Here is a 57,671-nt window from a genome sequence, read left to right as displayed (position 1 = left end):
CTTGTACAACTCGTGCACCTTTTTCTACTTTTACACTACCTAAGCTTTGATAAGAAGCTGCTACACCATTTCCGCTATCAACTGTTACAACATAACCAAGAAGTGAATCTTTTTCAGCTTTCGTTACTGTACCACTTAAAGCAGCTGTAACATTGAATTCTTTTCCATTCTTCGCAGCAATGTCAATTCCTTTATTTGGGGAATATGTGTTGTTATAAAAGACAAGTGCTTTTTCTTGTTCCGCCTCAGTTGCTGCATCTTCATAGAACTTCTTCTGTACGACTACTTCTGCATTAGCAGGAGCTGGCATTTTCACTACTTCTGAAGACTTCGTTACTGGTACTGCTGGATCTTCCGTTTGTGTATACGGCGTTGCTTGATCTTGGTTCGGAGTCTTCTTCGGATTAGCTCCTTGGAACCATAGTGCAACCATTAAAATTACCGCTGCACAAGCAATGTATAGTGCCGGAAATACCCATCTTTTTTGAAATAAATGTACTACCTTTTGCGACTTTTTATTATTTCTTCCTCGCATTCCATCATCACCTCAGCAATCATTTTGAACAATATTCACGCATCCTATACAACCTATAACTAATTACTTTTCGACAAAATCTGTAAAAATATGTATAGGAATTGTAAAATTTCCGAGGAAATGATAGAAAAAAGAAAAAACTGAGCATTTCGGCTCAGTTTTTAATCTAATTGTTTCTTTTTATACACGATTAAACATGCAATAAGTGAAATAATAAGCCAAGCTCCAACATTTATCATATGGCCACTAATACTACTAAATCCTGCACCCTCTACTAAGCTTTTAATTGCCTTTTCGAGATGAGATGTTGGAAGATAACTAATCATTGTCTTAATTACTTTATTTTCAACCATTGGCTCAAATTGTACAGCTAAATACATCGTCATTAATATTGGCATTCCAATTAGTGATGTTTGTGGGACAGACTCAGCTAGTAATCCAATCATCGTTCCAATTAAAGTAAATAGAATTGTTCCACATAAGAAAACAAATGCTAGTAATAAGAAATTTCCACTTAATTGATCCAAAATGAATAAGTTTACAATAGAAATACCTAACGTTAAACATACTGTTAATATACTTTTCCCAAAAAGAACTTCAACAGATGAAGCTGGTGATAGCATTAACACACGTAACGTATGCTTTTCTTTCTCTTCTGCAATTACCATTGATTGAACAAACCCTGCAACAAATAGAAAGGCCATTAAAGTAATAATGCCAACCCCTGCACTCCCTTGTCCAAACCTGCTATATATAAATGCAAATATAATTGGTAAAGATGCCATTAGCAGCACTTGTGAATTCGTCTTAAAATCTTGTACTTCTTTTCTAAAAATAGCTGATACACGTCTCATTGAAAATGTCATTATAATCCCCTCCCAGTAACTTCAATAAAGATATCGCCTAGCGTTGGTTCGTGTGAATGAATGGATAGTAATTCACCTTTTTTCATCCATTCTGAAATACGTTTTGCACCTAATTCATCTTTTTGCACCACTTCTTTTTGCTTATCTTTTAATACGACTTGTATTTGATCTTTCGCGTATTGTAAGCGAAGGTTCTCCGGTGTATCAAGCGCTACAATTTCTCCGCCGCATAGAAAGGCAATGCGGTTACAAAGTGTTTCTGCTTCGTCCATATTGTGCGTCGTTAAAAAAATTGTCGTTCCTTCTTTATTTAAATCTTTTAAGACTTTATGAATGTTTTGTACGTTAACTGGATCGAGTGCAGATGTTGGTTCGTCTAAGAAGAGGATATCTGGTTTATGAAGGATTGCTCTAGCTAATGTAACGCGCTGCTTCATTCCTTTTGATAGTTTCTTTACTAATGTTTTTTTATCATCTAATAAGTTCACTTGCGCTAGCACTTCATCAATTCGTTCTTTTTTACAATCGTATAAGTCACAAAATAATAGTAGGTTATCATAAATGCTAAGCCTTTCATATAAGCCACTGTTGTCTGTTAAAATACCAATTCGTTTATAATCGATGCTGCTTGGCCCTGTAATATCTTTCCCTAATACCTTTACCGTTCCAACGCTATGAAGTAATTGAGAAGTTAATATTTTTACTGTCGTCGTTTTCCCAGATCCACTCGGTCCGAGGAATCCGAAAATCTCTCCTTGCTTCACCTCAATATTTACATTTCGAAGTGCCGTTTTTTCATTGAAGCTTTTCATTACATCTTTCATTTCAATTGCCAATGTCATCTCGTCATCCCCTTTGTTTTTTCTTTTATAGATGAAAGTCGCTTTAGCGCTTTTCGTTTGTTTGTTTCGCTTTTCTTGACTCAATCATATGAAAATCAAAGGGTTTACGCAGTAAAATACCGGTAAAAGGAGTATTTTTACCGGTGAATGAATCGTATTTTGAGCTTATAGGAGCACTTTTTATAGCCCAATCACGCCTTTTAATTCATCCATTCGTCCTTTCGAAAGCGGAATTGAACTTTTTCTTTCGTCATCCAAAATTAAACTAAAACTATTACGAGTCCACGTAATCACTTCTCGTACTCTTTGTAGATTTACAAGATAAGAGCGGTGACATCTAAAGAAACCAAAACCTGTTAATCTCGCTTCTAGTTCACTTAATGTTAATGCACATACGAAATCACCTTCGCGCACATGAATATGTGTTACTCCGTTTTGCGTTTCAATAAAATGAATTTCCATCGGGTCTAATAAAATGATTTTATCGTTCACTTTCGCTGGTATTCTTTCTAACTTCATTTGTGGAATCATTTGAATGACTTTTTCTTCATCAACTTCTTCTGCTTCCTCTTGTTCAATTTCTACTTTTTTCACACCATCATTGTTTAATATGTATACATCTTCTGTTAACGAAAGGGCGTCCGATAGGAAAGATGATGTAATAAAAATCGCCTTTCCTTGCTCTTTCATTTTCATAATCGCTTTTCGAATAATAATCGTACTCTCTATATCTACATTTTGCTCTGGTTCTTCCAAAATAACTAAATCTGGATTATGGATCATAACTCGCCCAATATGAAGACGACGTTTCTCTGAAAATGATAGTTTTTCTATTTTAACGTTTAATTTATCTAAAAGGCCGATATATTGTACAACTTCTTCTATACTCATATTTGATTCATACAGCCCTAATAAAAACTTATAGTATTCCTTTACCTTCAAACGATCATATGCTTCATCTCTCAAAAAACAAAAGCCGATGCGAGAATAATTTCTCTTTCCAATCACTTCATCTTCAAATAGCACATTGCCAGTTGAAGCTTCTTCCTCACCAATAATAATGCGGTGTAACACTTTAGCTGTATGGTTATTACATTGCAAAACAACACATTGCCTCTTCTCAACCTTCAGTTCAACTGCCGGTAACTGGTTCGTCTTACCTAATTGTTTCAACTCCAGTAACGCCATTTTGTCTCCCCCAAATACTTTTTATCTTATTATACCAAACAATTAATGGAAAATTATGATATTTTAAACAAAAATCAGGTGCCAGGAGACCCTGACACCTACTTCTTCACCATCAACTTACCTTCATAATCGTTCATCGTCTTTATTTCAACGCCTTTGTAGTAATGAGCGACGATATCTGTATATTTCTTGCCTTCTGCTGCCATGCCGTTCGCGCCGTATTGGCTCATGCCAACGCCGTGACCGAAGCCCTTCGTCGTAACAACGATTTTATCTCCCTCTTGTTTCCACGTGAAATCAGAGGAGCGTAAATCTAATTTGTCACGCACATCTCTTCCGGTTAATGTTTTCCCTTGAAATGCTACATCTTTTACACGTTTTCCTTCCGTACGCCCTTTAATGTCGCCAACTTTTCCGTCTGCTAACACTTTCACACCGAGACGTTTTTGAAAGTCAGCTACGGTAAAGGTTTGCTCACTCGTAAATTTCGGAGAAGCTTGATCCCACGGACTATCTACACTCTTTAAGTACGGATAATCATTTCCCCAATAATCGGCTGCATTTTCTGTCCGGCCATTACTCGTTGAGAAGAAGGATGCTGAGATTGGCTTTCCGTCATACGTTAAAACTTGTCCTGCGGTTTTCGAAACAGCTTCTTCGATTTTCTTCAAATTATTTTCGTAGTTATTGCCCCATTGTTTTTTCAATTCTTCTTTGCTTTTGTACACTTGATCTTTCACCGTATCTGTCACGTCCGCATTGTTTTTCTTACCTCCGCTTAGCATACGCTGCACGACAAATGTTCTCGCTGCTAATGCCTGCGCCTTTAGCGCCTCTATTTCAAAACTGGCATTCATCTCAGAAGCTACTACACCGGTCACATACTCCTCCATAGGTAATGACTCTACCTTTTTCTGTTTCTCGCGATATACAGCAACTTGAACCGCTGTATCCACTTTCCCTGGAGCTGGTATACTTTCTATCGCTGGAGGAGTGTTAGAAGCTGCTTTTTCCTCTACTTTTGCTTTCGCAAACGGAATCACAAGAGCAGCAGGTACAATGATAACGAGCGCTATGAGAAGCGCTACTGTAATAAAAAGTGGCTTTGAAAATTTCATCTTATTTCCCCCAATATGAAAAAGCTTTACTCCATTCATTCTTATGGAACAACTCTTTCTTTTAGAACATACTTAAGGGGAACCATATAAAACAAAAATTTTCTAAATATTTTTACTGGTACGTGCATAAGTATAGAATTTCTTGACTATAACAGTAATAAGCCCAAAAAAATAGCCTCTACGTCAAAAGACGTAGAGACTATTTCAATTAAGCGTGAAGATCAGAAACTTCTTGTTCTTTCACTTCTTCTACTTTTTCGTTTACACGTTCAATAGTTGCACCTAATGCAGCTAATTTCTTATGGAAGTTTACATAGCCACGGTCAAGATGTTTTAACTCAGTTACACGAGTGTAACCTTCTGATACTAAACCAGCTAAGATTAATGCAGCTGCAGCACGTAAATCAGTTGCTGCTACTTCAGCACCTTGTAAGCTGTTTGGACCGTTCATAATAACAGAACGACCTTCGATTTTAATATCAGCATTCATACGACGGAATTCTTCAACGTGCATAAAGCGGTTTTCAAATACCGTTTCTGTAATCATACTTGTTCCATCAGCTTGTAGTAATAATGCCATCATTTGTGATTGCATGTCTGTTGGGAAACCTGGGTGAGGCATAGTTTTAATATCAACCGCTTTTAACTTATCTGGGCCGATAACACGTACACCTTCATTTTCCTCAATAATTTTAACACCCATTTCTTCCATCTTCGCTGTAATTGAGCGTAAATGTTCAGGCACAGCATTTTCAATTAAGATGTCTCCACCAGTAATTGCCGCTGCAACCATGAATGTTCCCGCTTCAATACGGTCAGGAATAATAGAGTGGTTTGCACCATATAATTTATCAACGCCTTCGATACGAATCGTTCCAGTTCCAGCTCCGCGTACTTTCGCTCCCATCGCATTTAAGAAGTTAGCTAAGTCAACGATTTCTGGTTCTTTCGCTGCGTTTTCAAGGATTGTTGTCCCTTTTGCTAATGTAGCTGCAGACATAATGTTTTCTGTCGCGCCCACGCTTGGGAAGTCTAAATAAATTTTAGCTCCTTTTAGTTCTCCCTCAACGTATGCCTCAACAAAACCGTTACCAACCTGTACTTTTGCTCCCATTGCTTCGAAGCCTTTTAAATGTTGGTCAATTGGACGTGAACCAATTGCACATCCACCAGGAAGTGCAATACGAGCACGACCGTTACGTGCTAATAAAGGTCCCATTACTTGAACAGATGCACGCATTTTACGTACATATTCAAATGGTGCTTCAATGTTTAGCTCTTTAGAAGCATCGATTGTTACTTTGTTATTTTCAAATACGACTTCAGCATTTAAATGACGTAATACCTCATTAATTGTGTATACATCAGACAAAACTGGTACTTCAGATAGTACATTCTTTCCATCACTCGCTAATAGGGCTGCAGCGATTATAGGTAATACAGCATTTTTTGCGCCCTCAACACGCACTGTGCCGTTTAACCGCTTTCCGCCACGGACGATGATCTTTTCCAAATTATTCCCCTCCGTGTCCTTTTTTCAGTATCTATTCACTCAATACTCAGAAGTTATGATCGGTGTGCCAACCACAATTGTATCTTTGTTGTTTGTAGAACGTATTGCTATTTGCACATTTATTTTCTCTCTATTTGTTGAAAGAGCGTCATCCCACTTTTTATTGTATGCGGAGACTGACACAAATGCTCTTTCTTCTATCTGTTCGATCGCTCTTGCTGAAAGATCTTTCAAAACCTGATTGGTTTTATTTTGCAAAACACCTTCAATCTTATCATTCAGTACACCTTGAACACAAGTGTAAATTATAGGTTTTTCACTAAAAATTTTATTCGTTTTCTGAATATACTTCGGGTCCCATTTTGCCCCGCTTACTTCAAAGATAATGAAAGTGTTTTCTTTAGTATTTTCCTTACTCCAAGTTACTACTACTCGTTCTTCATAGGAAGAAAATTTTTTATAGGATGTAGCTTTATATCCATCTGGAGATTGCTCTAATTCCCACTTTTGAATATTCGCCTTATCCTTCACATCGTTTAACAACTTTTGAAACGTATGTATATTAGAAATTGTTTTTGTTTCTCGTGCTAACCATGACCATTTCTCTACTTTAGCATCATTTTTCTCTACAGCTGCGATCATGTTCTCCATCTTCTGTTCATCGCTTATCGGTTTCATCTCTCTATATCCAACCAAAAATAAAACAACACTAAGTGCAACAATAAGAATGGCTTTAAGCTTCAATTTCATCCCCTCCTATCCCCATTGTTAACGGAGATTTGAGGTTCTATACACTTACTTTACTAAATACGTTAAACTCTTTGAATAGCCTAAATAATCAAGGAAAAAGTTACTTACAGATGTCCCAATTGCAATTGTAATTAAGATGAGTAATACTCTCGTCTGCATCACCTTTCCAGGCTTCATTAAACGCTCAATGTGAATACCTTGTAAGGCCCACCACGTAATGGTAATAAACAATAAATGCGAAACGATGGCAATCAGTGCTTGTTGCCCTAAAAGATGTGCCAAAAAACCGACCCCTTTTTACCTAGCTACTACTTACGAAATCTTATAAAAACGATACCATAATAAGTAGAAGCCACACTTTTTCAAATACAAATAAGCATCTTACATGTTACATCGTAATTTTTCTCTTTAAAAGCGTATACTTATATGCATTTTCAATTGTAATTCACACAAAATAAAAAGCGCAGAGTAACGACTCCACACCTTTTATTTTCACTATTGTACCACGTTCCCTAAGAAGAAGAAATCTTTCATTAATGGAAAATATTCATAAAAGAAATTGTACCCAACCATCGGCATAATCCCTAGTATTACAATCGAAATTGCGCAAAGGCTCATCACAACCTTTATATTGAGTGGCAACCGAATTTTCTCTTCTACTTCTCCCGTACGGAAAAACATTTGCTGTAAAATACGGAAATAATATACGAATGAAATGACTGTCGTCCCCATCATAATAGAAGCTAGTACGTAATGAGCTGGCTCTACATGAAGGGCCCCTAAAAAGATGTTAATTTTCCCAATAAAACCAGCTGTTCCTGGTATCCCCGCTAGCGATAAAATAAAAATCGTCATCACGATTGCTGTAAATGGCGATCTTTTATATAATCCGGTGAAAATGGTGATATTTTCTTTGTCGCTTTGTAAGATTAAGGCGTGGATAATTGCAAACGCGCCTATATTCATAAGCATATACGCAAGCATGTAAAACCACATGCTATCCATCGTAAATGGCGATAATGCTACAAGCGGTACGAGTAAATATCCTGCATGCGCGATTCCTGAATAAGCAAATAAGCGCTTTACGTTATATTGCTTTAATGCGACTACATTTCCAATAATCATCGTAATACTAGCTAGCACAGCGATGTATATGCTCATACGTCCGTATAAAGATTGCATGTCTCCTTGCACCGATACACTTGCAAAAACCATGAGGAACAGACGAATAATGAGTAAAAACCCAGCAATTTTAGAAATTGTTCCAAGAAAAGCAGTAACGGGTGTAGCTGCCCCTTCATACACATCAGGTGCCCACATATGAAACGGCACTGTCGCAATTTTGAATGAGAGGCCAACGAGTAATAGTAGAAATGCGAGAGCTAGCAATAACTGAATACCACTAGCCAGTTCCCCGGCAAATACTTTTTGCATATCCACGATATTGGTTGACCCTGTAATACCGTACAAATAACTCATTCCAAAGAGCGTAATTGCCGTTCCAATTCCTCCATTAATGACATATTTCATTGCTGCCTCATTTGATGCACGGTTCTTTTTTCGTATTCCTACTAAAATGTAGGAAGAAAGTGAAAGCAATTCTAAACCGACGAAAAGTGTAATGAAATCAACGCTAGAAGCCATAAACATCGCCCCAAGGAGCGCCATTAAAAATAAGTAATAATATTCTCCCTTATCTTCAATTGGATTTTTCTTATCATCGCTCATTGCGATGCATAAAATGAGGGCAGCACCGCCTAACAACAACGTTTTAAATCCTTTTGAAAATCCATCTAACACAAACGATCCATTTAAAATATCTCCTGCTGGTTCGCTATATAGCGTAATTAGTGACACGATTGCTAATACGATCGCCGCGATGGCACCAAGCGCTACGTATCTATGGTTCAGCTTAAAAAACAAATCACATATGGAAAGAAGGATGGCAGCTCCGAGAATAATGAATTCTGGCACCATGAGATGCCATGATAAGCTAAGTAACGTATTCATATCCATCCTACTTCACCCCCAATGTTTTCAATGTATTTTGAAGCGGATCCCCTAGTATTTCTGGCATTACTCCAATTGCAATAATGCAGAAGATAAGTAGCAAAATCGGGACATACTCCCATCCGTGTATATCAGCTTTCACTTCCCACTCTTTCTTACCGAATGTTACTTGCAGTGTTGCTCTTAATACGTATACAGCGGTTAAAATGATGCCAAGTACTCCGGCCGCAGCAATAACTGGCTCTCCTTGGAATAAACCGAGAAAGGCAAGAAATTCGCTAACAAATCCGGACATCCCCGGCAATCCAAGCGATGCCATTCCTCCCGCTAAGAAGAATCCGCTAAGTACCGGTACACTTTTTGCAAGTCCGCCAAGTGCTGTAATATCCGACGTTCCAAAGCGCTGTTCTATAACACCAAGTAAGAAAAAGAGTAAAGCTGCAATTAAACCGTGCGAAACAACTTGGAATAGAGCGCCTTGTGTACCTGGTGCATTTAACGCCCCAAGGCCCATTAATACAATACCCATATGTGAAATACTAGAGTAAGCAAGCACCTTCCGGAAGTCCGTTTGAATGAGTGCCAAGAAGGCTCCGTACAATAAATTGATGACTCCTAAAATCGCAATGAGCGTTGCAACCTCGCGAAAGTATTCCGGGAATAGCCCCTGGCCAAAGCGGATTATACCGTATGCTCCAATCTTCAGTAAAACACCTGCATGAAGCATAACTACAGCCGGATGTGCTTCAATATGTACATTGACCATCCAGCGATGTAACGGGAAAACGGGTAGTTTAATCGCAAAAGCGATCATTATGCTAAGAAACAAGCCGAACTGTAAGCTATTTGGGACAGCCATTCCTCCGCCAGCACCTACACTCGTTAATATTTCTTTAAGCTCTGTAATATTTGTTGTACCTGTTTTCGCAAATAAAACCGAGAAAACGATAAGCAAAATAGCGGAGCCAATACCGTTATATATTAAATAACTATAAGCAGCCTTTTCACTCGACAATTTCCCCCACTTCCCAATTAATAAAAACATCGGTGGCAATGTAATTTCAAAGAAGATAAAGAACAACATTAAATTTTGAGCAGCGAAGACACCGAGCATCCCTATTTCTAACATGAGTAACAGCATATAAAATGCTTTCAAATTCCTTTTAATCGTAAATGCCGCAATTGCTGCAAGCATCGCTAGAAGGGCCGTCAGTACCATCATAACGAGCGATAAACCATCAATACCAAGCTCGTAATAAATGGAAAACCACCTTTTATCCACCGCTGCAAAATCCCCAAATTTAATCCATTTCACTTTTTCATCAAATAGAGACAAACTCTTTCCAGAAGCATATGTACAAGCGAGGACGATAGCCATTCCGAATGGAAGCACCGTTCCAAATAAACCGAGCGCTCGCACTGTACGTGATTCTTTTTTCGGTGTGAATGTAAGTAAGAGAATTCCTAAAAGCGGGGAAAAAATGAAGAACGTTAATAACAAATCATTCATCGTAAATCCCCTCCCGTATAGAGCAAAATAATGAAGAGTACTGCAAGTGAAACAGCTGTTACAGTCCCGTACACTTGTACATTTCCGTTTTGGAGTCTAGAGCCAATTGCACTTATCCCTTTCACTAAACTCCCTATTAAAACGGCAATTCCTTCGACTACATACACTTCAAATAGGCGAAGCACATGAGCGATTCCTTTCGTAATAGGAAGCACCGTCATATTGTATAGTTCATCCACATAATATTTTTCTTTCAAAAGTTTATAAAGAGGCGAGTCCTCGCCACCAGCCCAATCTCTAGCAATAGATTTCTTGCCATATATGACATATGCAAGAGCAATCCCTGTCAAAGAAACGAGCGTCGCAACAATCATAATCCAAACTGGTCCGTGTGCCTCTCGCACTTTAAATGCTACATCTTTCGTAAGCCAATCTCCAAGAAACGTTCCAAACCACGGTGTATTTATATAGCCTGCCACGACTGCAAGAACGCCAAGGACAATCATCGGATACGTCATGATGCGGGGCGATTCATGCACATCTTCCTTCGTCTTTGCTTCCCCAGTAAAGACAAGAAAGTATAGGCGGAACATGTAGAACGCTGTTAGGAATGCTGCAATTATCGCTAAGACGAATAAAACGTAATTGCCGTTCATCCAAGCCGCCGCTAAAATTTCATCTTTACTAAAGAAGCCAGAAAGGAGTGGTACACCACTAATTGCAAGGGTACCGATTAAAAATAGTGCACCCGTTACTTTCATCTTCTTCTGTAAACCGCCCATTTTATTAATGTTTTGCGTATGCACTGCATGAATGACACTTCCTGCTGCCAAAAATAGTAGCGCTTTAAAAAAAGCGTGTGTCGTTAAATGGAACACACCAGCTACATAACCGGCAGATCCTAATGCAAGCATCATATACCCGAGCTGGCTAACTGTAGAATAAGCAAGTACTCTCTTTATATCCGTTTGTACAAGACCGATGGAAGCTGCAAAGATTGCAGTAAAGGCGCCAACAATTGCTACCGTCTGCATCGCCACCGCACTTGCTGAAAATAGCGGAAACATCGTTGCCACTAAATATACGCCAGCTGCGACCATTGTCGCCGCATGAATAAGTGCCGAAACAGGTGTCGGCCCTTCCATCGCATCCGGTAACCACGTATGAAGCGGGAACTGACCTGATTTCCCCATCGCTCCGATAAAAATTAAAATCGCCGTTATTGTAATCATTGTAGGGGTAAGATCACCCGTATGAATCGCCCTAAATATTGCGTCATATTCAAAACTACCTGCATGCCAAAAAATTAAGATCATCCCAATAAATAAACCGACATCGCCAATACGTGTCATAATAAAAGCTTTTTTCGCAGCAGCCCTCGCTTCTTCTTTAAAGAAGTAAAAACCGATGAGTAAGAACGAACCGAGGCCGACTAACTCCCAAAATATATAAAGCTGTAATAAATTCGGTGATATAACAAGCCCGAGCATCGCAAATGTAAAGAGCCCTAAATAAGCATAAAAGGTCGGTAATCTTTCCTCACCTTTCATATAACCTTTCGAATACACGTGTACAAGTAAACTCACAAGTGTAACGATAAACAACATTAAAGCCCCTAATGCTGTCACTTCAAAGCCAAATGATATATCAATATCTCCAGCTCTAAGCCATACCCACTTATGCTTCACTGGTACTGTCGAAAGTCTTTCTATTAATACAAGTACCGCACATATAAAGGAGAGAAAGACGAAGAAAATACTAAGTACACTGCTTCCTTCTCTAATTTTCTTCCCGAATATAATTAATAACAAAAACGAAACAAGCGGGAAAAGCGGTATGAGCCATGCATAATCGATCATTGTTTCCTTCCCCCTTTTCGGTCACAATGTTATCCTTTGAGCGTATCCATTTCATCTACATGAACTGTCGTACGGTTACGATATAAAGCAATTAAAATGGCGAGTCCTACCGCCGCTTCCGCTGCCGCTACGGCCATCGTAAACAAAGAGAAAATTTGCCCTGTTACATTTGGGAACAAACCTAATTTACTAAACGCTACTAAATTTAAATTGGCTGCGTTCAGCATTAATTCGATACAAACTAATACAATCACTGTATTTCGCTTCGTTAAAGCTCCAAATAAACCGATGCAAAATAAAATAATCGCAAGCGTTAAATATGCAGAAGCAGGAACGCTACTCATTGGAATCCTCCTCTTTCTCATCCTTCTTCGCAAGAATAATTGCACCGACAAGTGCTACAAGTAAAATAACTGAGGTTAGCTCAAATGGAATAATATATTTTGAATAGAGAAGTGTACCGATTTGAAGTGTGTTTTTTTCATGGAGAGGTAAACTTCCTTGTGTGCTTTCATTTGCAAAATCAATATTGTTAACAGCGAAATACATAACGGCCCCAAATGCTACAACCGCAAAGAAGATAATCCATTTTCGAAGAGTAAGACGCGATTCATTTTCTGCGTTATGTTTCGTTAACATAATGCCAAAAATCATAATAATGGTGATCGCACCCGAGTATAGTAAAATTTGTGCAACCCCGATAAATTCAGCTGATAAAAGAAAGTACAAACCTGCAATGCTGAGAAATGTCAGAACGAGAGCTAGCATCATATGCATGACTTTCGTTAAATTCAACATAAGAATGCCGCCGATAATTGCAGACAAGGATAGTATAAAGAATGCTATAAACTCGCCATTCATGCTTTATTCTCCTTCCTGACGTTTTCGTCGTTTTCATCAAGCCACTGCAAATTTTTAAATAAGTCATCCCGTGAATATTCCGCGAGTTCAAAGTTATTTGTCATAACAATCGCCTCTGTCGGACAAACTTCTGTACATAAATCACAAAGAATACAAATTTCAAAATTAATATCGTACGTGTCGATAATTTTTCCTTTTTTCGTAGGATCCGGATGTTTTTTCCCCGTTAACTGAATACAGTCTGTCGGACAAATATTGGAGCACTGGTTACAAACGATACACTTTTCTGGATAAAACTTTTGAATCCCTCGAAAACGATCTGGCAATGGCAACGGTTGATTCGGATAATCATACGTCACTTTCTTTTTACTCAAATTGCTTAATGTATATTTTAATCCTTTAAATAGCCCTTTCATCTCTTACTGGCACCCCCTTCATAGATTAGAAGAATAACTCCTTAATCAATGCCGTTAAGAAAATATTTGCAAGCGCAATTGGCAATAATACTTTCCAGCCAAACTCCATTAACTGATCACCTCTTATACGCGGAAACGTAACGCGGAACCAAATTAATAGAAAAACTACACTGCTAAACTTTAAAGCAAACCATACGGCACCTGGGATAAATCCAAGGAACATAACTGGATTCCATCCGCCTAAAAAGAGCACTGTAATTAAAGATGCCATCCCGAAGAAATATACGTACTCTGAAAGCATAAAGAACGCCCAGCGAAACCCTGAGTATTCCGTATGATATCCAGAAACAAGCTCCGACTCAGCTTCTGGTAAATCAAACGGCGTCCTATTTAACTCTGCTACTGCTGCGATTAAAAATACGATGAAACCGATTGGTTGCACGAAAATGTACCAAACATTTTCCTGCGCTGCTACGATTTCATTTAAATTTAAGCTACCAGCTAACAAAACGATCCCAATTACACTCATTACGAGCGGAATTTCATAAGAAATCATTTGCGCCGCTGCACGCATCCCTCCTAAAAGGGAATATTTATTATTCGATGCCCATCCTCCGGTTACGACACCAATCGTCGTAATGCCAGAAACGGCAATGTAATACAGTAAGCCTACGCCAATATCCGCAAACTGAAATTTATCAGTAAATGGGATGACTGCAAGCACCATAAATGCTGGTGCGAACGCAATGACAGGTGCTAATATAAACAACGGTTTATCTGCCGCCTTCGGAATACTATCTTCTTTCAATAATAGTTTTAAAACATCGGCTACCGTTTGCAACAGACCAAACCGGCCCCCGACTTGGTTTGGCCCAATCCGCCCTTGCATAAAACCCATCACTTTCCGTTCTGCCAAAATACCATATGTAACGAAACCAAGGACTGCAAATAATAGGAGCACCGCTAATCCGAAAAAAATGAAGAAATTCGTCCAGCTAGAAGGTGATTGTAAGAGCGTTTCAATCATTAGCCATCAACCTCCCCAAGTACAATATCCACTCCACCTAAAATCGTAATTAAATTGGCGATGTTTTCGCCTTTCAATAACTTCGGTAAAATTTGCAAATTGTAAAAAGACGGCCTGCGAAACTTCAAGCGGTACGGCTCTTTCTTTCCGTCACTAGCAATATAGCAACCAATCTCTCCTCGCGGCGACTCTATACGGACGAATGCTTCCCCTTTAGGAGCCTTAATAATTTTCGGTACTTTCGCAAGTACTGCTCCTTCTTTCGGGAACTGTTGAACCGCTTGCTCAACAATCTTTAAAGACTCCTCGATTTCTTGCATTCGGCAAACGTAGCGATCCCAAGCATCCCCCACGCTCCCAACAGGAATATCAAAATCAAAACGATCATAAATCGAATATGGCTCATCTTTGCGAAGATCCCAGTTTACTCCAGTGCACCGCAAATTTGCTCCGCTTAAAGAATACGAGATCGCTTCTTCCGCGCTATATATACCAACGCCTTTCACACGATTTAAGAAAATCTCATTACCGCTAACAAGATCATGATACCCTGCCAATTGCTCTCTCATATACGGAACAAACTCTTCCACCTTTTCAATCCAACCATCTGGCGCATCCCACTTCACACCACCAACTCTCATATAGTTAAAAGTAAGCCGGGCCCCGCATAATTCATTTAATAAATTTATAATCATCTCTCGTTCACGAAACGCGTACAGAAACGGGCTGACCGCTCCTATATCAAGAAGATTCGTCCCCCACCAAACGAGATGGCTTGCAATTCTTCCTAGCTCCATCGCAAGTACTCGCAAGTATTCGGCACGCTCTGGGATTTCAATCCCCATCATCGTCTCTACAGCATGGCAAATGACGTAATTATTCGTCATAGCCGATAAATAATCCATCCGATCTGTATAAGGGATAATTTGCGTATACTGTAAGCTCTCTGCAATCTTTTCGGTCCCGCGATGCAAATATCCAATAACCGGTGTAGCTTCTTTAATAATTTCCCCGTCAATTTTAATAACGAGCCTGAACACACCGTGCGTACTCGGATGCTGAGGACCTACATTCAAAAGCATTTCTTCCGTACGGATCATTAGCTACACCTCCACATCATACGGCTCATAATCTTTCCTAAGCGGATGTCCTATCCAATCATCAGGCATTAAAATACGTGATAAATTCGGATGCCCCTTAAATACAATGCCGAGCAAATCATACGCTTCCCGCTCTGGCCAATCTGCCCCTTTCCAAAGCGCTGTCACCGATTCCACTTGCGGTGCTTCCCTATCCAACTTCACCTTCACCGCTACTGACTGTTTCTTTCCATATGAAAATAAATGAACATACACTTCCATATGTGTCATAAAATCCGTCGCATGTAGCTCTGACATATAATCAAATGCAAGTCCCTCATGGAATCGCAGTAACTCCATTACTTCATAATATTTTGAGGACTCCACTACAAGAGTTGGTACATCTTTGGAAAGTTTATTAATGTAGCAATCTACTATAGCACCCTCTCCTACTTTTCCCTTAATAACTTCAACATACTGATTTAAATACGGTTGATTCACAGATGGCTCTTCCTGCTTCGCTTCCTCTTCCTTCTTACCTTCAGCACCCTTCATCTTCGCCCTTGCAGCCGCTGCCGCTTTTGCCTTCGCTGCTGCAATTGCCTTCTCCTTTTCATCTCCCGAATCCCCATCACCTTGCGAAGCTTTCTGCTTCGCTAGCGCCGCTGCTTTTGCCTTTGCGGCCGCCACAGCCTTTGCTTTCGCCTTGGCCTTTTCTTCTTCCGTCACTTCTTCTGTTCCTTCTCTTTTTTGCTTCGCTAACGCCGCTGCTTTCGCTTTTGCGGCTGCTGCTGCCTTCGCCTTTGCTTTGGCCTTTTCTTCTTCTGTTCCTTCTTCTGTTCCTTCTCTTTTTTGTTTCGCTAACGCCGCCGCTTTCGCTTTTGCCGCCGCTGCTGCCTTCGCCTTTGCTTTGGCCTTTTCCTCTTCCGTCACTTCTTCTGTTCCTTCTCTTTTTTGCTTCGCTAACGCCGCCGCTTTCGCTTTTGCCGCCGCTGCTGCCTTCGCCTTTGCTTTGGCCTTTTCCTCTTCCGTCACTTCTTCTGTTCCTTCTCTTTTTTGTTTTGCTAACGCCGCCGCTTTCGCTTTTGCCTTTTCCTCTTCCGTTACTTCTTCTATTCCTTCTCTTTTCTGTTTCGCTAACGCCGCTGCTTTTACTTTTGCCGCCGCGGCTGCACGTCGTTTTGCTTCTTCTATAGTCATATCGTCATTTTTTGGTAGCGCTTTCTCTTTTTCGTGATTTTCTTCCTCAAGTTTACTTATTCCCACACCATGTTTCGCAACGAGACGCTTTCTCGCCTCTTCTTTCGCACGCCTAGCCGCTTCTCTTTTTAAATCCTCTAAGTCTTTGTTAGGATCACTCATTTATTCGTCACCTGCTTTCCCGTCTTTGCTTCGTAACGAATTTTTTCTTTTAATTTATTAATTCCATAAATTAAAGCTGCAGGATTTGGTGGGCAACCAGGGATATACACGTCAACTGGCACAATTTGATCTACACCTTTCACAACAGCGTACGAATTTACATATGGACCACCTGCTGTCGCACAAGATCCCATTGCAATAACCCATTTCGGTTCAGGCATTTGGTCATATAAGCGCCGAACAATAGGAGCCATCTTCTTCGTTACCGTTCCCGATACAATCATAACGTCCGATTGCCTTGGTGAAGTCCGAAAAAATGACCCAAATCGATCTAAATCATAATGTGATGAACCTACTCCCATCATTTCAATTGCACAGCATGCCAGTCCGAATGTCATCGGCCATAAAGAATTACTTCGCGCCCATCCTTTCAACTGTTCCAATGTAGAAAAAAAGATATTTCGTTCTAATTCCGCTCGCTCATTTGGATGTAATTCCTCAAAATTTATAACCATTGTAACACCTTCTTTTTCCAAGCATACGCTAATCCAACTAGCAACATTACAACAAAGATGAGCATTTCAATCAGTGCAAATAAACCGAGGTTGTCATATGCAACAGCCCATGGATATAAAAATAAAGTTTCTACATCAAAGATGACAAACAATAAAGCAAAAATATAATAACGAGCATGAAACCGAATATTCGCATCATGAAAAGGCTCAATCCCGCTCTCATACGTCGTCGCTTTCGCTGCACTTGGTTTATTTGGGCGCAGCATCCTTCCTAATGTAAGAGCCACTACCGGCAGCAATATACCTAATAGCAAGAAAATCAAAACGATCATATAACTATTTTCATATACACTTGCCATTGTGAAACCCTCCCCCCTAAATTAAGAACAAGTTCACTTAGTAAACAATATGTCCTAGTTGCAGTAATTATTATTTTTAAATTTTTCTAAATAATGCAACTATTTTAATCATTATAGCAAACTTCAAATTCCTATGTCGATATGTTGGGGACAGAAACGAGAATTATTAAAATCTGTTTTTATAACTTGCTATACTTGCGCAAAATAAGTATATAGGTTATATATGTTTTTTAAGAAACTATAAAAAATACAAAAGAGGAATTTATATGTATATACCGTGGGTGAGATAGATGAAAAAACAAACACATGTAAGTATTCTTATAAGCATTACATTGCTATCTATAGTAATTCATTACGTGGCAATGCCTTTTCTATATGAATACTCATTTCCCTTTCAAATATTAATTGGAATGAGTACCTTATTCATTGATATTATCGCTTGTAGTTATATACTTTATTTTTCAAATATGAAAGAAGGGTTACCTCGTTTATTTTGGACGATATTATGCGTTGGAACTCTCTCTTATTTCATCGGGGATATCGTCGTTGCCTATCAACGTTTAATTTTAAAGGACTACTATACATTCGTTGATCCCTCCGACTTTTTTTATTTACTTTTTTTAATTAGCTTTGCATTCGCCTTTCTATATGAAATCATTTATAACCGAGATTTATTAGAAAAGCTTTTTATGATATGTGATATTTGTATTATTGTTACAGCACAATTTACTTTAAGTTACTACTTACTTATTGAAAGAACCATTCACATTTCTTCAACATCCTATATCGACATATTTGTTCAACTTACTTATCCAATGACCGATTTACTCTTTTTCCTCATAGGAATTAATCTGTTATTCAAGCCTTTATCTTTATTATCCAAAAAGGTTGGCGCACTTCTTGGCAGTGCTTTACTTTTATATGCTACTACAGATGCGATTTATGCTTATATCAAATACTTCATACCCGAGTATTCTATGTTTACAGTTACTCCTCTTTATCAAGTAACTTTAGTACTAGTAGCAATCGCATGTATTATCCATACAAAAGAACCTGAAAAACAAGAACAAGTGCTATTAACACCTAAATTTGGGGAAGCGATCAGATTATCATTACCTTATATTTCTGTCGTAATGCTTATTGTTTTCATATTAGTCGAATATGTTTTTGCGCCTATTATAGTAATTGGGCTTATGATAACTTTCTCCTTCGTTCTCATACGCCATAGTTTAGTTCGAAAACAAAATAAAATATTATTATTAGCCCAAATGCAATTCAACTCAGAACTCGAAAAACAAATTGAACTGCGTACAGAAGATTTAGTAGAACAAAAAAATGAACTGTATCATAACCAACAAATGTTTAAATCTTTATACGAGCATCATCCAGATCCAATCTTCACATTAGATTTATACGGTAATTTTCTTAACGTGAATAACGCTGGTACGACTTTACTCGGTTATCAAACGAATGAATTATTAAATCAGCCTTACTATTCACTTACGTATGAAGAAGATTTGGAAGAAATCATTAATGCCTTTCATCGCGTAAAAAAGGGGAAATCTATTTCTTTAGAAATACGGGCATATCATAAAAATAGAGATATTTACTACTTGCATGTGACAGCTGTTCCTATCTTTTTAAAGGATCATATTTCTGGAGTTTATTTAATGATTAAAGATATTACAGAAAGCAAACAACAACAAGAACAAATTAATTTTTTAGCATATCATGATACACTAACAGAGCTTGCAAATCGACGTGCATTTCATCAATATGTAGAACAAGCAATTGCGCGATCCAAAATATCAAAAATGCCTTTTGCTGTTATGTTTCTTGACCTAGATCGCTTTAAAGTTATTAACGATACCCTCGGTCATAGGGTAGGAGACCTTCTATTAATTGCAGTAGCAAAAAGACTCGAAAGTATAGCGACACCAAATATGAAGCTTGCCCGATTAGCTGGAGATGAGTTCACAATCCTTATCGAAAATTATAAAAAGAGGCCAGATGTAAAAAAAATAGCTGATACAATTGTAGCAGCCATGAACGAACCATTCGAAATTGAAAATCAACATTTACAAATCTCACCGAGCATCGGGATAGCAATATACCCTGAAGCAGGTGAAGATCCGTTATCAATTTTACAACATGCTGATATGGCCATGTACGAAGCAAAAAATAAAGGAAAAAATGGTAGCTCTCTGTACACAAAAGAATTGTATAAAAAAATGGAACGAAAAGCTCGAATTGAAAAAGATTTACCACTCGCTTTAGTAAAAGAAGAATTTTATCTCGTCTATCAACCACAAATTGATATTACGACGAAAAAGATTATTGGTGCTGAAGCATTACTACGCTGGAAACACCCACTCCTAGGTGAAATTCCACCATGTGAGTTCATTCCAATTGTAGAGGAGACTCCTCAAGTCATTCCACTTGGTCATTGGGTATTAAATGAATCTTGTCGTCAGCTAAAAATATGGCATACTTTTGGCTATAAAGATTTAAAAATAAGTGTTAACTTATCAGCTAAAGAGTTCCAACAAAATAATTTAATCACAAATATTTTACAAATAATAACAGACGTTAAAGTCGATCCAAAAGATGTAACACTTGAGTTAACAGAACGAATTGCAATGATCGATGAAAAAGAAACATTATCCAAGCTAAAGCAATTAAAGGAATATGGTATTCAAACGTCCATTGATGACTTCGGGACCGGCTATTCTTCTCTCGCTTATTTATCCATTTTCCCTATTGATACATTAAAAGTACCGAGAGAATTTACACAACTAGCTGATCATCGGCCTGAAGAAAGGGCCATCGTTTCCACTATCCTTTCCCTTGCAAATACGTTAAACCTTTCTGTCGTTGCTGAAGGAATTGAAACAGAAAAACAACTTAAGTTTCTACAAAAGAACAACTGTAAATATATGCAAGGTTACTATTTCAGTAAACCACTTACTAGTCATCAATTTATAAGATTTCTACAAAAAACACCTAGTATGAATCAATAGCTCATACTGGGTGTTTTTATCATGCTATTTACTTTAAAATGTCGGAGTTTTTTTCTCGTAATACTCCTCTGCAATCTCTTCATAAAAGGCTGCTGACGTCGTATAAAAATATGGAATTAGCCATAGGAATCCAATCCCGAGTGTAATACAACTTAATATAAACCAACCAATAAAGCTCAAACATAAAATGAAATACTCCATCTTATGTCCATCCATCATACGACGGCTTTCTGTAATCGCTTGATTCATAGAATACTCAGGGTGATCATTTATTATAAAGTACGTCATCGCATAAGAAAATGATTTAATAATGCCTGGGATAATGAACAGTAACGTCCATAAGAAAAGATAAAAATTTACTAATAAATATAATAAAAATGACTTTAAAAATCTCTTTCCCTCTGAAAACCAAATGAACACATTACCGATACTAGCTTGCTTTTCACGAAGGATATTTAAAGCAAGATAATATCCACCTAAAGTTAAAGGCCCAGTAACAAAAAATGTAATGATATTTATTGAAATTGAATTTTTCGTTTCTTTCCAATCAAAAATTGAAGAAAATCCCCACTCAATACTAAAACTAAAAATCATGATTAGAATTGAAATAAGTAATGTCGCCCCGACAGCTAATCCCCATTTCCCTTCTAATGAATCCAGTGCTTCTCCTTTTAAATCACTAATCATGTTTAGCCTCGCCTCCTATACACAATAATTCTATTAGTATAGCATACTCCTACTGCAATTCACCCTTTGAAATGTAGCGATAAAAATGCGCTGTCGTTGTACTCACGTACGGACTAAGCCATAGAAATCCTATTCCAAGTGTAAAAATCGCTAAAATGGCCCACCCTATAAAGCTTAGCCATAAAAGAAATAGATCTAATTTGTGCCCCTTCATCAGATTCTTACTTTCTTTCATTGCCTGCGAAACACTATATTCTGGTTTTTCAACCATCACATAATATGTCATCGAATATGAAAAATACAAAATAGCCATTACAATAAACGAAATAGCTAATAAAATAAAGAAAACAATTATAAATGATGGATTTGCATTCTCATCAAGAAAACCTAATAGCCCAAATACAATCGTTCCTAACATCGGAACCCATGTACCTGTATATAACAAAATCGCAAGCATAGCCCACATTGTTTTCATCATTCTTTTAAAACCACGAAATCCTTCAAATAAATAATCTACTCTAGCATCTTCTCGTTTACTTATTTGTAGAAACAAATTCGTATAACCGTATGAGGTAATGCCATAAGCCGCATAACTTAAAATTATCATAAGGCAGTAAAAAAGCCCAAACGTAATAGCAGCTCCAATTGCCATCGCGTCTTCTTCAATGGAACCAGTTGAAATAGACAATAAAAGAACTATTATAACTGCTGGAATTGATAGGATAAGCATTACAGCCATTGAAACGACGTAACTTATAATATGATATAAAATCGTTGATCCAACACCTAGTCCCCATTTTCCTTTTAAAGAGTGCAATGCTTCTCGCTTCATTTCACCGATCATTTATTCATCCCCTTTATAAATTGTTGTACATTCTCTACTTATACAAGCACCAATATAATTATACCATTTTTGTAAAATTATCCATAAACTACATAAAAAAATCCGTAAAGGCAAAGCCTTTACGGATTTTTTTATTTCATATCGGAAACGTTTAAACGGTTCACAGCACGTTGTAATGCCATTTCTGCACGTTTAAAGTCAACATGTGCTTGTTTATCTTGCAGACGTTGCTCAGCACGACGCTTCGCTTCATTTGCACGATGGATATCGATATGGTTTGCTTCTTCAGCAGATGATGATAATACAGTTACTTTATCTGGACGAACTTCGATAAAGCCACCACTTACTGCTACATAATCAGTGTGTCCACCATTTTTCAGACGAACTGCACTAATTTTTAATGGTGCAACAGTTGGAATGTGACCTGGTAAAATCCCCATTTCCCCACTCTCTGCTTTTACACTTACCATCTCTACTTCTTTTTCGTAAACCGGTCCATCAGGAGTTACAATACTGACTGGAAATGTCTTCATACTTCGTCCCTCCTAAGGCCTTACGCCATCATTTTCTTCGCGTTTTCAATAACTTCTTCAATGCTACCAACAAGGCGGAATGCATCTTCTGGAAGGTCATCATATTTTCCTTCTAGAATTTCTTTGAAACCACGAACTGTTTCTTTTACAGGTACGTAAGAACCTTTTTGACCTGTAAACTGCTCCGCTACGTGGAAGTTTTGAGATAAGAAGAATTGAATACGACGAGCACGATGTACAACTAACTTATCTTCTTCAGATAACTCATCCATACCTAAGATAGCGATGATATCTTGAAGCTCTTTGTAACGTTGTAAAGTTTGCTGTACTTGACGAGCCACTTCATAATGCTCTTCTCCTACGATTTCTGGAGAAAGTGCACGAGATGTAGATGCTAATGGATCTACGGCTGGGTAAATACCCATTTGCGTTAAACGACGCTCTAAGTTTGTTGTTGCATCTAAGTGAGCGAACGTTGTAGCTGGTGCTGGGTCAGTATAGTCATCGGCTGGTACATATACCGCTTGGATAGACGTGATAGACCCTTTATTTGTAGATGTAATACGCTCTTGTAATTGACCCATTTCTGTTGCAAGTGTTGGTTGGTAACCTACCGCAGATGGCATACGACCAAGAAGGGCAGATACTTCAGAACCCGCTTGCGTGAAACGGAAGATGTTATCGATGAACAGAAGAACGTCTTGTCCTTGCTCATCACGGAAATGCTCAGCCATTGTTAAACCTGTTAATGCAACACGTTGACGTGCTCCAGGTGGCTCGTTCATTTGTCCGAATACCATCGCAGTTTTCTTAATTACGCCAGAATCGCTCATTTCGTGGTATAAGTCATTACCCTCACGAGTACGCTCACCTACACCAGCGAATACAGAGATACCACCGTGTTCTTGTGCGATGTTGTTGATTAATTCCTGAATTAATACCGTTTTACCTACACCGGCACCACCGAATAGACCGATCTTACCACCCTTAATGTAAGGAGCAAGTAAGTCTACTACTTTAATACCAGTTTCAAGAATTTCTACTTTAGTAGATAATTCTTCGAATGCAGGTGCTTGACGGTGAATTGGATCACGACGTACATCCGCAGGAACCTCACCATCTAAGTCAATTGCATCACCTAATACGTTAAATACACGACCAAGTGTTGCATCACCAACTGGTACAGAAATTGCTTTACCAGTATCTTCTACTTCTGTGCCACGAACAAGTCCATCTGTGGAAGACATTGCAACTGTACGAACTGTGTCATCACCTAAATGAAGTGCAACTTCAAATGTTAAGTTAATGCTTGTTCCGTTTTCGTTGCTCTGTTTTACCGTAAGGGCGTTGTAGATTTCTGGTAGCTTTCCGCCATCAAACTTAACGTCTACAACCGGACCCATGATTTGCGTAACGCGCCCTTTATTCATCGGGTTCCCTCCTAGCTTTCTTTTAATTAGCCAACTTTCTACGAGCAGTTAGCTTTTCATTTTTTATTAGTTTATAGCTTACGCGACTCTTTTGACAGAGCCGCTTCCGCTTTTTATTGAATCTAGTTCCAGCGGCTAGAACAGTCGGTCATTTCGCGCCTTCCTACGAGGCAAAGAACGCCTCTTTGTCAGGAGTTCCAATGCCCTCCCCTTCTGGGCAAGCCACCTACGCTTTTTATTGAATCTAGCTCCGGCGGTTAGAATGTTCGGAGGCTTCGCTTTTTCCTGCGAGGCACAAATCGCCTCTACGTCAAAAGCTCCATCCCCCTCTCATTCTGAACGAACCGCCTACGCTTTTTATTACTATTCTAACGCTGCTGCTCCACCAACGATTTCCGTAATTTCTTGCGTAATCGCTGCCTGACGCGCACGGTTGAATGAAAGTGTAAGTGAATCGATAACTTCCATTGCGTTGTCTGTAGCACTCTTCATTGCTGTCATACGCGCTGCGTGCTCACTTGCTTTACCGTCTAGTAATGCACCGTACACTAAGCTTTCTGCGTATTGTGGCAATAGTACTTTTAAAATTTCTTCTTCAGAAGGTTCGAATTCATAAGCTGTCGTCGGTTTATCAGACGCCACATCAGTAAGCGGTAAAATTTTATTTTCCGTTACTTCTTGTGAAATTTTACTTACGTAATGGTTGTAGTAAATATACAGCTCATCATAAGCACCATCTGCGAACATCGCAATTGCTCGAGAAGCAAGGTCTTTAATATCAGTAAATGATGGGTGGTCAGATAATCCAACTACTTCATCAATGATGTTAAAGCCGCGACGTTTTAAATAATCACGTCCTAGTCGTCCAAGCACAATAATTGAATATTGGTTTGAATCCATATTATGACGTTCACGAATTACGTTACTTACTGTACGTAATACGTTACTGTTATAACCACCTGCTAGTCCGCGATCAGATGTAATAACGATGTATCCTGTACGCTTTACAGGACGCGCATTTAGCATTGGATGATTAATTCCTTTACTTCCTTGCGCAATGCTCGCTACTACTTCTTGAATCTTTTCCATATACGGAACGAAAGATTTAGCATTTTGCTCTGCACGGTTTAACTTAGATGCAGATACCATCTCCATCGCTTTCGTAATTTGACTCGTTTTCTTTGTCGAGTTAATCTTCGCTTTTATATCGCGTAAAGATGCCACAGGTTTTCACCACCTTTTTTCCGGAAGTTGGCACGATTAGTAAGAATTCTCTTCCTAATCTACGTTGCAAGATATTCTTGCTCATGATTGAAGGAAAAGAATAGGTGCACCTACTCTTTTCCTTTACATAACCGTCAGCAATCTCAGAAATTGAGATGCCTTTATATATTATCTAGCTCCAGCGGCTTGAATGCTCGGTGGCTTCACTTCTTCCTACGAGGCAAAAACCGCCTCTTCGTCAGAAGCTCCATCCCCCTCACATTCAGGACGAGCCGCTTCCGCTTTTATTAATCTAGTTCCGCCTCTTAGCCGATGGGGCTAAACAGTCGGCTTCACTTTTTATTACTCAGAAGCTACGAATACTTTTTTAAATCCGTTAATTGCTGCTGCAAATTTGTCGTCATCCGCAAGTTTCTTAGTTGTGCGGATTTCTTCTAATAAGTCAGTCGCATTAGAATCTAACCAAGCATGGAATTCTTCTTCGAAACGAGTGATATCTACTACTGGGATATCATCTAGGAATCCACGTGTTAAAGCGTAAAGAATGATAACTTGTTTCTCTACACGTAACGGTTTGTGTAATCCTTGTTTTAATACCTCAACAGTACGAGCACCACGGTTTAGTTTCGCTTGAGTTGCTTTATCTAGGTCAGAACCGAACTGAGCGAACGCTTCTAACTCACGGTAAGATGCAAGGTCAAGACGAAGTGTACCTGATACTTTACTCATTGCTTTAATCTGAGCAGATCCACCTACACGAGATACAGAAGTACCCGCATCGATCGCTGGACGTACGCCAGAGAAGAATAGGTCAGATTGTAAGAAGATTTGTCCATCCGTAATTGAGATTACGTTTGTTGGGATGTAAGCTGATACGTCCCCTGCTTGTGTTTCGATGAAAGGTAGTGCAGTTAAAGAACCGCCGCCTTTTGCATCACTTAATTTTGCTGCACGCTCTAATAAGCGAGAATGTAAGTAGAATACATCCCCTGGGTAAGCTTCACGACCTGGAGGACGACGTAATAGTAATGACAGCTCACGGTAAGCTGCTGCTTGTTTTGATAAGTCATCATATACTACTAATACGTGTTTACCATTGTACATGAACTCTTCACCCATTGTTACACCAGCATAAGGAGCTAGGTATAATAATGGAGCTGGTTGAGAAGCAGATGCAGTTACAACGATTGTGTACTCTAATGCACCATGCTTACGTAGTGTTTCTACTACGTTACGTACAGTTGATTCTTTTTGTCCGATTGCTACGTAGATACAAATCATATCTTCATCTTTTTGGTTAATGATTGTATCTAGTGCAACTGCTGTTTTACCTGTTTGACGGTCACCGATGATTAACTCACGTTGACCACGGCCAATTGGTACAAGAGCGTCGATCGCTTTAATACCTGTTTGAAGTGGCTCATGAACAGATTTACGATCCATTACACCTGGTGCTGGACTTTCGATTGGACGAGTGTTTGTTGTATTGATTGGGCCTAAACCATCAACTGGTTGACCTAATGGGTTTACAACACGACCAATTAGTTCTTTTCCTACTGGTACTTGCATGATGCGACCAGTACGACGAACTTCGTCACCTTCACGGATTTCTGTGTAAGGTCCTAAAATGATAATACCTACGTTGTTTTCCTCTAAATTTTGTGCTAGTCCCATAACGCCGTTAGAGAACTCTACAAGTTCACCAGCCATAACGTTATCAAGACCATGAGCACGCGCGATACCGTCACCAACTTGGATAACTGTACCAACATCACTAACTTCGATTTCAGACTGATAGTTCTCGATTTGTTGCTTTATCAGTGCGCTAATTTCTTCAGCTCTGATGCTCATGTGCTTCACCCCTATCTATTCTTCATTAATTCACGCTGAATACGTGCTAATTTTCCTTGTAAACTTCCGTCATAAATGCGATTTCCAATACGTACTTTAATGCCGCCTAGTAAATCTTCATCTACAACATTTTTTACGCGAATTGCATCTTTTCCTGTTCTCTTTGCAAATGCTTCTGCAATGTTAAGCTTCTCTTCTTCCGATAGAAGACGAGTAGAATATACAGTTGCGTCCGCTACGTTACGTTCTTCATTAGCAAGAACAACATATTCATCTGCAATTTCAGGTAAGATATCAATGCGTTTGTTATCAATTAAAATATATAACGTATTTAAAATAGATTCAGAAACAGACCCGAATACGTTTGCAAGAAACGTTTTCTTTTGTTCCTTTGAAATGTTTGGTTGCGTTAAAAAGCTATGTAGTTCTCCGTTCTTTACATAAACGTTTTGTACAAGGCTTAATTCCTCTTCAAACATTTCTAATACGTGTTTTTCTTTAGCAATTTTAAAAAGAGCGACAGCATAACGTTTTGCTACAATCCCATTGCTCATCGCGCTTCTCCTACTTCTTTAATATAATCGCGAATTAACTTCACTTGATCTTCTTCTTTTAATTCTTTTTCAATTACTTTAGAAGCAATTTGAACAGATAAAGAAGCAACTTGTTCTTGTAAAGCAGCAATCGCTTGCTCTTTTTCGCGTTGAATTTCTTGTACAGCAGATGCTTTAATTGATTCTGCTTCTTCTTTCGCAGCAGCAACAATAGCATCCTTTTGATCTACAGCTTGTTTTTTCGCTCTTTCGATTAACTCTTGTGCTTCAACACGTGATTGTTTTAACATTTCACGTTGTTCTTCTACTAACTTCTTCGCTTCAGCGTTACTTCTTTCTGCAGCGTCGATTTCATTAGTAACATGCTCTTCACGTTCTTTCATAATCCCCATTAAAGGACCCCACGCGAATTTGCGTAGCATTACTAATAGAAGTAAGAAAATGAACAATGTATAAGCAATCGTTCCAAATGGAATGGCAGCCCCTAATAATAAAGTTGGCACAAGGATTCACTCCCTTCAAAATATCTAAATTGATCATATGAAAAAAAAAGACATACGTTTCGTTCATAAAGCAATGGCGAAGAAAGTTCGGAAAAACACTCTTCGCCATCTATGTAAGGGGAGTCTCCCTTATTTGTTCATTACGATGAATGCAATAACTACACCGATGATTGGAAGTGCCTCAACTAAAGCAACCCCGATGAACATAATTGTTTGAAGTGCGCCTTTTAATTCTGGTTGACGAGCAACACCTTCGATTGTACGTGATACGATAAGACCGTTACCAATACCTGCACCTAATGCTGATAAACCAATTGCAATTGCAGCTGCGATTACACCTAAACTCATTTAATTTGTCCTCCTTTGTATTATAAAAAAATAAATTTTTTCTTACTTAAATTATATTAATGGTCATGGCTTACTTTATGAGCCATATAAACCATCGTTAACATAACGAAAATAAATGCTTGGATTGATCCAACGAATACACTGAATCCCATCCATGCTAACATCGGTACAAGTGCACCTAATGCTCCAAGGAATGATGCTCCGCCCAACTTAGCAAGTAATCCTAATAAGATCTCACCTGCATAAATGTTACCAAATAAACGAAGACCTAACGTTAATGTGTTAGCAAACTCCTCAATAACCTTTAATGGGAATAAGAATTTCATAGGTTGGAAATAACCTTTTACGTATTCTTTCGTACCCTTCATCTTAATTCCATAATAATGGGTGAGGGTAACTACCATCACGGCTAATGTTAATGTAACTGCTGGATCAGACGTTGGTGATCTCCACCATGCAATATGTTCGCCAGCTTCAGTTGCTGAATACATGAATGGTAAACCAAGGAAGTTCGATACGATGATAAACATGATAAGCGTAACGCCAAGCGTTAAGAAACGTCCACCTGTTTTCCAGTCCATCGTACTATTGATAATCCCTTTCACGAAGTCAAACACCCATTCCATGAAGTTTTGCATTCCTGTTGGGCGAAGAGCTAAGCTGCGAGTTCCGATAACAGCGATTAAGAAAACAATAACTGCTGCTACAGTAACCATCATAACTGATGACAAATCGAACGTTAAACCTAGAAATTCAACTAATTTACCGTGTTCCACTAGTAATTCACCTCTCTTCCCTGCTCTTATACTCTAAATAAAGAAAATCTATGATCATGACAAGGTATCCTGTCAGCAATCCTACACCTAAGCCCCACATCGCAATTAACTCTTGATATTTGGCTGCAAATAAAATTAATAACCCAATCGTGGCGAATCTTGAATATGTACTTACCGCTGTCGCCTTAAACTTCACGTTTTCTCCATTTGTCACGCGATCCAACAGCTTGTCTGTCCTACGTGCAATGATGCGCAAACTAAGAAAACTGAAAATCGTTCCGATAATCAGTCCAAGAAATACATCCTTGTAAGAGGTGAATCCCCATCCTAGCACTAGAAGCGCAAGCAAGTAGTACATATATTTCTTTTGTCTTTGGACAAGTCCATGTACGTCTATCATCATTGCTCTCCCGAATAGTAATGTCGAATGAGTCGAATCATTGCGTATACCCCTGTTCCTAATCCGAGTAATAACCCTATAATAAGAAACAATGGAAACGTTCCAACCTTATTATCAATCCACTGCCCACCAAAGATCCCAACAAGAATAGAACCGACTAACTGAGCAAGAATACCTGACATTAAAGCATAAGCTTTTATATGGCTGCGATCGTTTTTTTGCAAGGATTCATCCCTCCAATATGTAACCCTCATTCACGATGTGTTAATAATAACTCATTTTTTTGCATAAATCCTAGACAAAATAAAAAGTTTACATTTTCGTCACGGAATAGATGTATTTTTGTCACTGAAAGCCCTACCATCTATCCCCGTTGTTAGCATACAATAGGGTATTAACAGTGTCAACGAGAAATCGTAAAAAATCAAAAAATTTGAGTATTAGTCATTTCCTCCCAAAAATGAAAACGTTCCCCTTCTAAATACTGGTTAGAGATATGAAATTTCTAACAGTTTTCTCTTTATAATAGAAGGAAATGTTCACAAGTTTGTCACTATTATATTTTTACGATATAACGCTTTCCTTCCATAATATAGTGCTCTTTAGACGTAAGACTTCTATATTATATGTGATGTGTATGCACCTTATGTTGTATATACTATGTATATTTATCCTCTCCCCTCCCCTACTTGCTTACATCAAAAAAAGACGAGCTGAGGAATCCCCCTGCTCGTCAGTTGTCTTACTTCGTTCCGAATAAACGGTCACCAGCATCACCAAGACCTGGTACTACATATCCGTGGTCATTTAATTTCTCATCTAATGCTGCTACATAAATATCAACATCAGGATGTTCTTCTTGTACTACTTTTACTCCTTCTGGAGCTGCAACGATACACATTAATTTAATTTGTTTTGCACCGCGCTTTTTCAGAGAGTTAATTGCTTCAGCTGCAGAACCACCTGTTGCTAGCATCGGATCTAGTACGATAAAGTCACGCTCTTCTACATCCGTTGGAAGTTTCACATAGTATTCTACCGGTTGCAATGTTTTAGGGTCGCGGTATAAGCCAACGTGTCCTACTTTTGCTGCTGGAATTAATTTCAGAATTCCATCAACCATTCCTAAACCTGCACGTAAAATCGGAATTAAACCAAGTTTTTTACCAGCGATCACTTTTGTTGTCGCTTTGCTTACAGGAGTCTCAATTTCAATGTCTTTAAGTGGAAGGTCGCGAGTAATTTCAAAAGCCATTAAGCTTGCTACTTCGTCCACTAATTCACGAAAATCTTTCGTACCTGTATTCTTGTCGCGAATATATGTAATCTTATGTTGAATTAACGGGTGATCAAATACATACAGTTTTCCCATGTGAATCTCTCCTTTAGATGATATTCATGCGTTTGCACGCTTTTTTACACTATTTACGATTGTAAAGAAAACACTCCTAATATTCAAGGGCAAATTTGGAAAAGTCATGATTTCCGATGAATCTATCTAGTATCTTTACCAATTATGGGAGCTGTATCCTTCATTATATCGCCAAAATTTATTCATCATTTGTATACATACTTAAAGAACAATATATGTCCACAAAAAAGACTGCTAAAACAATTATGTCTCAGCAGCCTTCTTCAATCTATTATAGATCTGTGTACATTGGGAATTTGCTCGTTAACGCTTCTACACGCTTACGCGCTTCTTCTAATGCAGCTTCATTTTCATGATTTTTTAATGTGTAAGCAATAAGTGAAGCAATTTCATCCATGTCTTCTAAACCGAAACCGCGAGATGTTACAGCTGCTGTACCGATACGTACACCACTTGTTACAAATGGGCTTGCTGTTTCAAATGGAATTGTATTTTTGTTCACAGTAATACCAACTTCGTCTAATACATGCTCTGCTACTTTACCTGTGATTTCTAAGTTACGAACATCAATTAAGATTAAGTGATTGTCTGTTCCACCAGAAACAAGTGTAAGTCCTTCTTTTTGAAGACCTTCAGCTAAGCGGTTCGCATTGTTAATGATATTTTGTGCATATGTTTTGAAATCATCTTGAAGTGCCTCACCAAACGCAACAGCTTTTGCAGCGATTACGTGCATAAGTGGACCACCTTGAATACCAGGGAAGATGGATTTATCAATTTGTTTTGCAAATTGTTCTTCACATAAAATCATACCACCACGTGGGCCACGTAACGTTTTATGTGTTGTCGTTGTAACGAAATGTGCATGTGGTACTGGGTTTGGATGTAAACCAGCAGCTACTAAACCAGCGATATGTGCCATATCAACCATTAAGTATGCGCCCACTTCATCTGCAATCTCACGGAATCGTTTGAAATCGATAACACGAGGGTATGCACTTGCACCTGCAACGATTAATTTTGGTTTATGTTCTTTCGCTTTTGCTAATACATCATCGTAATTAATACGGTGAGATTCAGCATCCACGCCATATTCTACGAAATTATATTGTACTCCACTGAAGTTAACAGGGCTTCCGTGTGTTAAGTGACCACCATGAGATAAATTCATACCAAGTACTGTATCGCCTTGCTCTAAAATCGTGAAGTATACTGCCATGTTCGCTTGTGCACCAGAATGCGGTTGAACATTTACGTGCTCTGCGCCGAAAATTTCTTTTACGCGATCACGTGCGATATCTTCTACTACGTCTACATGTTCACAACCACCATAGTAACGTTTCCCAGGATATCCTTCAGCATACTTATTCGTTAAAACAGAACCTTGCGCCTCCATTACTGCTTCACTTACGAAGTTTTCCGAAGCAATTAACTCAATCTTCGAACGCTGTCTTCCTAGTTCTGCCTCAATTGCAGCAAATACCTTTTCATCTTGACGTTTTAAATGATCCACCAAAATCCCCCTTTTCTGAACGAATTACATCGATTCCCAACAGTTTTTTCTTATTTATTCAGAAAAAACGAAAATTCAGGTTGTAATTCTTTCGAACCTTCATGTTTTCAACTACATTCTAACATGACTTTCTATATCATAAAAGAAAAAAAAGACCGAAAATCGGTCTTTTCTTTCTTCTATAATAAAGTCAGACAACATACCTTATTCATAACTTTAACGGCAAGTGATAGTCTCTTCCTTCGCCGCATAAACAGCACGTGCTCCACCAATTAGCTTTCCACGTGTTGTTGCCATCGTTACATGTGCACTTCCAATTTCCTTCACACTAGTACGAACCGGAACAGCTACGTGCTTTAAATGCATACCGATAAATGTATCACCAATATCCATTCCCGCATCTGCTTTAATAAACTCAATTACTACCGGATCTTTCAAATTGTGATAAGCATATGTTGCTAATGCACCACCTGCTGATCTAACAGGCGTAACTGTTACAATTTCAAATTGATATTTCATCGCCAACTCTTTCTCAACTACTAAAGCACGGTTTAAATGCTCACAACATTGAAACGCCAACTCAATACCTGTTTGTTCTTGAAATTGTTTTAACTCAGAAAAAATCGCCTCTGCTACTTCCATCGTTCCTGATGTCCCAATTCTTTCTCCTAGCACTTCGCTCGTACTACACCCCACTACAAAAATTTGACCACTTTGTAATGAAGCTTGTTCTTGGAAATCAGAAAGCGAAATTTGTAGCTGTTCTCTTACCTTTACGATTTCTGTCATTACGCCTCTTCCTTTCACAGGTTGGTTCACCAAATTATATTTCCTACTGCTTCTAGTTAGAATCTATTACTTTGCTTCGTATGTTTTAATTTTTCCTACGCGGTTTTCGTGACGGCCGCCTTCAAATTCAGTTGTTAACCAAATTTTTGCGATGTCGCGTGCTAGACCAGCACCAATTACACGCTCGCCCATTGCTAACATGTTTGTATCGTTATGCTCTCTCGTTGCTCTCGCACTGAAAGTATCATGAACTAACGCACAACGAATACCATTTACTTTGTTTGCAGCAATTGACATACCGATGCCTGTCCCACAAACTAAAATACCACGATCTACTTCGCCATTTGCTACCATTTCCGCTGCTGGAAACGCAAAATCAGGGTAATCAACAGAACCAGCTTCACATTCACAACCTAAATCAATATATTCAATATTTAACTCTTCTAATAAACTTACAAGTTCTTTACGGATATTCATACCGCCGTGATCAGATGCTACTACTACTTTCATTTTTACCCCTCCAAAGTTTCAATCCATTATCTTCATTCTCACTTAATCCTTTAATGGGACGAAGTGATCTCCAATATCGTATTATACACGAAACATCAACCTTCTGAATGTTTTTTCAGTAAAGTTTGTACAAGTTTTTCCATCTCTTTTAATGTTTCTTTATAAATAGAGAGAGATCCGCCGAACGGATCTGAAATATCCTTACTCATCCCCTCAGTTACTCCATATAATGTATCTACTTTCCCTTCAACACTTGGATAATGCCCAAGGATAATTTCCTTATGGTTTTCCGTCATTGTTACTACAATATCTGCCCAATCAATTAAGGCTTCGTTTACCTGCTGCGAAGCATGATCGATTGCAATTCCCTTTTCAGCTAAAGCTTCCTTTGCATGTACCGACGCATCACTTCCAGGATAGGCGAAAACACCAGCAGATTGCACTTCAAACTTACCTTCTCCATAATGGCGCAGTAACGCCTCAGCCATCGGACTACGGCATGTATTTCCAGTGCAAACAAATAATACTCGTTTCATCTAAACCCACCCCTTTTCTCTATTTCCTTCCTTTTATCATAGCGTACCTTACAATAGAACAAAAGAAATGTGAATATACGAAAGGCGCATTTCTCTTATATTTTTTCTAAGAAAAATGCGCCTTATCCACATATATGTGAAACCCTATTTCCAAGTGCCCAAAGTATTTTACCATATATAAGGAACAGACTACAAAACAAAATAAGGAATCCATTTCATATGAAACGGATTCCTTTCATGTGATAATTATTTCATTGTAACTTTCATTACTTCTGTTGAACCTTTTGTAGCAGTTACACCTACAGTTGTCTTAATAGACTCAGCTGCATCTGTGTTTGTAATAACGATTGGAGTAATTGTGCTTTTCGCTTTTTCACGAATTAATTCTAAGTCGAATGAGATTAATTTATCTCCAGCTTTTACAGCTTGTCCTTCAGAAACGTGAGCTTCAAAACCTTCGCCTTCCATTTTTACAGTTTCTAATCCAACGTGGATTAAAATTTCTGTGCCGTTTTTCGCTTTAATTCCAATTGCATGTTTCGTATGGAATAATTGTACGATTTCACCATCAACCGGAGATACAACTACACCTTCAGTAGGATCGATTGCAACACCGTCACCCATCATACGACCAGCGAATACTGGATCTGGTACTTCTTCAATATTTTTCACCGCTCCAGTTAATGGAGCTACAATTGTTTCTTCATTTGTTTTTGAACCAAGACCGAATAATTTTTTAAACATAGGATAGTCCTCCTTATAATTTACCTAAAAGTTTATAGGGCAATCTCTATTAAAGATCAGAATAAACGTAAGACTTCATACTTCGAATATTATACTGTAAAAACGCTTTCGAAATAAATTACGTCATTGCTACTAGACTCTTATTGTAGCGTCTCACAAAATTCCAGTCAATTCTGATTGTCTGAATAACAATAAGAAGTTAACTTCTACTTATATTTTCTCTTTTTTTACCCAACTTGTCTAGAGGTCTTTACTACATTTTATTTTTTGTCGCTAATTTGTAAAATTAATTTCAAACTTTTTTCGAAATCCACTTGACTAAAGTAAGTAACTATTTTATTATTACTTACGTAAGATAAGTTAATAACTTTTAGGAGGTTTTCAAAAATGATGGATTTCGGTCTTCTTATTATTCGTCTTATTATAGGTATTACATTCATGGGTCATGGTGCTCAAAAATTATTTGGTTGGTTCGGCGGTTACGGTTTAAAAGGAACAGGTGGCTGGATGGAATCCATCGGTTTACGCCCTGGTGTATTTATGGCATTTATGGCTGGCGCAACTGAACTATTAGGTGGTTTCTTATTCGCATCAGGTATTTTCACTGCAATCGGTTCATTATTTATCGTTGGAACAATGTTAATGGCGATCTTCACTGTTCATGGAAAAAACGGTTACTGGGTAACTCAAAATGGATATGAATATAACTTAATGTTAATCGCTGTTGCTATCGGTGTAGCTTTAATCGGTCCTGGCGCATACGTTTTACTATAATTTTTATCTTGAATTCGAGATTATTTAGGTGGAACTTACTTCATTGTGGTTGAAGTAAGTTCTTTTTATGTAATAAAAATATTATTTTCAGCAGGAGTTTTCCACTAACATCTTGTAAACAAACAATAAGTCGTCATATTTAGAAAGGGGATTTCAATCATGTTATCCATTAATCCAAATGAACAATCGGAAAAAGAGAATTACAAATTACTTACAGGAAGTATTATTCCACGCCCTGTCGCATTCGTTACTTCTGTAACAAAAGACGGCGTCTTAAACGGTGCACCATATAGTTACTTCAACATCGTTGCTGCAAATCCACCACTTATTTCAGTTTCTGTACAACGAAAAGCTGGAGAAAGAAAAGACACTTCCCGAAACGCAATTGAAAAAGGAGAATTTGTCGTACATATCTCTGATGAATCATATGTAGCGGCAATTAACGAAACAGCAGCAAATCTCCCTCCAAATGAAAGTGAAATTGAATTAGCAAAATTAACACCAATTGAAAGTGATGTCATCTCCGTTCCAGGTGTAAAAGAAGCAAATATTCGAATGGAATGCGTGCTAGAACGCGCAATCCCCCTTGGCGGAACAGAAGACTCACCAGCTTGCGATTTACTAATCGGACGCGTCGTTCGCTTCCACGTCGCAGACCACCTATACGAAAAAGGACGCATTCACGCAGAAGGACTAAAACCAGTAAGCCGCCTAGCAGGACACAACTACGCAAAACTAGGAGAACAATTTGAATTAGTGAGGCCAGTTTAAAAGTGGAAGGGGCCCGTTTAGCTCTGACCAGCTAAGGTTCTCTCGCACAAAAGGTGCTTTTTACCTTTCGTGCGGGAGGTTCTTAGATGCGAAGAGCTGGCCACTGGAGCTGGATAATATCTAAAAGCGGAAGCGGCTCACTCAGAATCGCAGGCTATTTGGAACTCTCGACCTTGAAGCGTTCTTTGCTTCGAGCGAGAGAGCGAAATGACCGGAGATTCTAGCCGCTGGAGCTGGATAACAACTAAAAGCGAAAACAGCTCGTTCAGAATAGAAGTAACAATAATATAAAAGGGTGTACCAAATTAATTTGGTACACCCTTTTCATAGAAGAAGAAAAATAATTTTCAATATTGGTCATCGACCTCTTTTCCCATTATTGGTCATCGGTAAAAAGTAACAGTGTGATCGGTTATTGGATGATTGGTTGTCCTTTGGCCATCACAAATCTCATTTTTACAAAAGTGGTCTTCTTCTATGCCTTGAAGCGGAGTCTCACCACTTCAAGGTTTAAAAGTATTTTTCACCATCAAAGTCTAGTTCAATGGCGTAGTTTTTCGCATTAATTAAGTTAGATAACCTATTAGCCTGTCTCTCTAACTCTAAACCTTTTACACGATATACTTCAGGATCAAACATGGCTACTTTTACAAGCGATGATGTTTCACCGTAAGAATATACATGTTCTTCTTTCTTACTCACGCCAAACTCTTTACACTTTCGAGCTTTTGCACGTAACTGCGTTGCAAGTTCTATCGCTTCAACAATCGTTATATTCTCTCCGTTGAAATTCACTTCATTTCGGATATTTGCTTCATACATTAATTTATCTAAAAGACGAAAATCAGCGCGAACTTCATCTAGCTCCTGTTCAACTTGTACCAATGTACGCGTCTGTTTTGGAAGTGTATCACCTTTTTCAATTTCAACAAATCCAATTTGGTTCATCTCTTCTTCTAATTCATGTATTCTTTTCGATAATACACTTTTTAATTTTACAGCTTCTGCCAAAGAAATGTTAGACATAGTATCCCCCTTATATCTCTTCTTTCTGCTCCTCTAAAGTAGGTACTTTCTCTTTTTTAGGTTTCCCAAGCTTAATGACTAAGAAATATAGGGAAAGCAATGTAATAAGAAAAACAATTAAAAACGGGTATGGAGAATAAAAAGCACGCGCTGCCTCCGTTTTCCCCGCAACAAACTTCAATGACTCAATATCTAAAAACTCAGCAAACATTTGTACACCGAGCATACTAAACCAAAAAACAAAAAAACTAATAATAATACCAAAAACTTGCTTCAATCTCGTCATCCATCTCATCCTTTCTATATGTTTAATTTTTTAGCGCAATCAGTATAGTACAAACAAAACTATGCACAGAAAGGAACTATCTTACCATTCGCGAATTAATTTAATCCAACCTAAAATTGAAATTTGTAAAATAATACCCCAAATAATAAGTAGTCGTAACCATCTCGGAAAAAAAGTTACAAATCGAATATACCATTCCAATAATTTGTTCATAACGCCCTCCCCCTTAAAATTATATAGGAAAAAGGAGATATAATCCAAATCCAACCAAAATGATACCACCTACTATCTCACCATATGTACCGAGCATACCTTTCGCATGCCTACCAATGAATAAACCAGTCCACGCTAATAACATACTAATAAATCCAAAGAGTAATATCGTAATAACTGTCTGTGCTCCGTAAATACCAAGACTAAGCCCTACTGAAAAACTATCTATACTAACACCAAATGCAAATACGAATAAACTAATTCCAATAGGGGCTGTTCTAGTCTCTTCATTCTCTAAAATAGAGGAATACACAATATAAAATCCTAGTCCTATTAATAAAATAGCACCTGCAAAATGTGCAATGTCTCCATACTGCTCTGATAAAAAACGACCTAATACCATCCCAATAAATGGCATGATAATATGAAATATCCCTATCGTCACACCGATATACAGGATCTGTCTTATCTTTAAGGCCATCATTCCCATACCAAGACTCACCGAAAATGCATCCATCCCTAAGGCGAATGCCATAATTATTAAAGGTATTAGCTGTTCAAACGTCATTCATGTCCCTCCTCGGACGTGCTACTTCACAATATGCTTATCCGAGGAGAAATATTCTGTTTGCTAATCGTACCTTATCATTCAGTAATAATATGATGTCCTGCCGCTTTTGTTAAGCGATTCATAATCGCGTTTCCTATTCCTTCATTCGGGAACGATTCACTAAAAATAACATCCACTTCACTTGCATCAAACGTTCTAAGTACATCATATAATTTAGTCGCAACGCTAGCTAAATCACTTCGAACACCACATGATAATACAACATCCGCATTATATATATGGTGATACTCTTCTGTCGTTAATACACCTACTTTGAATCCTTCTTCCTTCTTCTCATCCACAAGGCGCTGGATAAACTCACGTGATCCTTCAACGATACTGAGCGGCGCTTTCGGTGCATAATGTGTATATTTCATTCCAGGTGATTTAGGTTTTTCCTTCTCATCCTTTAGAGCCGGATCTAAAGAAACCGTGCCAATCACCGCTTCCAATTGTTCTTTCGTAATTCCACCTGGGCGTAATATCGTTGGAACAGCGCTCGTACAATCAATTACAGTCGATTCAACACCGACTCCTGTTGCACCACCATCTACAATACCTGCGATTTTCTCATTTAAATCTTCATATACGTGAGATGCTAACGTCGGACTTGGACGACCTGAACGATTTGCACTAGGTGCTGCAACAGGTACATTTGCCTCTTCAATAAGAGCAAGAGCTACCGGATGATCAGGCATTCTTACTCCAACCGTATTAAGTCCTGCCGTTACCTTCTCTGAAATCCCTTCTTTTCTAGGTAAAATAATTGTTAAAGGGCCCGGCCAAAAATGCTCCATTAACTGTTCTGCAACTGGCGGAATTTCCTTCACAATACCATCTAACTGCGATTTTGTACCGATGTGGACAATAAGTGGATTATCACTCGGTCTTCCTTTCGCCTCAAAAATTTTCGCAATCGCTTCATCATTCATCGCGTTTGCACCTAGTCCATATACCGTTTCTGTAGGGAAGGCAATCGCCTCATTTTCCCTTAATAATTTTGCTGCTTCTTGTAACTGTGGATAATATTTTTTTCTTTCCACAACATTATCCACAACCCACATATTTGTATGCATTTTTTCCCACGTCCTTTTCTACCCTGAAATACTTGTCTATTTTTAGTTTACTATGAGATTTATCCAAAAGACAAACAAGGTTTATCCACAAAATGTGGATAAACCTAATTAATCCGTGGATAACTTTGTGAATAGCTGACAATTTAGTATTATTGCATTTGGCTCTTTTATATTTTTACAAAAGTGTTCTAACTGTCGAATTCCCTCTGGTACGTTCTCTTTCTCTATCGTAACAAAGTCAAAAAACTGAAAGATCGTTATAGATTGTGGATGATTTGTTAGTAAGTACAATTGTCGAATATTTTTTTCTTTCATATACTGCAAAAACATTTCAAAAAAATATAAGAAAGTCTGTTTATCCACATTAGGTGTGAATAAACAAGAACGAATAAGTGCGTTTTCTTCACTTTGTTCATATCCAATGACTGCCCGTATTTCTTCCGCCTCTTCCAAAATCATAAACTGTGCGTACAACTCATTTATTTTATCATCTTTTTTATTAGCTTGTCCGAAAAAAGAATGCAATCTTTCCACATCTGCCTTTGTCGCAAAATATACCTTCTTCATAATAAATCCCTCCTCTTTTTTATATATGAGAAGGGATTTACGAATAGTACTATTTAGAGAATAAAGATGTAAAAGCTTCTACAATAAATAACTTAACTTCCGGCTTTTCTTCTTCCTCCTCTACTTTTACATACTCATTTCGCTTTTCTTGTTTTTGTTCCACAGGTTTCTCCACTTTTTCCACAGTTTTTGTTTCCTCTTTACTTGCAGGTTGTTCTTCTACTTTCGTTTCATTTTTTACTACTTTTTTTTCAGAAGCCGTTACTTTTTTTGCGACTTCCTGCTTTACAACTTTCTTTTCTTTCACCTCATCCTCTTTTTTCTCTTCTGCATTTACTACTTCTTCATCATCTATTTGTTTCACTTGCTCCTCTTCAGGAGATTCAGCCTTCACAACATGTTCTTCTTTCCTTACAGCTGTACCACTTGAAAAATCTAAGAAACACATTGGTGGAAATAGTACACACCACCAGTTTGCCCCTTCACCTTTCCCAATTGTAATTAAGACTGCTTCATATTCCCCTGCCGGATAAATAAAATTCCCATATACCTTTGTAGGAAACTTTACATTTTTACTGAATTTCACTTGAAATGAATCTTTACTTCCTTCTTTTTTCAACGTATTTGCTACTGTTTTTTCGATTTCTGGAATATGACTTTGAATGACCTTGCGTGCCTCTTCAAATGAAGTTAAATCAGCTACCCATCCATCAATTTGTGCTTTTACTTCATCACGCACTTTGCGCTTTAACGCCTGGTCTTTATCTGAATCACTATTTGCTAAAATCCGTAATCGAACGGCCTCTTTCGGAATAACTGAAGGCCCTTTCGCATCAGCTTTCATATATCCAAACTGCACAAGTAACTGTGCACCAATTAATAATAGAAGAAGATAAGCAATAACTTGTTTTTTCATTTCCTCCACCGTCCCTTCTACAAACAGTGTGGACAGACTTTCATCTTTCTAAACTATTAAATTCAAAATCTATATGAATTTTTCCACAAAAAAAATAGAGTAAGGTGTAAACCTTACTCCATCTCCGCAAATACCATACGATCTTTTCCATTAATATCAAAAACAACCTCAACATGAGCATGTGGAAATGCTTGTTGTAACAGCCCTTTCACGTCCTCACCTTGCCCTACCCCAATTTCAAATGCGACAATTGCTTTCTTCTGCAACACATTCGGCAACTCTTCCATAAAGCGGCGATAGAAATCTAATCCGTCTTCACCACCAACAAGCGCTCTCTTTGGCTCATGCTCTTTCACCACGGGAGAAAGACCACGCCAATCTTCTTCCGGTATATATGGAGGATTTGAAACAACAACATCTAACTTTTGACCCGTTTCATAAAATGGTGATAATAAATCACCATGATAGAACGTTACTTCTGCGCCCAAAGTTTTCGCATTTTCTTTTGCAACTTCAATCGACTCCTGCGCAATATCTACCGTATACACATGAAGATTTTTATTTTCTAAAGCAAGTGTAATCGAAATTGCTCCGCTACCTGTACCAATATCTGCTACATGTATTTTCTCATCACCAAAATGACGCTCGATTCTTTCTAACACTCCTACTATAAGCTCTTCTGTTTCTGGTCTTGGTATTAATACTTCTTCATTCACAAAGAACGATCTTCCATAAAACATTTCATGACCAATCATATATTGAATAGGAATACCTTCTACATGCTTGTGGATAAACTCTGTAAAACTTTTTTCTTGTTCCGCAGTTATTTCTTCACGCATGTTCATCAATAATCCTGTTCTATTCGTCTTTAATACATGACAAAGGACAATTTCTCCCGCATTTTCATCTCGTCCATTCTCCTGTAAAAAAGAAGAAGCCCATTTCAGGGCTTCATAGACACGCATTACTCAGCTGCCTCCATCCTTTGAGCCTGATCTTCCATTACTAAGGCATTGATGAAATCATCTAACTTACCTTGTAAGATTTGATCTAACTTTTGAATCGTTAAACCGATTCGATGGTCTGTAACACGGTTTTGCGGGAAGTTATACGTACGAATACGCTCTGAACGATCACCCGTACCAACAGCTTGTTTACGGTTTTGATCATACTCAGCTTGTGCTTCTTGTCTAAACTTATCATAAACACGTGCGCGTAATACTTTCATCGCTTTTTCTTTATTCTTAATTTGTGATTTCTCATCCTGACATGATACAACTACACCAGTCGGTAAATGCGTTAAACGTACCGCTGACATCGTTGTATTAACGCTCTGTCCACCAGGTCCACTAGAAGCGAATGTATCAACACGAACATCTTTCTCATGAATATCAATTTCTACTTCTTCTGCCTCTGGTAATACAGCTACAGTTGCTGTAGATGTATGGATACGTCCACCAGATTCCGTTTCAGGAACACGTTGTACACGGTGAGCGCCATTCTCGAATTTCAGCTTCGCGAAAGCACCTTTACCGTTAATCATAAAGATAATCTCTTTATATCCACCTAACTCTGTATAGCTAGCCTCGATAATCTCCGTTTTCCAACCTTGCACCTCAGCATAACGGCTATACATACGATATAAGTCACCAGCAAATAAAGCGGCCTCGTCGCCACCAGCAGCTCCACGAACCTCAACGATAACGTTCTTATCATCGTTAGGGTCTTTTGGTACAAGTAAAATTTTCAGACGCTCTGATAATGTTTTTTCTTGTGATTCTAACTCAGAAACCTCTTCTTTTACCATTTCACGCATTTCTGCGTCTAACTTATCTTCTAACATTGCTTTCGCATCTTTTAATTGCTCACGAACATCCTTATACTCACGATACACCTCTACCGTTTCCTGTATATCAGACTGTTCCTTTGAATATTCACGAAGCTTATTTGAATCACTAATAATTGCTGGGTCGCTTAGCAATTCATTTAACTTCTCATAACGATTTTCTACAGCTTGCAAACGATCTAACACATCATTCACCTCTACATCCTAGTATCTAATACAAATAGTATATGGTACTTACTCAAAAAAACGCAAATTATATTTAAAAGCGTAAGCGGCTTGCTCAGAATCGCAGGCCATTGGAACCCTCTCGCTTGAAGTACTTTTTGCTTCAAGCGAGAGAGTGAAATGGCCGGAGATTCTAGCCGCTGGAGCTAGATATTACAACTTAAAGCGCAAGTGGCTCACACCACTCACACTCTCTATTCTGAAAAAAACCCGCCTTGCGCAGCGAGTTTTACTTATCTTTGTTTGTAGGAACTGCATGACAATGACGACAGCGTGGTTCATACGATTCTGAAGCACCAACTAAAATAATCGGATCATCAAATGCCGCTGGTTCTCCATCAATTAATCGTTGTGTACGACTTGCCGGAGATCCACATGCAGAACATACTGCTTGTAGTTTTGTTACATGTTCAGCAATCGCCATCAGCTGAGGAACTTGTCCAAATGGTAGACCACGGAAATCTTGGTCTAAACCAGCTACAATGACACGATAGCCACGATTTGCCAATACTTGCACCACTTCCACAATGTCCCCATCAAAGAATTGCACCTCATCGATTGCAATTACATCCATTTCTTCAGTGATATGTTCAAATATATCTTTTGAAGCTGAAACAGGAACTGCTTTTACCTTTAATCCGTTATGTGATACAACGTCTTCTTCACTATAGCGATTATCAATACATGGTTTAAATACAATTGCATGTTGTTTCGCAAATTGCGTACGACGCACACGGCGGATAAGCTCTTCTGATTTACCAGAAAACATACTACCGCAAATCACTTCAATCCAACCGTTCTGATTTATTAAGTACATGAAGCTCTCCTTTCATCTACTTTTTAATTAAAAGTAGGGTAAAGGTATAATATTTTCGCAAAAAAAACAGACAAGCGAATAGATACACTTGCCTGTTTTATGTTTTTATTACTTAAGACCGTATTTCTTATTGAAGCGGTCAACGCGTCCGTCTGCAGTAGCAAACTTCTGACGTCCAGTGTAGAATGGGTGAGAATCAGAACTGATCTCAACTTTTAGTAATGGATAAGTGTTACCATCTTCCCACTCAACAGTTTCGTTAGATCCTCTAGTAGATCCGCTTAAGAATTTGAAGCCTGTGTTTGTGTCCATGAATACAACTTTCTTGTAATCTGGGTGAATTCCTGCTTTCATTCTTTTCATCTCCTTCCGCCCTGAATCATTTTCGAAACAGAGTTTTTCATCTTCAGCTGCATACACAACTATATTGATGAAACACATATGATGAAATTATAACAAGGCTAACTTCATTTTGCAACTACCTGTTTTTGTCTTTTTAATTTTAAAAGCGCAAGCGGCTCGTTCAGAATGGGAGGGGGATGGAGCTTCTGACGTAGAGGCGCTTTTTGCCTCGTAGGAAGACGCGAAGCCACCGACCATTCTAGCCGCTGAAGCTGGATATTATCTTAAAATGGAGGCCACTCATCCAACTAGAACCAACTAATGCCCTTCCACTCATCTCTCTTTAAGATCACCTAAAAAACATAAAAAACTCGCTTACCATAAAATAAGCGAGTCCCAATCTTTTCCCTTTACTTCGTTGTTACATATCTTTTCGAATCTGCAACAATGTTTTGTAAAAATTCTTCATTTGTCTTTGTTTGACGAAGTTTACGTAAGAAACCTTCAACAAAGTCTGGTGTATCACGCATTGTTTTACGAATACCCCATAGTTTGTCTAAATGTTCTTTCGGAATTAATAGATCCTCTTTACGTGTACCAGAACGGCGAATATCAATTGCCGGGAAGATACGACGCTCAGCTAATGAACGATCTAAATGAAGTTCCATATTTCCAGTTCCTTTAAATTCTTCGTAAATTACATCGTCCATACGAGATCCTGTATCAACAAGAGCTGTTGCTAAAATTGTTAAGCTACCGCCTTCTTCGATATTACGTGCAGCTCCAAAGAAACGCTTCGGTCTATGGAAGGCAGCTGGGTCGATACCACCCGATAATGTTCTACCACTTGGCGGAATAACAAGGTTGTAAGCTCGCGCTAAACGGGTAATACTATCCATTAAAATGATAACATCTTTTTTGTGCTCTACAAGACGCATTGCACGTTCTAACACAAGTTCTGCTACTTTAATATGATTTTCTGGTACTTCATCAAAAGTAGAGCTTACAACATCTCCTTTAACAGAACGTTCAATATCTGTTACTTCCTCTGGACGCTCATCAATTAAAAGGACAATTAATTCAGCTTCCGGATGATTTGTTGTAACACTGTGTGCGATTTCTTTTAATAGACTAGTTTTACCAGCCTTTGGAGGCGCGACAATTAAACCACGTTGTCCAAATCCAACTGGTGCAATTAAATCCATGATGCGTGTCGGTAACTTTTTCGGTTCCGTTTCCAATTTCATTTGGCGATCTGGGTATAATGGTGTTAATGCAGGGAAATGCACACGCTCTTTTGCTGACTCTGGATCATCTCCGTTTACAGCTTCAACTTGTAATAACCCAAAGTAGCGTTCATTTTCTTTCGGAGGTCGTACTTTACCAGAAACCTTATCTCCATTACGTAAATCGAAACGACGAATTTGCGAAGCTGAGATATAAATATCTTCTGAGCTTGGAGAGTAGTTGATAGGACGTAGGAATCCAAATCCTTCTGATTGAATAATTTCTAATACGCCTTCCATGAAGAAGAAACCTTCTTTTTCTGCTCGAGCTTTTAAAATGGCGAAGATTAACTCTTTTTTCGTTAATTTGCTATAATACGAAATTTTAAATTCTTTCGCAAGCTCGTATAACTCTTTTAATTTCATGTTTTCTAATGCTGCAATTGACAAATTCATTCAGACACCACACTTTAACGTTATTCTCTTTTCACATGGGTAAAGGGAAAAAATACGGAAGGCAAATAATTAATAATGAAAGGCAATAAGTTCAAGTAGGGTAATATTCACTATTGTAACCCTTTTATCTAGTTTTAATCAATACGTTGAAACACAAATACAAGAAGCGAAGACAAGAAAATTTGTCTTCGCTTTTTATTTAATCTAGTTTCATCAGCTAGAATGGTCGGTGGCTTCACTTCTTCCTACGAGGCAAAAAGCGCCTCTTCGTCAGAAGCTCCATCCCCCTCCCATTCTGAACGAGCTGCCTACGCTTTTTACTTAATCCAGCTCCGGTGGCTAGAAGGATCAGTCATTTCACCCCTTCCTGCGAGGCACAAAACGCCTCTTCGTCAGGAGTTCCAATGCCTTCCCCTTCTGAGCAAGCCACCTCCGCTTTTTACTTAATAACCAAGTTCGGTTTTTTATTTAAGCTGTGACGTCCGTCTACGAAGCGTACTGTGCCTGATTTTGCACGCATAACAAGAGATTGTGTTGTTCCTACGCTACCTTTAAATTGAACGCCGCGTAGTAGTTCTCCGTCTGTTACGCCTGTTGCTGCGAAGATTGCATCGTCACCTTTTACTAAGTCCTCCATGCGAAGGATGCGGTTGATGTCTTCTATGCCCATCTTTTTGCAACGCGCCAATTCAGCTTCGTTTTGTGGTAATAATTTCCCGTGAATTTCTCCACCTAAACATTTTAATGCAACTGCCGCTAATACACCCTCAGGCGCACCACCAGATCCGAATAAAATATCTACACCTGTACGATCAAATGCGGTGTTGATTGCACCAGCTACGTCTCCATCATTAATCAATTTAATGCGAGCACCAGCTTTACGAATTTCTTCAATAATTGCTTGATGACGTGGACGGTTTAAAACTGTCGCTACAACATCTTCAATATCTTTGTTTTTCGCTTTCGCAACTGCACGTAAGTTATCGATAATAGGCGCATCAATATCGACCGCCCCAACCGCTTCTGGGCCAACCGCGATTTTATCCATGTACATGTCAGGAGCATGTAACAAATTACCATGATCTGCAATTGCAATAACAGCAAGAGCATTCCATCCACCAGCTGCTACAATGTTTGTCCCTTCTAAAGGATCAACTGCAACGTCTACACGCGGACCATATCCTGTACCTAATTTTTCTCCGATATATAGCATTGGTGCTTCATCCATTTCACCTTCACCAATTACAACTGTACCTTTCATCGGAATTGTATCAAATACATCACGCATAGCTGATGTTGCTGCACCGTCTGCCTCATCCTTTTTCCCGCGTCCCATCCAACGCGCTGATGATAAAGCTGCAGCCTCTGTTACACGTACTAACTCCATAGATAAACTTCTTTCCACGATAATCCCTCTCCTTTAAGTCTTTATATTTCTGCCGTATTTTGTGAACCGTGTTTTTCTATAAAGTGTACTTCCGCAAGTAGTGATGCTTCGCTTCCCCCTCGCGGAAGTATCACTTATGCGTTCTTCATTTCTTCAATTTCTTGCTTTGTCATTTGTTCTCGCCAAATGTTTGCACCAAGCCCTTTAAGCTTGTCTACTATATTTTCATAGCCACGATCAATATGCTCAAGTCCGGTTACTTCTGTAATTCCATCCGCCATCAATCCTGCAATAACAAGAGCTGCTCCAGCTCGCAAATCACTCGCTTTCACTTTTGCACCTTGTAATAAAACAGGACCAGTTACGATAGCTGACCGACCTTCTACTTTAATTTGCGCATTCATGCGACGTAATTCATCAATATGTTTAAAACGTGCGCCATAAATCGTATCCGTTACAACACCCGTTCCATGCGCCTTTGTTAAAAGTGTTGTAAATGGCTGTTGTAAATCTGTTGGGAAACCTGGATATACAAGCGTTTTTATATCAACTACTTTTAATCTTCTATCACCGTTCACTGTAATCTGGTCATCATTCGTTTCAACTTGGACACCAGCTTCTCTTAATTTTGCAGTAACTGACTCCAAATGCTGAGGAATAACATTATCAACTGTTACTTCTCCTCCTGACGCAGCACCTAAAATCATATACGTACCCGCTTCAATACGATCTGGAATGATCGTATGATGACAACCGTGCAATGAATCCACACCATCAATTCGGATTACATCTGTACCAGCACCTTTAATGCGTGCTCCCATGCTAGTTAACAGTGTAGCTACATCAATAATCTCTGGTTCTTTCGCTGCGTTTTCAATAACAGTTCTACCTTTCGCTCGTACAGCTGCTAGCATAATATTAATCGTAGCTCCTACACTAACAACATCTAAATAAATACGTGCCCCTCGTAGTTCATCTGCTCTTAAATAGATAGCACCTTGTTCATTCGTAACATGTGCACCTAACGCTTCAAATCCTTTAATGTGCTGATCAATCGGCCTCGGTCCTAAGTGACATCCACCTGGAAGCCCAATAACAGCTTTTTTAAAACGGCCAAGCATCGCACCCATTAAATAATAAGAAGCACGCAATTTTTTCACTTTTCCATTTGGTAAAGGCATTGCAACCATGTTAGAAGGATCGACTACCATCTCTTCCTCCTGTCCATACGTTACTCTTCCTCCAATTTCCTCTAGTAAGTCTCCTAACATTTTCACGTCCGAAATATTAGGGACACCACCAATAGTTACTGGAGTATCTGCTAAAATTGTCGCTGGAATTAATGCAACAGCGCTGTTCTTTGCACCACTCACACGAATTGTTCCATTTAAAGCTCTTCCGCCTTCAATTAGCAATTTTTCCATATTGAGCTCCCTTCTTGTGAATGTATTTACTTTCTATAATTTTATAGAAAGCTCCCCCTTAAGAATCTCAATTACTCTTTCCACCCTAACACTCAATAAATAGGAAACCATCATCTTCATTTCTCCTGTAATACAAAAAGATAAAGATTAACTATTTATCGAATTTACTTTATCAATTTAGATACATTATCACATTTATTAATAGGACTATGCACATTATTTTCTATTTCAAAAACAAAATGATAAAATCTTTAGACTTGTTCACGCTTTCATTATACAACGAAAGGAAACCGTCTAAAAGAGTAGACGGTTTCCAAAACGGAATTTTATTCTTACGCTTTACCGTTAGAACCGAATTCGCGAATTTTACCAATAACAGTTGCTTTGATAGCGTCGCGGCCAGGTCCGATAAATTTACGAGGATCGTAAACTTCTTGGTCTTTGTTTAATACTTCACGAACAGCTTTTGTAAACTCAATTTGGTTCTCAGTGTTTACGTTGATTTTTGAAGTACCTAAAGAGATAGCTTTTTCGATATCAGCAGTTGGGATACCAGTACCACCGTGTAATACTAAAGGTACGCCAGTGAAGTCACGAACTTGTTCCATTTCAGCGAATCCTAAGTTAGGCTCACCTTTGTAAGGACCGTGTACAGAACCTAAAGCTGGAGCTAGGCAATCGATACCTGTTGCTTCAACAAGGTGCTTACACTCAGCTGGGTCAGCGTAAATTACGCCTTCAGCGATTACGTCGTCTTCTTGTCCGCCAACTGTTCCAAGCTCAGCTTCAACAGATACGTTACGAGCGTGTGCGTATTCTACTACTTTTTTAGTAGTTTCTACGTTTTCTTCGAATGGGTGGTGAGAAGCGTCGATCATTACAGATGTGAAACCTGCATCGATTGCTTCTTTACATTTTTCGAAGCTTGAACCATGGTCAAGGTGAATCGCTACAGGAACAGTGATGTTCATTTCTTCGATTAAAGCTTTAACCATAGCTACAACTGTTTTGAAACCAGTCATATGACGAGCTGCACCCTCAGATACACCTAGGATTACAGGAGATTTTTCTTCTTCCGCAGCAGCTAAGATAGCTTGAGTCCACTCTAAGTTGTTCATATTGAATTGACCAACTGCGTATTTTCCTTCTAGTGCTTTGTTTAGCATTTCTTTCATAGAAACTAAAGGCATGGTGAATCCTCCTAAAAAACGTTTTTTGTATCCGATAAGTTCTTATCGCTGGTAGTATGACCAGAATAAGGTAAAATATGTATATCTACATACCGGACTTTTTTCTACACTCAATAGGATAACAACTTGTACTCAAAAACTCAACCGTATTCACCTGCACAATAGTCCATGTAAACGCTTTTTTCCATATTTTTTATAAAAAATTCATTTTTAAGCCTCTACAGCGAGTTCATTTCTCACCGCTTGACGAATTTCATCAATATCAAATGGTTTAGCAAAATGCATTAAAGCACCTAAATCTTTTGCTTCTTGGATCATATCAAGCTCTCCATAAGCAGTCATTAAAATCACTTTAATACTCTCATCAATTTCTTTTACATGCTTTAAAATCTCTATACCATCCATACCTGGAATTTTCATATCTAACACAACTAAATCTGGATTATCTTTTTTCACGATATCTAAAGCTTGAAATCCATTCGCTGCTTGGAATGTCTGATAACCTTCTTTTTGGAACACTTCATGTAATAACACACGAATGCCATATTGATCATCAACGATTAAAATTTTCCCTTCCATAACTCCCAACCTTTCTGTGTAAGTACAAGATTTAAAGCTTCTTATATCTTAACGATTAATTTTCGCTATTCTTTACCAAATTCCTTCCTATTTCTTTCTTATTTTACCGTTTCCTATTTTGTTATGCCACCTTCGATTTCACCTTTCTAAAAAAATAAACTATAATGAAAGCCGGTAAACACGTACGAAGGGAGTAACATTATGTTAAAAATTTTTTCAACCCAATTAAGCGGTTATTTCTCCAGAGTTTCTCAAAAAGAGGAAATGAATATAGAAGATAGCGCCCGTCTACTTGCTCAAGCATTAGTTGGCGAAGGTTTCATTTATTTACATGGTACAAATGAAATGGAGGGCGTTGTTGCTGAAGCACTATTCGGTGCTGAACCAATGAAGCAAGCAAAACGATTTTTTGAAAATGGTAAAGAAGTAGAAGTAACTTCTGCAGATCGTGTGCTTCTTATTAGCCGTTTTTCAACAGATGAAGAAGTTGTAGCAATAGCAAAAAAACTGCAAGCAGATGGACACTCTATTGTCGGCATCTCTGCTATTCAAGAAGGCACTGAATCACTAGAACAATATACAGACGTACATATTGATACAAAGCTGTTAAAAGGACTTATTCCAGACGATGAAGGTAATCGCTACGGATTCCCAAGCTTAATGATAGCTTTATTTGCATATCACGGAATCAAATTTACAATCGATGAAATGTTAAATGAATATTAAAAAAAGCGCCCTATTTCAGGCGCTTTTTTATTACTTGCTCTCTTTATTCGTAATAGAAGCTTTTACGAAGTCATGGAACAATGGCTGTGGACGGTTTGGACGAGAAACAAGTTCTGGGTGGAACTGTGCTGCCACGAACCAAGGGTGATCTTTTAATTCAATGATTTCAACTAGACGGCCATCTGGGCTTGTACCAGAGAATACAAATCCTTCTTTTTCCATATCCGGACGGAATTGATTGTTGAACTCATAACGATGACGATGACGCTCATATACAACCGGCTCATTGTAAGCATTGTATGCATTTGTTTCTTCAGCAAGCTTACATGGATATAGACCAAGACGAAGTGTACCACCTAAGTCTTCTACATCTTTTTGTTCTGGTAATAAGTCGATGATTGCATAAGGTGTGTCAGGATTGATTTCAGAAGAGTTAGCTCCTTCTAATCCTAATACGTTACGTGCGAATTCGATTGATGCAAGTTGCATACCTAAGCAAATTCCTAGGAATGGAACTTTGTTTTCACGAGCATATTGAATTGCAACGATTTTACCTTCTACACCACGATCACCGAAGCCACCTGGTACAAGGATACCATCTGTGTCTCCTACTAATTCTTGTACGTTCTCTGCTGTTACGTGCTCAGCATTTACCCATTTCACTTCTACATCTGTGTCGAAAGAGTAACCCGCATGACGAAGTGCTTCTACAACAGAAATGTATGCATCTTGAAGCTCTACGTATTTACCAACAAGAGCGATTTTTGTTTTCTTAGAAAGATTACGTACTTTTTCAACTAGCGCAGTCCACTCTGTCATATCTGCAGCTGGATTGTCTAATTTTAAGTGATCGCAAACGATTTGGTCCATATTTTGCTCTTGAAGAGATAATGGAACTGCATATAAAGTATCTGCATCGCGTGCTTCAATAACTGCTTTTGTATCAATGTCACAGAATAATGCAAGCTTGTCTTTCATATCTTGAGAAACAGGCATTTCTGTACGAACAACGATAATATTTGGTTGAATACCTAAACTGCGAAGCTCTTTAACGCTATGTTGCGTTGGTTTTGTTTTCATTTCACCCGCTGCTTTTAAGTACGGGATTAACGTACAGTGAATGTACATTACATTGTCACGACCGATGTCGCTCTTAATTTGACGGATTGCTTCTAAGAATGGTAGAGACTCGATGTCACCAACAGTTCCACCGATTTCTGTAATAACAACGTCCGCGTTTGTTTCGCGACCAGAACGGTATACGCGCTCTTTAATTTCGTTAGTAATGTGAGGAATAACTTGAACTGTTCCTCCTAGGTATTCACCACGACGCTCTTTTTGAAGAACTGAAGAGTAAATTTTACCTGTTGTTACGTTGCTGTATTTGTTTAAGTTGATGTCGATGAAACGCTCATAGTGACCAAGGTCTAAGTCAGTTTCTGCACCATCATCTGTTACGAATACCTCACCGTGTTGGTATGGGCTCATAGTCCCTGGGTCTACGTTAATGTATGGATCAAACTTTTGAATTGTTACGTTTAAACCACGATTTTTTAAAAGTCTTCCAAGAGATGCTGCTGTAATACCTTTACCTAAAGACGATACTACACCGCCTGTTACAAAAATATACTTAGTCATGAAAAAGCTCCCTTCTATTTTGCTGTTATATAATCACCGTTGCAAAGCGCAACGTATGTAGATAACACTGTATCCATCTTATTGTTAGACTCTTTTTATTTTCTAAACAAAAAACAAAAAAGAAAATTGCTCCCCTCATCACATAAAGTAATAAGTAGGGAGCAATTTTCTTTTATATTTACACTTTAAAAGTATTATCGTCCTTTTTTAAAGAGCCCAAAAATGATTCTACATGGACGATAATGAAAAGTCAAGAACTACAGTTCTTCCTCTTCTTCTTCTTCAGTTTCATCATACTCAAGTTCTTCTTCAGCGAAGTCATCTTCATCGTCCTCTAAATCATCAAGATCATCGTCGTCTCCGTCTTCGTCTTCAAGAACCTTGTCCAAATCTTCTACATCATCATCTTCGTCTTCATTTCCGTCTACATCATCAAAGTCATCTTCATCTTCTTCAATGTAGTCGTCAAAACCGTCTTCTTCAACTTTACGTTTCTTCTTCGGTTTTGGTTGAGGCAAGATTTCTTCATCAATTTGCTCATATGGGTACCAGCTACGTAATCCCCAACGATTTTCTCCTAAATTAATGAAACGTCCATCGATGTTTAAGTCTGTATAAAATTGTGCGATCTTCGCATTAACTTGCTCTTGAGATAGTCCCAGCACTTGAGCGATTTCTTGAACCAACTCGTTGAATGTCGTTGCTTGTTTTTTATCCCCTAAAACGCTATGTACAACTTCAATCATTGAACATTCTTTTAGCTCTTCTGGTGAATATTGCTTAAAATCCACTTATGCGGCACTTCCTTTCATCAAATATAACCTTATATATAACGGCCTGCTTAAAAAAATCCATACTATTCATTATAAACAAAAGTCGCACAAATATGCTACAAAAAAAACGGGAAACTTTTATAGGGTAGTAAAATTATAATTTGTGCATTCCTTATTTCGGAAGCATATGGGCCCCTTGTAATACATACCTAATTTGCATGTCTGTATATTCCTCGAGCGTATATAGCTTTTGCAACGCCCAACGTCGAAATCCCCACATCTGTCCTTGTATAAAAATATTATGCGCAAGAAGCTGTATTTCTTTTTTATTTAATGTAAATGTTCCGTTTTCCGTACACTGTTCTAAAATATTCTCAAACATTCCTACCATTTGAAACTCCTTTTCTAATACGTACGGGAGTGATTCTTTCGGTAAAAAGCGTACCTCTTGATACATTATTAATACTTCTTCCTGCAATTCGTCCATCACTTTAAAATAATTCGTTATTGCTATCTTTAAACTTTCTACACTTCCTTTTTCCGTACAAACTACTTCCTCTAATCTTTCTTTTACATGTTCATAAATACTATCACAAACTAAATACAAAACATCATCTTTTGTACGAATGTATTCATAAAGCGTTCCAATACTAAATCCAGCTGCCTTTGCAATCTCTCTCGTTGTTGTACGCGGAAATCCTTTTTGTTTAAACAGTTGTACTGCACCTTTAATCATTTGTTCACGCCTTAACGCAACTAATTTTTCATCTTTCACTGATGCATGCACATTATGTTTAACCATCCCCTTCACCTCTCTATTATTTTTTGGAAGGAAAAAGCGTAGGAAAATACCTACGCCTTTGATCCTACTTCGTTAACATACGAGAAATTACGAGCCTTTGAATCTCTTGTGTTCCTTCATATATCTGTGTAATCTTTGCATCTCGCATGTATCGCTCTACTGGATAATCTTTCGTATAACCGTAACCACCAAATACTTGTACCGCTTCCGTCGTCACCTTCATCGCTGCATCACCTGCAAATACTTTTGACATCGCTGACTCTTTCCCATACGGAAGCCCTTCCGATTCCAGCCAAGCTGCTTGATATGTTAGAAGACGCGCCGCCTCCACATCCGTTGCCATATCTGCAAGTTTAAAGCCAATCCCTTGCTGCGCCGCAATCGGCTTCCCAAACTGATGACGCTCTCTTGCATATTCTACGGAAGCATCTAAAGCCCCTTGTGCAATACCGACCGCTTGCGCCGCAATACCGTTACGGCCACCATCTAATGTTTGCATCGCTATCTTAAACCCTTGTCCTTCTTCCCCTAGTAAATTCTCTACAGGAATACGGCAATCTTCGAACATAATTTCAGTTGTTGGTGAAGAGCGAATCCCTAATTTACTCTCCTTCTTCCCAACTGAAAATCCTGGTGTATCACTTTCCACTATAAATGCACTCGTGCCACGCTGCTTCGATTCAGGATCAGTTAATGCGAAAACAACATAAATATCAGCAATACCACTATTAGTGATAAATATTTTTGATCCATTTAATACATAATGGTCTCCATCTCTTTTGGCGATCGTCTTCATTCCACCAGCATCCGATCCAGACCCTGGCTCCGTTAAGCCGTACGCACCAATTTTCTTTCCTTCAGCCATCGGTCGTAAAAATGTTTGCTTTTGCTCTTCTGTTCCAAATTTAAAAATTGGCCAACCAGCAAGCGAAGTATGTGCAGACAATGTTACACCTGTAGAAGCACATACACGCGATAATTCTTCAATAGCAATTACATATGCTAAGTAATCGCTTCCAATTCCGCCGTATTCTTCAGGCCACAGAATACCCGTTAAACCAAGCTCGGCCATTTGATCAAATATTGCACGATCAAATCTCTCTTCTTCATCACGCTCAGCTGCCGTCGGTGCTACTTCATTCTTAGCAAAGTCTCGAACCATTTTTCTTATCATTTCATGTTCTTCTGATAGTTTAAAATGCATGCCCGTCTCCCCCTTGTGCTTTTATAAAGCTCGGCTAATAACAAGTTTCTGTATTTCGCTCGTTCCTTCATATATTTGCGTGATTTTCGCATCACGGAAAAATCTTTCTACTGGATAGTCCTTCGTATAACCGTATCCCCCAAATACTTGCACCGCTTCAATCGCAACTTCAACAGCTGTTTTAGAAGCGAATAATTTCGCAATAGATGCTTCCTTACCACATGGTAATCCTTGCGCTCTTAGCGATGCCGCCCTATATACGAGTAATCGCGCCGCTTCTACACTAGTTGCCATATCTGCAAGTTTGAAGCCAATCCCTTGCTGCGCCGCAATTGGCTTTCCGAATTGCTCACGTTCTTTCGCATAATCAATCGCACATGCAAGCGCCGCTTCAGCAATCCCTAATGCTTGCGCCCCAATCCCAATTCTTCCAACATCTAAATTCGCCATTGCTACCTTAAATCCTTGTCCTTCTTCACCAAGTAAATTCTCAGCCGGTACCTTCATATCCTCGAACGTAAGTTGTACAGTGCGAGAACCGAGCAGTCCCATTTTATGCTCATCTTTACCGATAATTAAGCCTGGTGTATCTTTCTCTACTATGAATGCAGAAATCCCACTCTTTCCTGCCTCTGGATTTGTAGAAGCGAATACAATATATGTACTTGCTTCACCACCATTTGTAATGAACACCTTCGATCCATTAATAATGTAATGATCGCCTTTCTTCACAGCTCTTGATTTCAAACTTCCTGCATCCGATCCTGCATTTGGTTCTGTTAATGCAAATGCACCTAAATATTCACCAGTCGCAAGTTTAGAAACGTATTTCTCTTTCTGTTCTTCTGTTCCGAAATATAAAATCGGGTTCATTCCAACTGACGTATGTACAGCTAAAATTACACCAACCGTTGCACTTACCTTTGAAATTTCTTCAATTGCTAAAATATAAGAAATAAAATCCATTTCTGCACCGCCGTATTTTGCAGGCGCTGGAATTCCCATTAATCCAAGCTCACCCATCTTCTGCAAAACCTCTTTTGGGAACACCCCTTGTTCCATACTAGGAACAAAGGGAGCAATTTCCTTCTGTGCAAAATCTCGAACCATTTTTCTCATCATTTGCTGCTCTTCATTAAAACGAAAGTTCATATACTCCGCCTCCATTTGCTATAAATCCTTTTAATAATTTGGTAAGACCACTATTTTGTAACAAAGGGGGATTTATTCGTAAACGTAGAAACCACGACCTGTTTTACGTCCTAACCATCCTGCATTTACGTACTTACGCAGTAATGGACATGGGCGGTATTTACTATCACCTAAACCTTCATGCAACACTTCCATAATATA

64 protein-coding genes (2 of these 64 running past the window's edge) are annotated in these 57,671 nt (G+C 38.5%); 4 read left to right on the top strand and 60 right to left on the bottom strand.

Annotated elements, in window-relative coordinates:
- The 19 genes from ACTFNE_RS18585 to nuoA all read right to left on the bottom strand — a co-directional run.
- Positions 1 to 535: the 5' portion of a M23 family metallopeptidase gene (locus tag ACTFNE_RS18585; RefSeq protein ID WP_001214941.1), read on the bottom strand. The gene continues 371 nt to the left of window position 1, outside the view; only the first 535 of its 906 coding nucleotides appear in the window; it begins with the start codon at positions 533 to 535; the stop codon falls past the left edge of the window.
- Positions 536 to 696: 161 nt separating this feature from the next.
- Complete coding sequence (locus ACTFNE_RS18580; RefSeq protein ID WP_000144473.1) at positions 697 to 1,401, bottom strand: ABC transporter permease; 705 nt, start codon at positions 1,399 to 1,401, stop codon at positions 697 to 699.
- The gene (locus ACTFNE_RS18575) at positions 1,401 to 2,243 is read right to left on the bottom strand and encodes an ABC transporter ATP-binding protein (RefSeq protein WP_046198011.1); all 843 of its coding nucleotides are present in this window, start codon (positions 2,241 to 2,243) and stop codon (positions 1,401 to 1,403) included. The genes ACTFNE_RS18580 and ACTFNE_RS18575 overlap by 1 nt, the downstream gene beginning before the upstream one ends.
- A gap of 180 nt (positions 2,244 to 2,423) precedes the next feature.
- The gene (locus tag ACTFNE_RS18570) at positions 2,424 to 3,431 is read right to left on the bottom strand and encodes a LytTR family transcriptional regulator DNA-binding domain-containing protein (RefSeq protein ID WP_046198010.1); all 1,008 of its coding nucleotides are present in this window, start codon (positions 3,429 to 3,431) and stop codon (positions 2,424 to 2,426) included.
- A gap of 98 nt (positions 3,432 to 3,529) precedes the next feature.
- Positions 3,530 to 4,549, bottom strand: coding sequence for a stage II sporulation protein D (gene spoIID / locus ACTFNE_RS18565; RefSeq protein WP_046198009.1), 1,020 nt, complete (start codon positions 4,547 to 4,549; stop codon positions 3,530 to 3,532).
- A gap of 208 nt (positions 4,550 to 4,757) precedes the next feature.
- Positions 4,758 to 6,062 carry a UDP-N-acetylglucosamine 1-carboxyvinyltransferase gene (gene murA / locus ACTFNE_RS18560; protein ID WP_000411259.1) on the bottom strand — a complete coding sequence of 435 codons (1,305 nt, stop codon included), beginning with the start codon at positions 6,060 to 6,062 and terminating at the stop codon, positions 4,758 to 4,760.
- A 39-nt stretch (positions 6,063 to 6,101) separates the two neighbouring features.
- The gene (locus ACTFNE_RS18555; RefSeq protein WP_410050855.1) at positions 6,102 to 6,806 is read right to left on the bottom strand and encodes a YwmB family TATA-box binding protein; all 705 of its coding nucleotides are present in this window, start codon (positions 6,804 to 6,806) and stop codon (positions 6,102 to 6,104) included.
- A 51-nt stretch (positions 6,807 to 6,857) separates the two neighbouring features.
- Positions 6,858 to 7,094: a DUF1146 family protein gene (locus ACTFNE_RS18550; RefSeq protein WP_000940742.1), complete on the bottom strand. Its 237-nt coding sequence runs from the start codon at positions 7,092 to 7,094 to the stop codon at positions 6,858 to 6,860.
- A 213-nt stretch (positions 7,095 to 7,307) separates the two neighbouring features.
- Positions 7,308 to 8,822 (bottom strand): NADH-quinone oxidoreductase subunit NuoN, encoded by a 1,515-nt coding sequence (nuoN, locus tag ACTFNE_RS18545; protein WP_333563699.1) that lies wholly within the window; start codon positions 8,820 to 8,822, stop codon positions 7,308 to 7,310.
- 7 nt (positions 8,823 to 8,829) lie between these two features.
- Positions 8,830 to 10,332: an NADH-quinone oxidoreductase subunit M gene (locus ACTFNE_RS18540; RefSeq protein WP_270705729.1), complete on the bottom strand. Its 1,503-nt coding sequence runs from the start codon at positions 10,330 to 10,332 to the stop codon at positions 8,830 to 8,832.
- Complete coding sequence (nuoL, locus tag ACTFNE_RS18535) at positions 10,329 to 12,191, bottom strand: NADH-quinone oxidoreductase subunit L (protein ID WP_270705726.1); 1,863 nt, start codon at positions 12,189 to 12,191, stop codon at positions 10,329 to 10,331. Before nuoL ends, ACTFNE_RS18540 begins: the two co-directional genes overlap by 4 nt.
- A 29-nt stretch (positions 12,192 to 12,220) precedes the next feature.
- Positions 12,221 to 12,535 carry an NADH-quinone oxidoreductase subunit NuoK gene (gene nuoK / locus ACTFNE_RS18530; protein WP_000100082.1) on the bottom strand — a complete coding sequence of 105 codons (315 nt, stop codon included), beginning with the start codon at positions 12,533 to 12,535 and terminating at the stop codon, positions 12,221 to 12,223.
- The gene (locus ACTFNE_RS18525) at positions 12,528 to 13,052 is read right to left on the bottom strand and encodes an NADH-quinone oxidoreductase subunit J (RefSeq protein WP_270705724.1); all 525 of its coding nucleotides are present in this window, start codon (positions 13,050 to 13,052) and stop codon (positions 12,528 to 12,530) included. The genes nuoK and ACTFNE_RS18525 overlap by 8 nt, the downstream gene beginning before the upstream one ends.
- On the bottom strand, positions 13,049 to 13,468 hold the full coding sequence (gene nuoI, locus ACTFNE_RS18520) for an NADH-quinone oxidoreductase subunit NuoI (RefSeq protein ID WP_000677191.1): 420 nt from the start codon (positions 13,466 to 13,468) through the stop codon (positions 13,049 to 13,051). Before nuoI ends, ACTFNE_RS18525 begins: the two co-directional genes overlap by 4 nt.
- Before the next feature lie 25 nt (positions 13,469 to 13,493).
- Positions 13,494 to 14,495 carry an NADH-quinone oxidoreductase subunit NuoH gene (gene nuoH, locus ACTFNE_RS18515; RefSeq protein WP_000573429.1) on the bottom strand — a complete coding sequence of 334 codons (1,002 nt, stop codon included), beginning with the start codon at positions 14,493 to 14,495 and terminating at the stop codon, positions 13,494 to 13,496.
- On the bottom strand, positions 14,495 to 15,595 hold the full coding sequence (nuoD, locus tag ACTFNE_RS18510; protein WP_270705722.1) for an NADH-quinone oxidoreductase subunit NuoD: 1,101 nt from the start codon (positions 15,593 to 15,595) through the stop codon (positions 14,495 to 14,497). The genes nuoH and nuoD overlap by 1 nt, the downstream gene beginning before the upstream one ends.
- A gap of 3 nt (positions 15,596 to 15,598) precedes the next feature.
- On the bottom strand, positions 15,599 to 16,936 hold the full coding sequence (locus tag ACTFNE_RS18505) for an NADH-quinone oxidoreductase subunit C (protein ID WP_439998241.1): 1,338 nt from the start codon (positions 16,934 to 16,936) through the stop codon (positions 15,599 to 15,601).
- Positions 16,933 to 17,451, bottom strand: a complete 519-nt coding sequence (gene nuoB / locus ACTFNE_RS18500) for an NADH-quinone oxidoreductase subunit NuoB (protein ID WP_000236331.1) — start codon at positions 17,449 to 17,451, stop codon at positions 16,933 to 16,935. Before nuoB ends, ACTFNE_RS18505 begins: the two co-directional genes overlap by 4 nt.
- Positions 17,442 to 17,810 carry an NADH-quinone oxidoreductase subunit NuoA gene (gene nuoA / locus ACTFNE_RS18495; protein ID WP_000179275.1) on the bottom strand — a complete coding sequence of 123 codons (369 nt, stop codon included), beginning with the start codon at positions 17,808 to 17,810 and terminating at the stop codon, positions 17,442 to 17,444. Before nuoA ends, nuoB begins: the two co-directional genes overlap by 10 nt.
- 290 nt (positions 17,811 to 18,100) lie before the next feature.
- On the opposite strand from nuoA, the gene ACTFNE_RS18490 reads away from it, so the two are divergent.
- A complete protein-coding gene (locus ACTFNE_RS18490; RefSeq protein WP_270705220.1) occupies positions 18,101 to 20,830 on the top strand; it encodes a putative bifunctional diguanylate cyclase/phosphodiesterase in 2,730 nt (909 codons plus the stop codon).
- A 33-nt stretch (positions 20,831 to 20,863) separates the two neighbouring features.
- On the opposite strand, the gene ACTFNE_RS18485 is transcribed toward ACTFNE_RS18490, so the two are convergent.
- The 19 genes from ACTFNE_RS18485 to ACTFNE_RS18395 all read right to left on the bottom strand — a co-directional run bounded on the left by ACTFNE_RS18485 (position 20,864) and on the right by ACTFNE_RS18395 (position 35,444).
- Entirely contained in the window at positions 20,864 to 21,517 is a 654-nt protein-coding gene (locus ACTFNE_RS18485; RefSeq protein ID WP_046198004.1) for a DUF975 family protein, read from the bottom strand.
- A 49-nt stretch (positions 21,518 to 21,566) separates the two neighbouring features.
- Entirely contained in the window at positions 21,567 to 22,361 is a 795-nt protein-coding gene (locus ACTFNE_RS18480) for a DUF975 family protein (protein WP_000578788.1), read from the bottom strand.
- 131 nt (positions 22,362 to 22,492) lie between these two features.
- Positions 22,493 to 22,894, bottom strand: coding sequence for a F0F1 ATP synthase subunit epsilon (gene atpC, locus ACTFNE_RS18475; protein WP_000847211.1), 402 nt, complete (start codon positions 22,892 to 22,894; stop codon positions 22,493 to 22,495).
- A 20-nt stretch (positions 22,895 to 22,914) separates the two neighbouring features.
- Entirely contained in the window at positions 22,915 to 24,324 is a 1,410-nt protein-coding gene (atpD, locus tag ACTFNE_RS18470; RefSeq protein ID WP_001032602.1) for a F0F1 ATP synthase subunit beta, read from the bottom strand.
- Positions 24,325 to 24,687: 363 nt separating this feature from the next.
- Positions 24,688 to 25,548: a F0F1 ATP synthase subunit gamma gene (atpG, locus tag ACTFNE_RS18465; RefSeq protein ID WP_000157696.1), complete on the bottom strand. Its 861-nt coding sequence runs from the start codon at positions 25,546 to 25,548 to the stop codon at positions 24,688 to 24,690.
- A gap of 342 nt (positions 25,549 to 25,890) precedes the next feature.
- Positions 25,891 to 27,399: a F0F1 ATP synthase subunit alpha gene (gene atpA, locus ACTFNE_RS18460; RefSeq protein ID WP_000027518.1), complete on the bottom strand. Its 1,509-nt coding sequence runs from the start codon at positions 27,397 to 27,399 to the stop codon at positions 25,891 to 25,893.
- Between the two features lie 11 nt (positions 27,400 to 27,410).
- Positions 27,411 to 27,953 carry a F0F1 ATP synthase subunit delta gene (atpH, locus tag ACTFNE_RS18455; RefSeq protein WP_270705219.1) on the bottom strand — a complete coding sequence of 181 codons (543 nt, stop codon included), beginning with the start codon at positions 27,951 to 27,953 and terminating at the stop codon, positions 27,411 to 27,413.
- Positions 27,950 to 28,456 carry a F0F1 ATP synthase subunit B gene (gene atpF, locus ACTFNE_RS18450; protein ID WP_001142617.1) on the bottom strand — a complete coding sequence of 169 codons (507 nt, stop codon included), beginning with the start codon at positions 28,454 to 28,456 and terminating at the stop codon, positions 27,950 to 27,952. Before atpF ends, atpH begins: the two co-directional genes overlap by 4 nt.
- A 129-nt stretch (positions 28,457 to 28,585) precedes the next feature.
- Positions 28,586 to 28,804, bottom strand: a complete 219-nt coding sequence (gene atpE, locus ACTFNE_RS18445; protein ID WP_000052064.1) for a F0F1 ATP synthase subunit C — start codon at positions 28,802 to 28,804, stop codon at positions 28,586 to 28,588.
- A 56-nt stretch (positions 28,805 to 28,860) separates the two neighbouring features.
- On the bottom strand, positions 28,861 to 29,580 hold the full coding sequence (atpB, locus tag ACTFNE_RS18440) for a F0F1 ATP synthase subunit A (RefSeq protein ID WP_000399870.1): 720 nt from the start codon (positions 29,578 to 29,580) through the stop codon (positions 28,861 to 28,863).
- A gap of 7 nt (positions 29,581 to 29,587) precedes the next feature.
- Positions 29,588 to 29,980 carry an ATP synthase subunit I gene (locus ACTFNE_RS18435; RefSeq protein WP_000567600.1) on the bottom strand — a complete coding sequence of 131 codons (393 nt, stop codon included), beginning with the start codon at positions 29,978 to 29,980 and terminating at the stop codon, positions 29,588 to 29,590.
- Complete coding sequence (locus tag ACTFNE_RS18430) at positions 29,980 to 30,204, bottom strand: AtpZ/AtpI family protein (RefSeq protein ID WP_001171223.1); 225 nt, start codon at positions 30,202 to 30,204, stop codon at positions 29,980 to 29,982. The genes ACTFNE_RS18435 and ACTFNE_RS18430 overlap by 1 nt, the downstream gene beginning before the upstream one ends.
- Positions 30,205 to 30,230: 26 nt before the next feature.
- Positions 30,231 to 30,344 carry a DUF4024 domain-containing protein gene (locus ACTFNE_RS18425; RefSeq protein WP_270705218.1) on the bottom strand — a complete coding sequence of 38 codons (114 nt, stop codon included), beginning with the start codon at positions 30,342 to 30,344 and terminating at the stop codon, positions 30,231 to 30,233.
- Positions 30,345 to 30,722: 378 nt separating this feature from the next.
- Complete coding sequence (gene upp, locus ACTFNE_RS18420) at positions 30,723 to 31,352, bottom strand: uracil phosphoribosyltransferase (protein WP_000517539.1); 630 nt, start codon at positions 31,350 to 31,352, stop codon at positions 30,723 to 30,725.
- 271 nt (positions 31,353 to 31,623) lie between these two features.
- Positions 31,624 to 32,865, bottom strand: coding sequence for a serine hydroxymethyltransferase (gene glyA / locus ACTFNE_RS18415; protein ID WP_000349816.1), 1,242 nt, complete (start codon positions 32,863 to 32,865; stop codon positions 31,624 to 31,626).
- A gap of 216 nt (positions 32,866 to 33,081) precedes the next feature.
- Positions 33,082 to 33,654, bottom strand: coding sequence for a TIGR01440 family protein (locus ACTFNE_RS18410; protein ID WP_000136362.1), 573 nt, complete (start codon positions 33,652 to 33,654; stop codon positions 33,082 to 33,084).
- A 66-nt stretch (positions 33,655 to 33,720) separates the two neighbouring features.
- Positions 33,721 to 34,164, bottom strand: coding sequence for a ribose 5-phosphate isomerase B (gene rpiB / locus ACTFNE_RS18405; protein ID WP_000869919.1), 444 nt, complete (start codon positions 34,162 to 34,164; stop codon positions 33,721 to 33,723).
- A 95-nt stretch (positions 34,165 to 34,259) separates the two neighbouring features.
- Entirely contained in the window at positions 34,260 to 34,700 is a 441-nt protein-coding gene (locus tag ACTFNE_RS18400) for a low molecular weight protein arginine phosphatase (RefSeq protein WP_046198002.1), read from the bottom strand.
- Positions 34,701 to 34,946: 246 nt separating this feature from the next.
- Positions 34,947 to 35,444, bottom strand: coding sequence for a PTS sugar transporter subunit IIA (locus ACTFNE_RS18395; protein WP_000473666.1), 498 nt, complete (start codon positions 35,442 to 35,444; stop codon positions 34,947 to 34,949).
- A 387-nt stretch (positions 35,445 to 35,831) separates the two neighbouring features.
- Here ACTFNE_RS18395 and ACTFNE_RS18390 point away from each other — a divergent pair, with 387 nt between their 5' ends.
- Together ACTFNE_RS18390 and ACTFNE_RS18385 are read left to right on the top strand one after the other, a co-directional pair.
- Entirely contained in the window at positions 35,832 to 36,218 is a 387-nt protein-coding gene (locus ACTFNE_RS18390; protein WP_000968618.1) for a DoxX family protein, read from the top strand.
- 159 nt (positions 36,219 to 36,377) lie between these two features.
- Complete coding sequence (locus tag ACTFNE_RS18385) at positions 36,378 to 36,989, top strand: flavin reductase family protein (RefSeq protein WP_270705217.1); 612 nt, start codon at positions 36,378 to 36,380, stop codon at positions 36,987 to 36,989.
- Between the two features lie 510 nt (positions 36,990 to 37,499).
- Here ACTFNE_RS18385 and ACTFNE_RS18380 read toward each other — a convergent pair.
- The 16 genes from ACTFNE_RS18380 to spo0F form a co-directional block, all read right to left on the bottom strand.
- Complete coding sequence (locus ACTFNE_RS18380; RefSeq protein WP_000065590.1) at positions 37,500 to 38,015, bottom strand: hypothetical protein; 516 nt, start codon at positions 38,013 to 38,015, stop codon at positions 37,500 to 37,502.
- A 10-nt stretch (positions 38,016 to 38,025) separates the two neighbouring features.
- Positions 38,026 to 38,301 (bottom strand): DUF3935 domain-containing protein, encoded by a 276-nt coding sequence (locus ACTFNE_RS18375; RefSeq protein WP_000197477.1) that lies wholly within the window; start codon positions 38,299 to 38,301, stop codon positions 38,026 to 38,028.
- 81 nt (positions 38,302 to 38,382) lie between these two features.
- Positions 38,383 to 38,514 (bottom strand): hypothetical protein, encoded by a 132-nt coding sequence (locus ACTFNE_RS18370; RefSeq protein WP_001037626.1) that lies wholly within the window; start codon positions 38,512 to 38,514, stop codon positions 38,383 to 38,385.
- A 19-nt stretch (positions 38,515 to 38,533) separates the two neighbouring features.
- The gene (locus tag ACTFNE_RS18365; RefSeq protein WP_000142468.1) at positions 38,534 to 39,082 is read right to left on the bottom strand and encodes a manganese efflux pump MntP; all 549 of its coding nucleotides are present in this window, start codon (positions 39,080 to 39,082) and stop codon (positions 38,534 to 38,536) included.
- A 77-nt stretch (positions 39,083 to 39,159) separates the two neighbouring features.
- A complete protein-coding gene (locus tag ACTFNE_RS18360) occupies positions 39,160 to 40,200 on the bottom strand; it encodes an L-threonylcarbamoyladenylate synthase (RefSeq protein ID WP_270705215.1) in 1,041 nt (346 codons plus the stop codon).
- Positions 40,201 to 40,308: 108 nt separating this feature from the next.
- Positions 40,309 to 40,767 (bottom strand): mechanosensitive ion channel protein, encoded by a 459-nt coding sequence (locus tag ACTFNE_RS18355; RefSeq protein WP_000758435.1) that lies wholly within the window; start codon positions 40,765 to 40,767, stop codon positions 40,309 to 40,311.
- Positions 40,768 to 40,816: 49 nt separating this feature from the next.
- Entirely contained in the window at positions 40,817 to 41,683 is an 867-nt protein-coding gene (gene spoIIR, locus ACTFNE_RS18350) for a stage II sporulation protein R (RefSeq protein WP_046198083.1), read from the bottom strand.
- Between the two features lie 113 nt (positions 41,684 to 41,796).
- Entirely contained in the window at positions 41,797 to 42,648 is an 852-nt protein-coding gene (prmC, locus tag ACTFNE_RS18345) for a peptide chain release factor N(5)-glutamine methyltransferase (RefSeq protein WP_001267033.1), read from the bottom strand.
- Positions 42,648 to 43,715, bottom strand: a complete 1,068-nt coding sequence (gene prfA, locus ACTFNE_RS18340) for a peptide chain release factor 1 (RefSeq protein ID WP_000887065.1) — start codon at positions 43,713 to 43,715, stop codon at positions 42,648 to 42,650. The genes prmC and prfA overlap by 1 nt, the downstream gene beginning before the upstream one ends.
- A 268-nt stretch (positions 43,716 to 43,983) precedes the next feature.
- Complete coding sequence (locus ACTFNE_RS18335) at positions 43,984 to 44,571, bottom strand: thymidine kinase (protein ID WP_000280862.1); 588 nt, start codon at positions 44,569 to 44,571, stop codon at positions 43,984 to 43,986.
- A 108-nt stretch (positions 44,572 to 44,679) separates the two neighbouring features.
- Positions 44,680 to 44,925, bottom strand: coding sequence for a type B 50S ribosomal protein L31 (locus ACTFNE_RS18330; protein WP_000643437.1), 246 nt, complete (start codon positions 44,923 to 44,925; stop codon positions 44,680 to 44,682).
- 398 nt (positions 44,926 to 45,323) lie between these two features.
- Positions 45,324 to 46,595: a transcription termination factor Rho gene (gene rho / locus ACTFNE_RS18325; RefSeq protein WP_001053898.1), complete on the bottom strand. Its 1,272-nt coding sequence runs from the start codon at positions 46,593 to 46,595 to the stop codon at positions 45,324 to 45,326.
- A 439-nt stretch (positions 46,596 to 47,034) separates the two neighbouring features.
- On the bottom strand, positions 47,035 to 48,000 hold the full coding sequence (glpX, locus tag ACTFNE_RS18320) for a class II fructose-bisphosphatase (RefSeq protein WP_000442336.1): 966 nt from the start codon (positions 47,998 to 48,000) through the stop codon (positions 47,035 to 47,037).
- A gap of 116 nt (positions 48,001 to 48,116) precedes the next feature.
- Complete coding sequence (gene murA, locus ACTFNE_RS18315) at positions 48,117 to 49,406, bottom strand: UDP-N-acetylglucosamine 1-carboxyvinyltransferase (protein WP_000413260.1); 1,290 nt, start codon at positions 49,404 to 49,406, stop codon at positions 48,117 to 48,119.
- A 332-nt stretch (positions 49,407 to 49,738) separates the two neighbouring features.
- On the bottom strand, positions 49,739 to 50,596 hold the full coding sequence (locus ACTFNE_RS18310; protein ID WP_001131850.1) for a class II fructose-bisphosphate aldolase: 858 nt from the start codon (positions 50,594 to 50,596) through the stop codon (positions 49,739 to 49,741).
- Positions 50,597 to 50,806: 210 nt separating this feature from the next.
- The gene (spo0F, locus tag ACTFNE_RS18305) at positions 50,807 to 51,175 is read right to left on the bottom strand and encodes a sporulation initiation phosphotransferase Spo0F (protein WP_000398594.1); all 369 of its coding nucleotides are present in this window, start codon (positions 51,173 to 51,175) and stop codon (positions 50,807 to 50,809) included.
- 201 nt (positions 51,176 to 51,376) lie between these two features.
- Here spo0F and ACTFNE_RS18300 point away from each other — a divergent pair, with 201 nt between their 5' ends.
- The gene (locus ACTFNE_RS18300) at positions 51,377 to 51,901 is read left to right on the top strand and encodes a DUF2529 domain-containing protein (RefSeq protein WP_046197998.1); all 525 of its coding nucleotides are present in this window, start codon (positions 51,377 to 51,379) and stop codon (positions 51,899 to 51,901) included.
- A gap of 30 nt (positions 51,902 to 51,931) precedes the next feature.
- On the opposite strand, the gene pyrG is transcribed toward ACTFNE_RS18300, so the two are convergent.
- The 6 genes from pyrG to ACTFNE_RS18270 all read right to left on the bottom strand — a co-directional run.
- Entirely contained in the window at positions 51,932 to 53,539 is a 1,608-nt protein-coding gene (pyrG, locus tag ACTFNE_RS18295) for a CTP synthase (protein WP_000170454.1), read from the bottom strand.
- A gap of 257 nt (positions 53,540 to 53,796) precedes the next feature.
- Positions 53,797 to 54,330, bottom strand: a complete 534-nt coding sequence (rpoE, locus tag ACTFNE_RS18290; RefSeq protein WP_000346283.1) for a DNA-directed RNA polymerase subunit delta — start codon at positions 54,328 to 54,330, stop codon at positions 53,797 to 53,799.
- Positions 54,331 to 54,484: 154 nt separating this feature from the next.
- Positions 54,485 to 55,114: a TetR/AcrR family transcriptional regulator gene (locus tag ACTFNE_RS18285; protein WP_000238604.1), complete on the bottom strand. Its 630-nt coding sequence runs from the start codon at positions 55,112 to 55,114 to the stop codon at positions 54,485 to 54,487.
- Between the two features lie 64 nt (positions 55,115 to 55,178).
- Entirely contained in the window at positions 55,179 to 56,318 is a 1,140-nt protein-coding gene (gene acdA / locus ACTFNE_RS18280) for an acyl-CoA dehydrogenase AcdA (protein WP_270705214.1), read from the bottom strand.
- 21 nt (positions 56,319 to 56,339) lie between these two features.
- Positions 56,340 to 57,470 carry an acyl-CoA dehydrogenase gene (locus ACTFNE_RS18275; protein WP_046197997.1) on the bottom strand — a complete coding sequence of 377 codons (1,131 nt, stop codon included), beginning with the start codon at positions 57,468 to 57,470 and terminating at the stop codon, positions 56,340 to 56,342.
- A 72-nt stretch (positions 57,471 to 57,542) separates the two neighbouring features.
- Positions 57,543 to 57,671: the end of a 3-hydroxybutyryl-CoA dehydrogenase gene (locus ACTFNE_RS18270; RefSeq protein WP_000538858.1), read on the bottom strand. Its footprint extends 723 nt past the window's final position; 129 of the gene's 852 nt are visible here — the last part of the coding sequence; its start codon lies beyond the right edge, outside the window; the stop codon is at positions 57,543 to 57,545.

This window comes from Bacillus cereus group sp. MYBKT111-2 (genome assembly GCF_051915205.1).
Lineage (GTDB): Bacteria > Bacillota > Bacilli > Bacillales > Bacillaceae_G > Bacillus_A > Bacillus_A paranthracis.
Note: the sequence above shows the minus strand (reverse complement) of the source record. Positions and strands in the feature narration are given on the sequence as shown.

Coding starts and splice junctions, on each gene's coding strand:
- ACTFNE_RS18580 (WP_000144473.1), bottom strand. CDS start 1,401: ATGACATTTTCAATGAGACGTGTATCAGCTATTTTTAGAAAAGAAGTA.
- ACTFNE_RS18575 (WP_046198011.1), bottom strand. CDS start 2,243: ATGACATTGGCAATTGAAATGAAAGATGTAATGAAAAGCTTCAATGAA.
- ACTFNE_RS18570 (WP_046198010.1), bottom strand. CDS start 3,431: ATGGCGTTACTGGAGTTGAAACAATTAGGTAAGACGAACCAGTTACCG.
- spoIID (WP_046198009.1), bottom strand. CDS start 4,549: ATGAAATTTTCAAAGCCACTTTTTATTACAGTAGCGCTTCTCATAGCG.
- nuoN (WP_333563699.1), bottom strand. CDS start 8,822: ATGAATACGTTACTTAGCTTATCATGGCATCTCATGGTGCCAGAATTC.
- ACTFNE_RS18540 (WP_270705729.1), bottom strand. CDS start 10,332: ATGAATGATTTGTTATTAACGTTCTTCATTTTTTCCCCGCTTTTAGGA.
- nuoL (WP_270705726.1), bottom strand. CDS start 12,191: ATGATCGATTATGCATGGCTCATACCGCTTTTCCCGCTTGTTTCGTTT.
- nuoK (WP_000100082.1), bottom strand. CDS start 12,535: ATGAGTAGCGTTCCTGCTTCTGCATATTTAACGCTTGCGATTATTTTA.
- ACTFNE_RS18525 (WP_270705724.1), bottom strand. CDS start 13,052: ATGAATGGCGAGTTTATAGCATTCTTTATACTATCCTTGTCTGCAATT.
- nuoI (WP_000677191.1), bottom strand. CDS start 13,468: ATGAAAGGGCTATTTAAAGGATTAAAATATACATTAAGCAATTTGAGT.
- nuoH (WP_000573429.1), bottom strand. CDS start 14,495: ATGATTGAAACGCTCTTACAATCACCTTCTAGCTGGACGAATTTCTTC.
- nuoD (WP_270705722.1), bottom strand. CDS start 15,595: ATGATCCGTACGGAAGAAATGCTTTTGAATGTAGGTCCTCAGCATCCG.
- ACTFNE_RS18505 (WP_439998241.1), bottom strand. CDS start 16,936: ATGAGTGATCCTAACAAAGACTTAGAGGATTTAAAAAGAGAAGCGGCT.
- nuoB (WP_000236331.1), bottom strand. CDS start 17,451: ATGGTTATAAATTTTGAGGAATTACATCCAAATGAGCGAGCGGAATTA.
- nuoA (WP_000179275.1), bottom strand. CDS start 17,810: ATGGCAAGTGTATATGAAAATAGTTATATGATCGTTTTGATTTTCTTG.
- ACTFNE_RS18490 (WP_270705220.1), top strand. CDS start 18,101: ATGAAAAAACAAACACATGTAAGTATTCTTATAAGCATTACATTGCTA.
- ACTFNE_RS18485 (WP_046198004.1), bottom strand. CDS start 21,517: ATGATTAGTGATTTAAAAGGAGAAGCACTGGATTCATTAGAAGGGAAA.
- ACTFNE_RS18480 (WP_000578788.1), bottom strand. CDS start 22,361: ATGATCGGTGAAATGAAGCGAGAAGCATTGCACTCTTTAAAAGGAAAA.
- atpC (WP_000847211.1), bottom strand. CDS start 22,894: ATGAAGACATTTCCAGTCAGTATTGTAACTCCTGATGGACCGGTTTAC.
- atpD (WP_001032602.1), bottom strand. CDS start 24,324: ATGAATAAAGGGCGCGTTACGCAAATCATGGGTCCGGTTGTAGACGTT.
- atpA (WP_000027518.1), bottom strand. CDS start 27,399: ATGAGCATCAGAGCTGAAGAAATTAGCGCACTGATAAAGCAACAAATC.
- atpH (WP_270705219.1), bottom strand. CDS start 27,953: ATGAGCAATGGGATTGTAGCAAAACGTTATGCTGTCGCTCTTTTTAAA.
- atpE (WP_000052064.1), bottom strand. CDS start 28,804: ATGAGTTTAGGTGTAATCGCAGCTGCAATTGCAATTGGTTTATCAGCA.
- ACTFNE_RS18435 (WP_000567600.1), bottom strand. CDS start 29,980: ATGATAGACGTACATGGACTTGTCCAAAGACAAAAGAAATATATGTAC.
- ACTFNE_RS18425 (WP_270705218.1), bottom strand. CDS start 30,344: ATGGTAGGGCTTTCAGTGACAAAAATACATCTATTCCGTGACGAAAAT.
- upp (WP_000517539.1), bottom strand. CDS start 31,352: ATGGGAAAACTGTATGTATTTGATCACCCGTTAATTCAACATAAGATT.
- ACTFNE_RS18410 (WP_000136362.1), bottom strand. CDS start 33,654: ATGACAGAAATCGTAAAGGTAAGAGAACAGCTACAAATTTCGCTTTCT.
- rpiB (WP_000869919.1), bottom strand. CDS start 34,164: ATGAAAGTAGTAGTAGCATCTGATCACGGCGGTATGAATATCCGTAAA.
- ACTFNE_RS18400 (WP_046198002.1), bottom strand. CDS start 34,700: ATGAAACGAGTATTATTTGTTTGCACTGGAAATACATGCCGTAGTCCG.
- ACTFNE_RS18395 (WP_000473666.1), bottom strand. CDS start 35,444: ATGTTTAAAAAATTATTCGGTCTTGGTTCAAAAACAAATGAAGAAACA.
- ACTFNE_RS18390 (WP_000968618.1), top strand. CDS start 35,832: ATGATGGATTTCGGTCTTCTTATTATTCGTCTTATTATAGGTATTACA.
- ACTFNE_RS18385 (WP_270705217.1), top strand. CDS start 36,378: ATGTTATCCATTAATCCAAATGAACAATCGGAAAAAGAGAATTACAAA.
- ACTFNE_RS18380 (WP_000065590.1), bottom strand. CDS start 38,015: ATGTCTAACATTTCTTTGGCAGAAGCTGTAAAATTAAAAAGTGTATTA.
- ACTFNE_RS18375 (WP_000197477.1), bottom strand. CDS start 38,301: ATGACGAGATTGAAGCAAGTTTTTGGTATTATTATTAGTTTTTTTGTT.
- ACTFNE_RS18370 (WP_001037626.1), bottom strand. CDS start 38,514: ATGAACAAATTATTGGAATGGTATATTCGATTTGTAACTTTTTTTCCG.
- ACTFNE_RS18365 (WP_000142468.1), bottom strand. CDS start 39,082: ATGACGTTTGAACAGCTAATACCTTTAATAATTATGGCATTCGCCTTA.
- ACTFNE_RS18360 (WP_270705215.1), bottom strand. CDS start 40,200: ATGCATACAAATATGTGGGTTGTGGATAATGTTGTGGAAAGAAAAAAA.
- ACTFNE_RS18355 (WP_000758435.1), bottom strand. CDS start 40,767: ATGAAGAAGGTATATTTTGCGACAAAGGCAGATGTGGAAAGATTGCAT.
- spoIIR (WP_046198083.1), bottom strand. CDS start 41,683: ATGAAAAAACAAGTTATTGCTTATCTTCTTCTATTATTAATTGGTGCA.
- prmC (WP_001267033.1), bottom strand. CDS start 42,648: ATGCGTGTCTATGAAGCCCTGAAATGGGCTTCTTCTTTTTTACAGGAG.
- ACTFNE_RS18335 (WP_000280862.1), bottom strand. CDS start 44,571: ATGTACTTAATAAATCAGAACGGTTGGATTGAAGTGATTTGCGGTAGT.
- ACTFNE_RS18330 (WP_000643437.1), bottom strand. CDS start 44,925: ATGAAAGCAGGAATTCACCCAGATTACAAGAAAGTTGTATTCATGGAC.
- rho (WP_001053898.1), bottom strand. CDS start 46,595: ATGAATTTGTCAATTGCAGCATTAGAAAACATGAAATTAAAAGAGTTA.
- murA (WP_000413260.1), bottom strand. CDS start 49,406: ATGGAAAAATTGCTAATTGAAGGCGGAAGAGCTTTAAATGGAACAATT.
- ACTFNE_RS18310 (WP_001131850.1), bottom strand. CDS start 50,596: ATGCCTTTAGTTTCTATGAAAGAAATGCTAAACAAAGCACTAGAAGGA.
- spo0F (WP_000398594.1), bottom strand. CDS start 51,175: ATGGAAGGGAAAATTTTAATCGTTGATGATCAATATGGCATTCGTGTG.
- ACTFNE_RS18300 (WP_046197998.1), top strand. CDS start 51,377: ATGTTAAAAATTTTTTCAACCCAATTAAGCGGTTATTTCTCCAGAGTT.
- pyrG (WP_000170454.1), bottom strand. CDS start 53,539: ATGACTAAGTATATTTTTGTAACAGGCGGTGTAGTATCGTCTTTAGGT.
- ACTFNE_RS18285 (WP_000238604.1), bottom strand. CDS start 55,114: ATGGTTAAACATAATGTGCATGCATCAGTGAAAGATGAAAAATTAGTT.
- acdA (WP_270705214.1), bottom strand. CDS start 56,318: ATGCATTTTAAACTATCAGAAGAACATGAAATGATAAGAAAAATGGTT.
- ACTFNE_RS18275 (WP_046197997.1), bottom strand. CDS start 57,470: ATGAACTTTCGTTTTAATGAAGAGCAGCAAATGATGAGAAAAATGGTT.